Below are 57671 nucleotides of genomic sequence, written 5' to 3' on the forward strand. Positions count from 1 at the left end.
GGTTACATTCCGAACCCGGAAGCTAAGCCTCACAGCGCCGATGGTACTGCAGGGGGGACCCTGTGGGAGAGTAGGACGCCGCCGAACAAATTTTGAAAAGGTCGGATCCTGAACTTCGGTTCAGGGTCCGGCCTTTTTACGTTTTGCTTAACGTGTCGTTCACGTTGCGCCCTCAGCATCCAGCACATGGGTACTGCTGCAATGCTCAGGGCCGCCGGCGTCGGAGTCGGTGACGAGGTCGTCGTACCGGCCTTCGGGAACGTCGAGGTGGCCGAGGCCGTGGCTCTGGCGGGTGCGCTCCCGGTGTTCGCCGACATAGACCCGGTCACCTACTGCCTGGACCCCGCCTCCGTGGAAGCGGCCATAACGTCCCGTACCGCGGCGGTCGTTGTCGTCCACCGCTTCGGACGGAGTGCCGACATCAGGCGGTTGCACGCGGCCGGACAGCGGCACGGGGTGCTCGTGGTCGAGCAGGGCGAGTCCGAGGCACCGTACGACGAGATGGCGCAGCGCAGGGAGCGGGCCGCCTATCTCGACGCCAAGCTCAAGGGCGTCCAGACGCCCGACGGCGGTGACGGACACACCTACCAGCAGTACGTCGTGCGGGTGCCGGGCAACGGCAGACCGGACCGCGATGCGTTCGCACGGGCCCTGCGGGCCAAGGGAGTCGAGTGCCGGGTTCCGGTGAAGACGCCCGTGCACCGGCTGCCCGAGTTCCGGCGCTGCGTGGCGCTGCCGGAGACCGAGCGGGCCGCGGACGAGACCCTCGCGCTGCCCGTGGAAGCCTCGTTGACGGAGCGTGAGATGCAGCGGGTCGTCTCCGCCTGCAACGCCCTTGGCGGCCTGCTGCAGCCCGCCTTCTGAGCGGTCACCGAACGAATTTGGGAACTCGGCCCTGTTCAGGGTACTCTTTTCTTGTCGCCGGGAGGGAAACCTCGAAAGCGACAGGCCCCTATAGCTCAGTCGGTAGAGCGTCTCCATGGTAAGGAGAAGGTCAACGGTTCGATTCCGTTTGGGGGCTCCAGAAAAAAGGCCTCGCCCTTCCGGGCGGGGCCTTTTTGCATGTCCAGGTGGAGCGATGTTCCCGTGTTCACATGCCCGGGAGGGCCCGGAGCCTCAGTCCTTCTGAAGCCCCGGGACCCGCATCGCCAGAATCGCCATGTCGTCGGACGGGGCGTCGGACGCGAAGCGTTCCACCGCGCGCATGATGCGTGCCGCCACCGCCCCCGCCGTGAGACCCGTGCAGGTGGTGAGGACGTCGGCGAGGCCGTCGTCGCCCAGCATGCGGGTTCCCTCGCGGCGCTCGGTGACGCCGTCCGTGACGCACAGGAGGACGTCACCCGGGTCGAGGACGACCGTCTCCTCGTACAGCTCCAGGTCCTCGATGACACCCAGCAGCGGCTGGGGTTCGGCCGAAGCGACCACCGTTCCGTCCTGGCGCAGGCGCAGGGGGAGCGGGTGGCCGGCGCAGACCACCTTCAGTTCGGCACTGCCGTCCGTCTGCGGGCGCAACTCGCCGTACAGCAGCGTCAGGAAGCGGCTGCGGTCGCCCTCGTCGAGGATCGCGGAGTTCAGGCGTTCCAGGACCGCCGGGCCGGAGAGTCCCTCTCGGGCCAGCAGGCGCAGGGCGTGCCGGGCCAGGCCGGTGACCGCCGCCGCGTTGGGGCCTGTACCGCAGACGTCTCCGATGGCGAAGCCGTAGGCGCCTTCGCCGATGGGGAAGACGTCGTAGAAGTCGCCGCCGACCTCGTTGCCCTCGCCGGCCGCCCGGTAGATGACCTCGACCTCGACGCCGTCGATGTGGGGCGTGCCGGGCGGCAGCAGGCTGCGCTGGAGGGCCTGACTGATGGCCGTGCGCTCCGAGTACAGACGGGCGTTGTCCAGGGCGAGGGCGGCCCTGCGGCTGAGGTCCTCGGCCAGTTCGAGGATCTCCTGGCGGAAGTGCTCGTCGGTGGGCTTGCCGAGGGTCAGCATGCCGATGACGCGGTTGCGCGCGACGAGGGGCAGGACCACCGTCTCGCCGCCGACCGCGGAGGCGGTCGCGAGGGTCGGGCCGATGCCCGCGGTGATCTGCTGCACGGGGCCGCCGGTCAGCCCGAGGCTGCGCATCGAGGTGCGCAGGGCCGCCTGGTGGGCGACCTCGCCGGGGGCCGTCCAGACACGGGCGCCGGGCGTCGGTACCGGGTCGGGCGGGGGCATCTTCGACAGCAGCGACTTGATGCCGTCGATGAGTTCCTCGTCCTCGTGCAGCACGTACGACAGGTACGGCTCGGAGGCCTGGTCGGCGATCGTGTAGACCGCGCACCAGGTCGCCAGGGTCGGAACGGTCATCTGGGCCATCAGGGCCAGGGTCTGGTCGCGGTCCAGAGTGCCGGCCAGCAGGTCGGAGGCCTCCACGAGGAAGCTCAGGGAGCCGCGGCGCAGCCGCTCCAGCTCGCCCAGGCGGGCCGATTCGACGGCCAGGGCGATGCGGTCGGCGGCGAACTGCAGGCGCAGCGCCTCCTCGTTGGAGTACCGGCCCGGGGCCTCGGCCCCGACGCCCAGGGAGCCCGTGAGGCGGCCCTCGACCTTGAGCGGGACCGTGACCACGGAGCGCATGCCGGTGCCGGTCAGGAGCGGTACGGCGCCGGGCACGGCGGTGAGGTCGTCGTGGACGGCGGGCATGCGCGCGGAGCCGTAGCGCCCGGGACCCGCCTCGACGGGGACGCGGGCGAACCGCTGGCGGGCGGAGGGCAGGCCGGTGGAGGCGCGGACCTCCAGCTCCGTCTCGTCGTCCGTCGCAAGGAGCAGGAAGGCCGCGTCGCCGTCGAGCATGTCGCGGGCCCGCTCCACCGTGCGCTGCAGCAGCCCGTCGAGATCGTCCGGGGCCGGGGAGCCGATGAACACCTCGAAGGGGTCGGTGTTCTGGCCGTCGGAGGCCGGCGACGGGTCGTTGGAGGGGACGCGCGTGGGTGTCTGCAGGACGGCGCGTTCGTGGTCGCGGACCAGGAGGCAGACGGTGGAGGGTTCGCCGCCGGTGTCGCGGACTCTGAGGTGGGAGGCGTACACCGGCGCCACCCGGCCGTCGGCGCCGCGGACGCCGTAGCTGCCCTCCCAGCGCGAGAGCTGCAGGGCCTCGGCGATGCCCGTGCCGGTGCCCGGGGTGTGCGGCCAGGCGGCGAGGTCGGTCAGGGGCTTGCCGATGACGTCGTTCGACGCGTAGCCGAAGAGTTCCTCCGCGTCCTCGTTCCAGGCGCTGATGGATCCTTTTCGGTCGATCTGGAGGACCGCGACGCGGACCCGGCCGTCGGCCAGCGGGAGCAGGTCCGCGGGGAGGGCGGGGCCGGCGGCGCGGGTGCCGACCGGACGTTCGGGCAGGGCGAGGTGGAACCAGACGTTCTTGTGCGTGGGCGTGTAGTCCACGCCCCAGCGGGCAGCCAGGGCCGCGCACAGCTGGAGGCCGCGGCCGCCCTCGCGGTCGGGGCTGCCCATCGACGCGGGGGAGCTCTGGAGGGGCACCTCGCGCTCCGGGTAGCGGTCCGCGACCTCGACGCGCACGCCGTCCTCGGTGCGCAGGCACAGGACGTCCGCGTGCGTGCCCGCGTGGACGACCGCGTTGGTCACCAGTTCGCTGGTGAGGACCACCGCATCGTCGATGATGTCGGCGAAACCCCAGCCCTGGAGGGTGTCGCGGACGAAGGAGCGGGCGGTCGCGACGGACCGCCCGACGGGCTCGAAACTGGCGGCCGCGCGCGCGGTGATCACAGAACTCCTCGGCCGGTTGTCGACGTGCAGGGCTGGTTGGCCGGCCGGCTCGCGCCGCTGCTGCGGCATCCGCTCGCCCGTCGGCCGTGGCTCCGGGGGGTGTTCCCCGGGGATCAGTCCGGTGGTCATGGTCTGCGGCCGCCCCTCCGATGCCCGCTCGTTCTCGTGCCACCGCCCAGGCCGGTCGGAGCCGGTGCGGCTGGACAGCCGGATGCAAGGTTACTTACCTTCGCCGTCCGAGCGGATGCCGGTCGCCGGTGTTTACGCCCCCAGGGTGTGCGGACGATGTGCGAAGCTGCCGAACTGTTATGGCCTGGTTCGGCCGGGGTGAAACACTGGGCAAGCTTCTGATGAAGGTCGGACCAGACTGCGTGTATTCCGTGCACGGCGGGCAGCAGCCTCTGGTGTGGCCGGATCTCGTCTGGCAGAAATACCAAGCAGTAATGGGTACGCGGAAGTGGCCGGCGGGCCGGGGGACCGGAACGCCGGGGCGATGCGGCCGAGCACGGCAGTAATGGTCTACCCCTTCGGGAGGGACACAGTGGAGTCTGGCGCAGCGACGCGGGGGACGAAGGCGCGCGCGAAGGGCGGACCGTCCCTGGGCAGGCGCGGAGGGACCACCGCCGTGGACACGGCTGCCCTGGACCGGCTGCTGACGGCCCTCGTGGCCATGCGGGACGGCAACTTCCGCAAGCGGCTCACGGTCTCCGGGGACGGCGTGATGTCCGAGATCGCGGCCGTCTTCAACGAGGTGGCCGACCGGAACATGCACCTGACGGGTGAGCTGTCGCGGGTGCGGCGCATGGTGGGGCGTGAGGGAAAACTCACGGAACGGCTGGAGACGGGCGCCTGTGAGGGCTCCTGGGCGACCGCCATCGACCACTCCAACGCGCTGGTCGACGATCTGGTCTGGCCCGTGTCCGAGGTCAGCCGGGTGCTGACGGCGGTCGCCGAGGGCGACCTCTCGCCCCGCATGGATCTGCGTACACAGGCGCCCGACGGCACCGGGCATCCGCTGCGGGGCGAGTTCCTGAAGGTCGGCCGGACCGTCAACAATCTGGTCGACCAGCTGTCGACGTTCACCGACGAGGTCACGCGGGTGGCCAGCGAGGTCGGTACCGAGGGCAAGCTCGGCGGGCAGGCCCGGGTGCGGGGCATGTCGGGTTCGTGGAAGGACCTGACGGAGTCCGTCAACACGATGGCGAACCGGCTGACCGCGCAGGTGCGCGACATCGCGCTGGTGACGACGGCGGTGGCCCGCGGTGATCTGTCCCGCAAGGTCACCGTTCACGTCGCCGGCGAGATGCTGGAGCTGAAGAACACCGTCAACACGATGGTGGAGCAGCTGTCCTCCTTCTCCTCCGAGGTGACCCGGGTCGCCCGTGAGGTGGGCACCGAGGGCATCCTGGGCGGCCAGGCCCAGGTGCCCGGGGTGGCCGGCGTGTGGAAGGAGCTGACCGACTCCGTCAACACCATGGCGGGCAACCTGACCGCACAGGTGCGCGGGATCTCCCAGGTGACGACGGCGGTCGCCAACGGTGATCTCTCGCAGAAGGTGACCGTGCCGGCGCGTGGCGAGGTGGCGCAGCTCGCCGAGACGATCAACCAGATGACCGAGACGCTGCGGATCTTCGCGGACGAGGTCACGCGCGTGGCCAACGAGGTCGGCGCGGAGGGGCGGCTCGGCGGCCAGGCGAACGTGCCGGGCGCGGCGGGCACCTGGAAGGACCTGACGGACTCCGTCAACACGGTGTTCCGGAACCTGACCACGCAGGTGCGGGACATCGCCGCGGTGACCACCGCCGTGGCCAGCGGTGATCTGTCGCAGAAGGTCACCGTGGACGTGGCCGGCGAGATGCTGGAGCTGAAGAACACCGTCAACGGGATGGTGGACCAGCTGTCGGCGTTCGGTGCCGAGGTCACCCGGGTCGCGCGGGAGATCGGCGTCGAGGGTGAGCTGGGCGGCCAGGCGCAGGTGCCGGGTGCGGCGGGCACCTGGAAGGACCTGACGGACTCCGTCAACACCGCCTTCCGCAACCTGACCGGTCAGGTGCGCAACATCGCCCAGGTGACGACGGCGGTGGCCAACGGTGACCTCTCGCAGAAGGTCACCGTCGACGTGTCCGGCGAGATGCTCCAGCTGAAGAACACCGTGAACACGATGGTGGACCAGCTGTCGAGCTTCGCCGACCAGGTCACGCGGATGGCCCGGGACGTGGGCACGGAGGGCCGGCTGGGCGGTCAGGCCCGCGTGGACGGTGTGTCGGGTACGTGGAAGGAGCTGACGGACTCCGTCAACTTCATGGCCGGCAACCTGACGTCGCAGGTGCGGCAGATCGCCCAGGTGACGACGGCCGTGGCGCGCGGTGACCTGTCGCAGAAGATCGACGTCGACGCGCGCGGGGAGATCCTGGAGCTGAAGAACACCATCAACACGATGGTGGACCAGCTCTCCGCCTTCGCCGACCAGGTGACCCGGGTCGCCCGGGACGTGGGCACGGAGGGGCGCCTGGGAGGTCAGGCACAGGTGCCGGGCGTCGCCGGTGTGTGGCGGGATCTGACCGACTCGGTGAACGGCATGGCCGGCAACCTCACCGCACAGGTGCGCAACATCGCCCAGGTGGCCACCGCCGTGGCCCGCGGTGATCTCTCCCAGAAGATCACCGTGGATGCCCGCGGGGAGATCCTGGAGCTGAAGAACACCCTGAACACGATGGTCGACCAGCTGTCGTCCTTCGCCCAGGAGGTCACGCGGGTGGCCCGTGAGGTGGGCACGGAGGGCATGCTCGGCGGCCAGGCCGAGGTCCAGGGCGTCTCCGGCACCTGGAAGGACCTCACGCAGTCCGTGAACTTCATGGCGAACAACCTGACCATCCAGGTCCGCAACATCGCCGAGGTCACGACCGCGGTCGCCAAGGGCGACCTGTCCAAGAAGATCACCGTGGACGCGAAGGGCGAGATCCTCGAGCTCGTCACGACGGTCAACACCATGGTCGACCAGCTGTCCAGCTTCGCCGAGCAGGTGACCCGGGTGGCCCGTGAGGTGGGCACCGAGGGCATTCTGGGCGGCCAGGCGAACGTGCCGGGTGTCACGGGCATCTGGAAGGACCTGAGCAACAACGTCAACCTGATGGCCAACAACCTGACCATGCAGGTGCGGAACATCTCCCAGGTGGCGGCGGCGGTCGCCAACGGTGACCTGACCCGGCAGGTGACCATCGAGGCGAGCGGCGAGGTCGCGCAGCTCGCCGACACCATCAACACCATGGTGAAGACGCTGAGTTCGTTCGCCGACCAGGTCACCAAGGTGGCCCGCGAGGTGGGCACGGACGGCATTCTGGGCGGCCAGGCGCACGTACCCGGTGTGGCCGGCACCTGGAAGGACCTCACCGAGTCGGTGAACCAGATGGCGTCGAACCTGACCGGTCAGGTGCGCAACATCGCCATGGTCACCACGGCCATCGCCAAGGGTGACCTGACGAAGAAGATCGACATCGACGCGCGCGGCGAGATCCTCGAACTGAAGACGACGATCAACACGATGGTCGACCAGCTGTCCAGCTTCGCCGAGGAGGTCACCCGGGTGGCCCGTGAGGTGGGCACCGAGGGGCAGCTCGGCGGCCAGGCACGCGTGCGGGACGTGGACGGCACCTGGCGGGACCTGACCGAGTCGGTGAACGAGATGGCCGGGAACCTGACCCGGCAGGTGCGTGCCATCGCGCGCGTGGCGACCGCGGTGACCCGCGGTGACCTGAACCTGAAGATCGACGTCGACGCGTCCGGCGAGATCCAGGAGCTGCAGGACTACATCAACAAGATGATCGCCAACCTGCGCGACACCACGATCGCCAACGAGGAGCAGGACTGGCTCAAGGGCAACCTCGCCCGGATCTCGGCGCTGATGCAGGGACGCAGGGACCTGGAGGACGTCGCCTCGCTGATCATGAGCGAGCTGACGCCGGTGGTCTCCGCGCAGCACGGCGCGTTCTTCGTGGCGATGCCCCTCATGGAGGGGCAGGAGCTCAGCGGCGACGCCGAGGACCAGTACGAGCTGCGCATGGCCGGCTCCTACGGCTACTCGATGGGCTCCATGCCGACGTCGTTCCTGCCGGGTGAGGCGCTGATCGGCACGGCCGCCGAGGAGAAGCGCACGATCCTGGTGGAGAACGCGCCCAGTGGCTATCTGAAGATCTCCTCCGGGCTCGGTGAGGCGCCGCCCGCGCAGGTGGTCGTGCTGCCGGTGCTCTTCGAGGGCAAGGTGCTCGGTGTGATCGAGCTGGCGTCCTTCACGCCGTTCACGCAGATCCAGAAGGACTTCCTCAACCAGATCGCCGAGATGATCGCGACCAGCGTCAACACCATCTCGGTCAACACCAAGACCGAGCAGCTGCTGAAGCAGTCGCAGGAGCTCACCGAGCAACTGCGGGAGCGTTCGGCCGAGCTGGAGAACCGGCAGAAGGCGCTGCAGGCCTCCAACGCCGAACTGGAGGAGAAGGCCGAGCTGCTGGCCCGGCAGAACCGCGACATCGAGGTGAAGAACACCGAGATCGAGGAGGCGCGGCAGGTCCTGGAGGAGCGCGCCGAGCAGCTCGCGGTGTCCATGCGCTACAAGAGCGAGTTCCTCGCCAACATGTCGCACGAGCTGCGTACGCCGCTCAACTCGCTGCTGATCCTGGCCAAGCTGCTCGCCGACAACGCCGAGGGCAACCTCTCGCCCAAGCAGGTCGAGTTCGCCGAGACCATCCACGGCGCCGGTTCCGACCTGCTCCAGCTGATCAACGACATCCTCGATCTGTCGAAGGTCGAGGCGGGCAAGATGGACGTCTCCCCGACGCGTATCGCGCTCGTCCAGCTCGTGGACTACGTGGAGGCGACCTTCCGGCCGCTGACCGCGGAGAAGGGCCTGGACCTGTCCGTGCGGGTCTCCCCGGAGCTGCCGGCGACCCTGCACACCGACGAGCAGCGGCTTCTGCAGGTGCTGCGGAACCTGTTGTCCAACGCGGTGAAGTTCACCGACTCCGGGTCCGTGGAGCTGGTGATCCGGCCCGCGGGCGCGGGTGTTCCGCCGACCATCCGCGAGCAGCTGCTGGAGGCGGGCTCGCTGACCGATCCGCATGCCGACCTGATCGCGTTCTCGGTGACCGACACCGGGATCGGCATCGCGGCCAGCAAGATGCGGGTGATCTTCGAGGCGTTCAAGCAGGCGGACGGCACGACCAGCCGCAAGTACGGCGGCACCGGCCTGGGGCTGTCGATCTCCAGGGAGATCGCGCAGCTGCTCGGCGGTGAGATCCACGCACAGAGCGAGCCGGGCCGCGGCTCGACGTTCACGCTGTACCTGCCGCTGCACCCGAGCGAACTCCCGCCGCAGGGCTACCAGCAGTCCGTGCCCGCGCTGGAGGCCGTCGAGCTGGTCGCCTCCGAGGCCCGGCGGTCCTCGGAGCTGTCCGCGGTGGAGATCGAGATGCCGGCCGAGGTGAAGTCGTACCAGGAGACCCAGAACGGGCCGGCCGCGCTCTTCCGGCGGCGCCGTCGCAGCCTGCCGTCGGCCGAGCAGCGGCCCGAAGCGTGGACGACGGTGGCCGAGCAGGACAGCAGTCCCCAGCAGTCCCGTGCGGTGCGGTTCGGTGGCGAGAAGGTGCTCATCGTCGACGACGACATCCGTAATGTGTTCGCGCTCACCAGCGTCCTGGAACAGCACGGGCTGTCGGTGCTGTACGCCGAGAACGGACGCGAGGGCATCGAGGTGCTGGAGCAGCACGACGACGTGGCCGTCGTGCTGATGGACATCATGATGCCCGAGATGGACGGCTATGCGACGACCACGGCGATCCGTCGGATGCCGCAGTTCGCCGGGCTGCCGATCATCGCCCTGACCGCGAAGGCGATGAAGGGGGACCGGGAGAAGGCGATCGAGTCGGGCGCCTCCGACTATGTGACGAAGCCGGTCGACCCCGATCACCTGCTGGCGGTCATGCGGCAGTGGATGCGCGAGGAGTGACGGGACGACAGGCGGCGATGTGAACGCCGCGGGAACCCTGGGTGTGTACGCGGAGTTCCCGTACCGGCAAGCGCGAGGACGTGTGGGAATCCCGGATTCCGGGAACCTTCAGGTCTCCTGCGGCGTTTCTCTTATGTGCACAGTGACATCGCGGTGACAGGGTGTGGCGACGGGCGGGGTGCGGCTACGATGACCGGCACAAGGACGGGCGGCGAAAGGGAGTCGTCCTCTGGGGCGGCGCCCGGCGTATCGCCGGGGCGAGGAGGGCGGGCCATGGTGCAGAAGGCCAAGATCCTCCTGGTCGATGATCGGCCGGAGAATCTGCTGGCGCTGGAGGCCATCCTCTCTGCGCTCGATCAGACGCTGGTGCGGGCATCGTCCGGGGAGGAAGCGCTCAAGGCACTGCTCACGGACGATTTCGCGGTCATTCTGCTGGATGTCCAGATGCCGGGCATGGACGGATTCGAGACCGCCGCGCACATCAAGCGGCGCGAGCGGACCCGGGACATCCCGATCATCTTCCTCACCGCGATCAATCACGGCCCCCACCACACCTTCCGGGGGTACGCGGCGGGCGCGGTCGACTACATCTCGAAGCCGTTCGACCCCTGGGTGCTGCGCGCCAAGGTCTCGGTGTTCGTCGAGCTGTACATGAAGAACTGCCAGCTGCGCGAGCAGGCGGCGCTGCTGCGGCTCCAGTTGGAGGGCGGCGGCAAGGGCGCGGTCGGCGGCAAGGAGTCCGCCGGGCTGCTCGCCGAGCTGTCCGCGCGTCTCGCGGCCGTGGAGGAGCAGGCGGAGGCGCTGTCCAAGCAGTTGGACGACGAGTCCGCGGACGCGGCGGCGGTGGCCACGGCCGCCCATCTCGAGCGCAAGCTCACCGGGTTGCGCCGCGCGCTGGACGCTCTGGAGCCCGGGGCGGCCGGCGGCAGCGCATCGGTGCCGACACAGAACTGAGGTCCGTGGGGAGCGCAGTTGCCCATGAGGGTGCGTCAGTTCCCGGCCCTGCTGCGGGCGACACGAAAGGGTGAAGCAGTGGGCACACGTGTCCGCTGTCGTCTCCCCCGGTAATCTCACCTCCATGGCCTCACGTCCCTCCGCCGCCAAGAAGCAGCCCGCGAAGAAGGCGGCCGCTCCCGCGAAGGCTGCGGCGGGGAAGGCGGCCGCGAAGAAGAAGCCGGCCAAGAAAGCGCCCGCCAAGAAGGCCCCGGCGAAGAAGGCCGCGCCGCCGCCCAAGCCGGCGCCCAGCCCCACCGGGGGTGTGTACCGGCTGGTGCGTGCGCTCTGGCTGGGGCTCGCGCACGCCGTCGGCGCCGTCTTCCGGGGCATAGGGCGGGGCGCCAAGAACCTCGACCCGGCCCACCGCAAGGACGGCGTCGCGCTGCTGCTGTTCGCCATCGCGCTGATCGTCGCCGCCAATACCTGGGCCGACCTGCGCGGCCCCGTCGGCGATCTGGTGGAGATCCTGGTCACCGGCGCCTTCGGCCGGCTCGACCTGCTGGTGCCGATCCTGCTCGCGGTGATCGCCGTACGGTTCATCCGGCATCCGGAGAAGCCGGACGCCAACGGCCGGATCGTGATCGGCCTGTCCGCACTCGTCATCGGCGTCCTCGGCCAGGTCCACATCGCCTGCGGCTCGCCCGCCCGCAGCAACGGGATGCAGGGCATAAGGGATGCCGGCGGTCTCATCGGCTGGGCGGCGGCGACCCCGCTGACGCGCGCCATGACCGAGGCGCTCGCCGTTCCGATGCTGGTGCTGCTGACGCTCTTCGGGCTGCTCGTGGTGACCGCCACGCCCGTCAACGCCATCCCGCAGCGGCTGCGCGCTCTCGGCGTGCGCCTGGGTGTGGTGCACGAGCCCGAGGAGGAGGAGCACACCGAGGACGACGAGCGCTACGACGAGCAGTGGCGCGAGGCGCTGCCCGCGCGCCCCCGCAAGCGCCGGAGCGCTCCCCAGGCGTACGACCCCGAGGACGCCGAGGCGGAGGCCCTCTCGCAGCGCCGCAGCCGTCCCAGGCGCTCCGCGGTGCCGCAGCCGGATCTGCAGCGGCAGATGGATGCCGTGGACGTCGCGGCGGCCGCGGCGGCGGCGCTCGACGGTGCCGTCCTGCACGGCATGCCGCCGTCCCCGCTCGTCGCCGATCTCACCCAGGGCGTGAGTGTGGGCGACCGCGAGGAGACCACACCCGTACCGACACCTTCGCCGGAGCCCACACCCGCGCCCGCGTCGGCGCCGGTTCCGGCACCGGCGGGCCGCCCCAGGCAGGAGAAGCTCAAGGCCGAGAGTGTCCCGGACCTGACGAAGGCCGCCCCGGAGGCGTCCGGCGGCCTGCCGGTGCGCGCGGAGCAGCTCCAGCTGTCCGGGGACATCACCTACGCGCTGCCGTCGCTGGACCTGCTCACGCGCGGCGGCCCCGGCAAGGCGCGCAGCGCGGCCAACGACGCGGTCGTCGAGTCCCTGCGCACCGTCTTCGGCGAGTTCAAGGTGGACGCCGACGTCACGGGCTTCACCCGCGGACCGACCGTCACCCGCTACGAGGTCACGCTCGGACCCGCCGTGAAGGTCGAGCGGATCACCGCGCTGACCAAGAACATCGCGTACGCCGTCGCCAGCCCCGACGTGCGGATCATCAGCCCCATCCCGGGCAAGTCCGCGGTCGGCATCGAGATCCCGAACACCGACCGGGAGATGGTCAACCTCGGCGATGTGCTGCGCCTCGCGGACGCGGCCGAGGACGACCACCCCATGCTGGTGGCGCTGGGCAAGGACGTCGAGGGCGGCTACGTCATGGCCAACCTCGCGAAGATGCCGCACGTCCTCGTCGCGGGGGCCACCGGCTCCGGCAAGTCGTCGTGCATCAACTGCCTGATCACCTCGGTCATGGTCCGTGCGACGCCCGAGGACGTCCGCATGGTCCTGGTCGACCCCAAGCGGGTCGAGCTGACCGCCTACGAGGGCATCCCGCACCTGATCACGCCGATCATCACCAACCCCAAGCGGGCCGCCGAGGCGCTCCAGTGGGTCGTCCGCGAGATGGACCTGCGCTACGACGACCTGGCGGCCTTCGGCTTCCGGCACATCGACGACTTCAACGCGGCCATCCGCGAGGGGAAGGTGAAGCTGCCTCCGGGCAGCGAGCGGGAACTGCAGCCGTATCCGTACCTGCTGGTGATCGTGGACGAGCTGGCCGACCTGATGATGGTCGCCCCGCGGGACGTCGAGGACGCGATCGTGCGCATCACCCAGCTCGCGCGCGCGGCCGGCATCCACCTGGTGCTGGCCACCCAGCGTCCCTCGGTCGACGTGGTGACCGGCCTGATCAAGGCCAACGTGCCCTCCCGGCTGGCCTTCGCGACCTCCTCGCTCGCCGATTCCCGGGTCATCCTCGACCAGCCCGGCGCCGAGAAGCTGATCGGCAAGGGCGACGGGCTCTTCCTGCCGATGGGGGCAAGCAAGCCGACCCGTCTGCAGGGCGCGTTCGTGACCGAGGACGAGGTCGAGGCGATCGTCCAGCACTGCAAGGACCAGATGGCGCCGGTCTTCCGGGACGACGTCACCGTGGGCACCAAGCAGAAGAAGGAGATCGACGAGGACATCGGCGACGACCTCGACCTGCTGTGCCAGGCCGCCGAGCTGGTGGTCTCCACCCAGTTCGGGTCGACGTCCATGCTCCAGCGCAAGCTGCGCGTCGGTTTCGCCAAGGCCGGGCGGCTCATGGACCTCATGGAGTCCCGGAACATCGTCGGGCCCAGCGAGGGCTCGAAGGCACGTGACGTTCTCGTGAAGCCCGACGAGCTGGACGGCGTGCTCGCGCTGATCCGTGGGGAGACGGAAGGGTAGGGCGGAGCGTGTGCGCTGATCCGCGGGGAGTCCGGAGGGCCGGGGGCGGCGTGTGTGGGCTGCTGCGCGGGGAGTGCGCAGGGCAGGGCGGAGTGCTTGCACCGATCGCCGCGAAGTGCGTACGGCCGGGTGGCGGGCCGCCCGGCGTGTCGCGTTTACGCCGGGTGGCGGCACGACCGTGATCCACCCGTTAGAGAGCTGCGGGCAACCGTTTCCCTTTGCCGTACGTCAAGTTGAGCGAAAGGACAGCTACGGATCCCATCCTGGGGTACATGTCTGTCCCACCATCGGATTGTCCGGTCATTCCGATGGCGTACAAAGTCCCACCTCCCGGTCGCCCCACCCTTTGGCACCCCCCTAGACTGAACCTCCAGCACAGGTGGCTCAAACGCTCGAAAGGCGCCCCCGTGTCCATCGGCAACTCCCCTGAAGACGAGCGTCCGTTCCCAGACGAGTCCGAGGAATTCCGTCCCTCCGTGGGCCGAGCCCTGCAGAAGGCGCGGATCGCGGCCGGGCTCACCGTCGACGACGTCAGCAGCGCCACTCGTGTCCGTATCGCCATCGTGCACGCCATGGAGGCGGACGACTTCGCCCCCTGCGGCGGTGCCGTCTACGCCCGCGGACACATTCGCACGCTGGCCAGGGCCGTCCACCTCGACCCCGAACCTCTGATCGCCCAGTACGACGCCGAGCACGGCGGGCGCCCCGCGCCGACCCCGGCCGCGCCGCTGTTCGAGGCGGAACGTATCCGACCCGAGCGCCGCGGGCCGAACTGGACGGCGGCCATGGTCGCCGCGATCGTCGCCGTCATCGGCTTCGTCGGGTTCACCGCCTTCAAGGGCGGCGACAGCGGGAACGACGCCAAGTCGCAGGTCGCCGAGGGGACAACCGCAACTCCCACGAAGTCCGCCTCGCCCACCCCCACCAAGGACAAGCCCGCAGACCCCACGTCCGAGGCCTCCGACAGCGCCATCGCGGCCGCACCCCAGGACAAGGTGACCGTCCAGGTCAGCGCGGCGAACGGACGCAGCTGGATCTCGGCCAAGGATCACAACGGCCGGATGCTCTTCGACGGGCTGCTGAAGAAGGGCGAGTCCAAGACCTTCCAGGACAGCTCCAAGATCAATCTGATCCTCGGTGACGCCGGCGCGATCCAGCTGTACGTCAACGGCAAGAAGATCGAGGACAACTTCCAGAAGGGCTCGGTGGAGCGCCTCACGTACACGAAGGGCGACCCCGAGGCCGGATGAGCCGCCCCCAGGGGGAGCCGCGTCGAAGGGGTTGGCCAAGATCGGCCAACCCCTTCGACGTGGGGTGTCGGACAGACAAAGTAGTCTTGAGCCCATGCCTGAACGCCGTACCGTCGCACTGGTCACTCTCGGCTGCGCCCGTAACGAGGTGGACTCGGAGGAGCTCGCAGGCCGTTTGGAGGCGGACGGCTGGCAGCTCGTCGAGGACGCCGCGGACGCCGATGTCGCCGTGGTCAACACCTGTGGCTTCGTGGAGGCCGCCAAGAAGGACTCCGTCGACGCCCTGCTGGAAGCCAACGACCTCAAGGACCATGGCAGAACCCAGGCCGTCGTGGCGGTGGGCTGCATGGCCGAGCGGTACGGCAAGGAGCTGGCCGAGGCGCTGCCCGAGGCCGACGGTGTGCTCGGCTTCGACGACTACTCCGACATCTCCGACCGCCTGCAGACCATCCTGTCCGGCGGCATCCACGCCTCCCACACCCCGCGCGACCGCCGCAAGCTTCTGCCGATCAGCCCCGCCGAGCGCCAGGAGTCCGCCGCCTCCGTCGCGCTGCCCGGCCACGGGCCGGCCGACCTCCCGGAGGGAGTCGCGCCCGCCTCCGGCCCGCGCTCGCCCCTGCGCCGCCGGCTGGACGGTGCCCCGGTGGCCTCGGTCAAGCTCGCCTCCGGCTGCGACCGGCGCTGCTCCTTCTGCGCCATCCCGTCCTTCCGCGGCTCCTTCATCTCCCGCCGCCCCAGCGACGTGCTGAACGAGACGCGGTGGCTGGCCGAGCAGGGCGTGAAGGAGATCATGCTGGTCTCCGAGAACAACACCTCCTACGGCAAGGACCTGGGCGACATCCGCCTGCTGGAGTCCCTCCTGCCGGAGCTGGCCGAGGTCGACGGCCTGGAGCGGGTGCGCGTGAGCTACCTGCAGCCGGCCGAGATGCGTCCGGGCCTGATCGACGTGCTGACCTCCACCCCGAAGATCGCCCCGTACTTCGACCTGTCCTTCCAGCACTCGGCGCCCGACGTGCTGCGTGCGATGCGCCGCTTCGGCGACACCGACCGCTTCCTGGAGCTGCTGGACACCATCCGCAGCAAGGCGCCCCAGGCCGGTGTGCGCTCCAACTTCATCGTCGGCTTCCCCGGCGAGAGCGAGTCGGACCTGGCCGAACTGGAGCGCTTCCTGAACGGCGCCCGCCTGGACGCCATCGGTGTCTTCGGCTACTCCGACGAGGAGGGCACCGAAGCGGCGACGTACGACAACAAGCTCGACGAGGACGTCGTCGCCGAGCGCCTCGCCCGTGTCTCCCGGCTCGCCGAGGAGCTCGTCTCTCAGCGGGCCGAGGAGCGCCTCGGGGAGACCGTGCGTGTCCTCGTGGAATCCGTCGACGAGGCGGAGGGCATCCACGGCCGTGCGGAGCACCAGGCGCCTGAGACGGACGGCCAGGTGCTGCTCACGAGCGGCGAGGGCCTGAGGGTCGGACGTATGGTCGAGGCGAAGGTGGTCGGTACGGAAGGTGTCGACCTGGTGGCCGAGCCGCTGGCGGGCTCGTCCGGGTGTAGTGAGGAGGCGGGCAGATGACCGGAGTCCCGGCATCCGCCGCGGGCGGCTCCTCCGGCGCGCAGGGCGCCCGTGGTTCCGCCGCCGCTGCTGACGGCGCTGCGTCCGAGGTCTCCGGTTCTGCATCTGGTCCCGCTGCCGGTTCCGCCGGCTCTCAGGAGAGCCTGCAGGAAGGTGCGAGGCCCGCGCGCGGCGGGAAGCTGGCGGCGGCCGCCGTCAACCAGGCAAGCGTGTGGAACGTCGCCAATCTGCTGACGATGCTGCGCCTGCTGCTCGTGCCCGCCTTCGTCGCCCTGATGCTGGAGAACGGCGGTTACGACCCGGCCTGGCGTTCGCTCGCCTGGGCGGCGTTCGCCGTCGCCATGATCACCGACCTGTTCGACGGGCATCTGGCGCGCACCTACAACCTGGTCACCGATTTCGGGAAGATCGCCGACCCCATCGCCGACAAGGCGATCATGGGGGCGGCGCTCATTTGCCTTTCCGCCCTGGGCGATCTGCCCTGGTGGGTGACGGCCGTGATCCTCGGCCGGGAGCTCGGCGTCACACTGCTGCGTTTTCTGGTCATTCGCTACGGCGTGATCCCCGCCAGCCGGGGCGGCAAGCTCAAGACGCTCACCCAGGGCGTGGCCGTCGGGATGTACGTCCTGGCACTGACGGGGTGGCTGGCCACTCTGAGGTGGTGGGTGATGGCCGCGGCGGTCGTTCTCACCGTCGTCACCGGACTCGACTACGTGAGACAGGCCATTGTGCTGCGCCGGCGGGGAATCGCCGAGCGCGCTGCCGCGTTGGAGGAGAAGCAAGCGTGAGTTCCCCAGCCACCGAACTGGTGCGACTACTGACCGTGAGGGGCGAGAGCCTCGCCGTCGCGGAGTCGCTCACCGGTGGTCTGGTCGCGGCCGAGATCACGGCCGTCCCGGGGGCCTCCAAGGTCTTCCGGGGTTCGGTCACCGCCTACGCCACCGAGCTGAAGCACCGGCTGCTCGGGGTCGACGCCACCCTGCTGGCTCAGCGTGGAGCCGTGGATCCGCAGGTCGCGGCCGAGATGGCGGCCGGGGTACGCAAGGCGCTGGGAGCCGACTGGGGCCTCGCGACGACCGGGGTCGCAGGGCCCGAGCCGCAGGACGGCCGGCCCGTCGGGACGGTCTTCGTCGCCGTCGACGGCCCCCTCACGGGCCCCTCCGGTTCTGCCGGTGGCGGAAAAGTGGAGGCCCTGCGGTTGAACGGCGAGCGTGCGGAAATCCGTATGGAGAGTGTACGGAGCGTACTCGCCCTGCTGCTGAGGGAGCTTGCGGGCGAACAGACCGGGAATGAGCGGGCACAGGATACGGAACGGAACGGGGGGTTTTGATGTTTACAGCCCTGAGTGAACACGACATCGCTCCCCGCACGGCCGCGGCGCAAGGCGGTACGGTGGGGCGAGAAGGATGCGGCTACGCGGTCCGAGGAGGGAGCCACCGATGATTCTGCTCCGTCGCCTGCTGGGTGACGTGCTGCGTCGGCAGCGCCAACGCCAGGGCCGTACTCTGCGCGAAGTCTCCTCGTCCGCCCGAGTCTCACTCGGCTATCTCTCCGAGGTGGAGCGGGGGCAGAAGGAGGCTTCCTCCGAACTGCTCGCCGCCATCTGCGACGCGCTGGACGTACGGATGTCGGAACTCATGCGAGAAGTGAGCGACGAGCTGGCGCTCGCCGAGCTGGCGCAGTCCGCCAGGGCCACCGACCCCGTGCCTGCACCGGTCCGTCCGGTGCTGGGTTCTGTGTCGGTGACCGGTGTGCCGCCGGAACGGGTGACCATCAAGGCGCCCGCCGGGGCGGTGGACGTGGTCGCCGCGTGACGTTCGCGTGTGCGGCTTAGCGGCCCTATACGTGTGAAGCCCCGGCCGGGCTTCGCCAGGGAGACCTGGGGAACCCGGCCGGGGCTTTCGTATGGCCGCCCGTGAGATCCACGTCTCCTTTGCGCCCATTTGCCGGTATGGGGTGGTGCGGTCATCGTGGGAGGGACGTGATGGCGCCGACCCACCGGAGGAATCGGATGTACGTCGTGAAGAGCCCGTTGCCCGACGACGATCTGAAGATCGTGTCCGAGGCGCTGCAGGGTGCCCTCCTGGACCTGGTGGACCTCTCCCTGGTGGCCAAGCAGATCCACTGGAACGTCGTCGGACCGCGCTTCAGGTCCATCCACCTCCAGCTCGACGAGGTCGTCGCCTCCGCGCGCACCCACTCCGACACGGTCGCCGAGCGGGCGTCGGCACTGGGAGTCCCGCCCGACGGACGCGCGGCCACGGTGGCCTCGGGCAGCGGAATCGGGAACACCCCGGCGGGCTGGATCAAGGACACGGACGCGGTCCGGACGATGGTGGATGCACTCGGCGCCGTGATCGGCGGGATGCGGGAGCGGGTGAACGCGACGGGGGAGGCGGACCCCGTCTCGCAGGACATCTTCATCGGGATCACGGCGGACCTGGAAAAGCATCACTGGATGTTCCAGGCGGAGAACGCGTAGGGAGGCGGCCGGGGTCGGGTGCCCGGTGCTGGTCCAGGTGTCCGGGACGGGTGTCACCTCCGGTGACGGCCCCCCCGGGCCCTCGCAGTCGGCCTCCGGCCTCGTCCTTGAACGCCGGACGGGCTGTTCGCGGGGTCCTGCGTTGCATCCGTGAGCCCTCGGTGCGCCTTTCGTGCGGGTCACACGGCGTTCTAGCGTCCGGCTGGAGGTGACGGCCATGGTGAGGCGGGTGGTGCGCTGGGGGTCCGCGCTCGGTTTCGGGGCGGTGTGGTGGTGGGCCGTGCTGCGGCTGGCGTTCGCGGACGGCGCGGGCGTACTGGAAGGCGCCGTCGCGGTTGGTGGGTGGGGCCTGAGTCTGCTGCCGGTGCACTGCGTGCCCAAGGGGCGTGCGGAGGGGGCCGTGGAGGCGGGCAGGTGGTCGGCCGCCTGGCAGGGCGGCGACGCTACCAGGGCATCGCCACGCCCCCGTTCGGGCGCAGGATCTGACCCGTCGTGAACGCCGAGGCGTCCGACGCCAGATGGAGCACCGTGTGCGCGACGTCGTCCGGCTCGCCGACCCGGCCCAGCGGTGACATCCGGGCCATCCGGGACTCGGTGTGCTCCTGTGCCTCCCGGTCGTGGCGATCGGTCATGGGGGTGCGGACCCAGCCCGGTGCGACCGCGTTGACCCGGATGCCGTGCCGGCCGACCTCGGATGCCAGCGTCTTCGTCAGCTGGACCACGGCTGCCTTCGCCGCGCCGTAGCAGAGCAGGCCCGGGGCACCGGTGTCGACCGCACCGGATGCCATGGTCACGATGCTGCCGCGGGTGCCGCGGGCGAGCATCAGCCGGGCCGCCTCCTGGCAGGCGTACAGCACGCCCTTGAAGTTGACGTCCAACACCCGGTCGAGGTCCTCGTCCCTGGTCTCCAGGACCGGACTGCTGTGCATGATCCCGGCGATCGCCGCCAGCACGTCCAGGCGTTCGCAGGAGCGCACGGCCCGAGCCAGTGCGCTCCGGTCGGTGACATCGAGGACGTGGGTACGGGCGGTGCCGCCGCGCTTCTCGATCAGTTCGGCGGTGCCGTGCAGTCCGTCGGTGTCCCGGTCGGCACAGTGCACCGTCGCGCCCGCCTCGGCCAGCAGGACGGCCGAGGCCCTGCCGATGCCGCCGGCGGCTCCGGTGACGAATGCGGTGCGTCCGGTGAGGTCGTACGCCGTGAGGGGCATACAGGGACGGTACGAGCGGATCTGACGGTCCGTCAATTGGTTGGGCGGGGGTAGCGGTTGCGCCACTGCTGCGCTGCTCCCGGAGCCGGCGCCGGGCCCGTCTGGCAGGCCGGGCACCAGTAGGTGGGGCGCTCCTGGGATCCGTCGCCCTGGTCGGCCACCCGGACCGAGGTGCGGCAGCGCAGGCACGGCCGGGGCGCGCGGCCGTACACGAAGAGGTCCTGGCGGTGCACGCCCGTGGTCTGGCGCACCGGCCGGTCGCGGTTGGTCTCCAGCAGCCTCTTGGCCAGGGCGGGCAGCCGGGCGGCACGGTCCGCGGGCAGGGCCCCGACCGGCAGCCAGGGGGTCACGCCGAGCAGGAAACACAGCTCGCTCTTGTAGATGTTGCCGATGCCGGCCAGATTGCGCTGGTCGAGCAGGGCCTCGCCGAGCGGGCGGGCGGGGTCCGCGAGGAGGTTCTCCAGGGCACGATCGGGGTCCCAGTCCGGTCCGAGCAGGTCGGGGCCGAGGTGACCGACGACGCGCTCCTCCTCGCCGGTGCGTACGAACTCCAGCACCTGGAGGCGGTAGCCGACGGCGGTGCGGTCCGCGGTGCCGAGGATCGCACGGATCTGGTGCGCCGGGCCGCCCCGCCAGCGCTCCTGCGTGCCGTACACCTTCCAGGCGCCCTCCATGCGCAGGTGCGTGTGGAGGGTCAGGCCGCCCTCGAAACGGGTGAGCAGGTGTTTTCCGCGCGGGGTGGTGTTCAGGACCGTACGGCCGGTGAGGTCCACCGTCGCGTACTTCGGCACCCGGAAGTCGCTGCGGGTCAGCACCTTTCCCGCGAGGGCCTCGTGCAGCCGCCGCGCGGCCTGCCAGACCGTGTCACCTTCGGGCATGCCTCCAGCGTGCCACGGGGCGGTGGGTCCGGCGGGCCGCGCTCAGGCTCTCAGGCGCAGGCCGCGCGGGGTCGCGATGAAGCCCGTGTCTTCCAGAAGGGTGCCCAGCGGGGAGGTCAGGGCCTGGGCGCCGTTGACCCGCTCCACCGTGACCGTGCCGAGGGAGCCCGCGCGGGCGGCCGCGGCCAGGGCCTCGGCCGCCGTCCGCAGACGCGGGTCGTCGACGGCGGCGGCGTCCGGGGCGGAGGGCCAGGCCAGGAGCGTCTTGCCGCCGCGCTCCATGTACAGCGCCAGCTCGCCCTCCACCAGCACGACGAGCGAGCCCGCCTTGCGGCCCGGCTTGTGCCCGGCCCCGGTCGGCGGCTCGGGCCAGGGCAGAGCCGCTCCATAGGCGTTGGCCGGGTCGGCCGCGGCGAGGACCACGGCACGGGGATCGGGGGTCGAGGGCTGCCCACGCCGGTCGCCGAGGCCGCGGTACGCCGACGAACCGTAGGGGGCGGCGGAGCCCCCGCCGCGCGGGCCGCCGTGGCCGGGGGAGGCGAAGGGGTCGTCGACCGGAGCCAGGTCGCGGGGCGAGACGTAGTCGCCCGGGGCGACGGGACGCTCCTTCGGCGGCCGGCCGAAGTCGTCGCCGGGGCCGGCCGGACGTCGGTCGAAGTCGCCGGGGCCCGCCGGCGGCCAGGTGAAGTCGTCGTCCAGGCCCGGGTGGGCGAACGCGCCCTCGGCGGGGTCGAAGCCGCTCGGGGTGGTGTGCTGGCCGTCGAGGAAGAGCGAGGGGTCCGTGCCGCCGTCTCCGATGCCGTCCGGGAGGCCCGGGGCGGGCAGGCCCGCGCCGCGTTCGCGGGCGTTGGACACCGCGCGCAGACGATCGACCGCCCCGTCCATCGCGAACTGGGCGGCGCCCAGGCCCTCGACCACGTAGCCGCGCCTGGCCTGACCGCTGTCCTCGAAGGCGGACAGCACGCGGTACACCGCCGAGAAGCCGCCCTCCACGCCCTCCGCGGCGACCGCTCCCCGTGTGACCACGCCATGCCGGTCGAGGAGGGCGCGGGCCCGCGCGTGGGCACGTACGGTCGCGTCCGGTTCGGGTGCGGGAAGCAGCGACCAGCGGCCGGCCACCGTCGGCGGACCGGTGCGGGAGGCGGTGCGGGCGGCGGCGGTCAGGGAGCCGTAGCGCCCGCGCGGGACGGCGCGCTTGGCGCGGTGGGCCGTCGAGCCCGCCGTACGGCCCGAACCCAGCAGGGAGCGCATCGGGGCGAGCGTGTCGTTGGTCAGCCGTCCCGACCACGCCAGGTCCCACAGGGCGTCGGCCAGTTGGGGATCGGTGACGTCGGGGTGGGTGGTGGCGCGGACCTGGTCGGCGATCTGCCGGAAGAACAGGCCGTAGCCGCCGAAGAGAGCGGCCAGGACGGACTGGTGGAGCGCGGTCTGCTCCAGGGGATGCGGCGCCGGCAGCAGCAGCGGGGCCGCGTCCGCCAGGTAGAGGCAGACCCAGCCGTCCTTGCCGGGCAGGGCGCCCGCTCCGGCCCACACCACCTCGCCCGCGGCGGTCAGTTCGTCGAGCATCGCCGGCGTGTAGTTCGCCACGCGGGAGGGCAGGACCAGCTTCTCCAGCGCGGAGGCGGGTACGGAGGCGCCCTGCAACTGCTCGAGGGCGCGCACCAGTCCGTCGATGCCGCGCAGCCCGTGCCCCTTGCCGATGTGCTGCCACTGCGGCAGGAACTGGGCGAGAGCGGCCGGCGGCACGGGCTCCAGTTCGTGCCGCAGGGCCGCGAGCGAGCGGCGGCGCAGCCGGCGCAGCACGGCGGCGTCGCACCACTCCTGGCCGATGCCCGCCGGATGGAACTCGCCCTGGACGACCCGGCCGCCCGCGGCGAGCCGGTGCAGGGCGCCCTCGGTGACCGCGACACCCAGACCGAAGCGCGCCGCGACGGTGACCGACGTGAACGGGCCGTGGGTGCGGGCGTAGCGGGCGAGGAGGTCGCCGAGCGGGTCCTTCACCGGCTCGGTGAAGGCCTCGGGGACGCCGACCGGCAGCGCCGTGCCGAGCGCGTCCCGCAGCCGGCCCGCGTCCTCGACGGCCGCCCAGTGGTCCCGGCCCGCGATCCGGACCCTGATGGCCCGTCGGGCGCCGGCCAGCTCCCGGGCCCACCGCGGCTCCGCACCCCGCTCGGCCAGCTCGGCGTCGGACAGCGGGCCGAGCAGGCGCAGGACGTCGGCGACGCCCTCCACGTCCTTGACGCGGCGGTCCTCCGTCAGCCACTGCAGCTCGCGCTCCAGCTCGGCGAGCACCTCGGCGTCGAGCAGCTCGCGCAGCTCCGCCTGGCCCAGCAGCTCGGCCAGCAGCCGGGAGTCCAGGGACAGCGCGGCGGCGCGGCGCTCGGCGAGCGGGGAGTCGCCCTCGTACAGGAACTGGGCGACGTACCCGAACAGCAGGGAGCGGGCGAAGGGGGACGGCTCCGGGGTGGTGACCTCGACCAGACGGACCCTGCGGGACTCGATGTCGCCCATCAGCTCGACGAGCCCGGGGACGTCGAAGACGTCCTGGAGGCATTCGCGGACCGCCTCCAGGACGATCGGGAACGATCCGAACTCGCTCGCTACCTGCAGCAGTTGGGCCGCCCGCTGACGCTGCTGCCACAAGGGGGTGCGCTTGCCCGGACTGCGGCGCGGCAGCAGCAGCGCGCGGGCGGCGCACTCGCGGAACCGGGACGCGAACAGGGCGGAGCTGCCGACCTGGTCGGTGACGATCCGGTCGACCTCGCCCTTGTCGAACGCGACGTCCGCCGCGCCGACCGGTGCCTGCTCGCTGTCGTACTCGCTGCCGGCCTTGACGGGCTCCTGGTCGAGCAGGTCAAGGCCCATCAGGTCGGCGTCGGGCAGCCGCAGCACGATGCCGTCGTCGGCGTGCATCACCTGCGCGTCCATGCCGTACCGCTCGGAGAGGCGGGCGCCCAGCGCGAGGGCCCAGGGGGCGTGGACCTGGGCGCCGAAGGGGGAGTGGACGACGACCCGCCAGTCGCCCAGCTCGTCGCGGAAGCGCTCGACCACGATCGTGCGGTCGTCCGGGACGTGGCCGCACGCCTCACGCTGCTCGTCCAGGTAGGACAGCACGTTGTCCGCGGCCCACGCGTCCAGACCCGCGGCGAGCAGCCGCAGCCGGGCGTCGTCCCTGGGCAGCGCGCCGACCTCGCGCAGGAACGCGCCCACCGCGCGCCCCAGTTCCAGCGGGCGGCCCAGCTGGTCGCCCTTCCAGAACGGCAGCCGGCCCGGCACACCGGGCGCGGGGGAGACCAGGACACGGTCGCGGCTGATGTCCTCGATGCGCCAGGAACTCGTGCCCAGCGTGAAGACGTCCCCCACCCGGGACTCGTACACCATCTCCTCGTCCAGCTCGCCGACCCGGCCGCCGCCCTTCTTGGGGTCGGAACCGGCGAGGAAGACCCCGAACAGGCCCCGGTCGGGGATCGTGCCGCCGGAGGTGACGGCGAGGCGCTGGGCACCCGGGCGGCCGGTGACCGTGCCCGTCACGCGGTCCCACACCACGCGCGGGCGCAGCTCGGCGAACGCGTCCGACGGATAGCGGCCCGCGAGCATGTCCAGGGTCGCCGTGAACGCCGACTCGGGCAGCGAGGCGAAGGGCGCCGCGCGGCGGACCGTGGCGAGCAGGTCGTCGAACTGCCAGGCGTCCAGCGCGGTCATGGCGACGAGCTGCTGGGCGAGCACGTCCAGCGGGTTCGCGGGGACCTTCAGGGACTCGATGGCGCCGGTGCGCATCCGCTCGGTGACCACGGCCGCCTGGACCAGGTCGCCCCGGTACTTGGGGAAGACCACGCCGGTCGACACGGCGCCCACCTGGTGTCCCGCGCGGCCCACGCGCTGGAGACCAGAGGCCACCGAGGGCGGGGACTCGACCTGCACGACGAGGTCGACGGCACCCATGTCGATGCCCAGCTCCAGGCTGGAGGTGGCGACCACGGCAGGCAGCCTGCCCGCCTTCAGATCCTCCTCCACGAGGGCGCGCTGCTCCTTGGAGACCGAGCCGTGGTGCGCGCGGGCGATCACCGGGGGCGCGCCCTGGGCCGCACCGGAGCCGCCCATCAGCTCGGCCGGGGCGTGATGCTCCTGAAGGGGCTCGCCGGTCACCCGCTCGTAGGCGATCTCGTTGAGCCGGTTGCACAGCCGCTCCGCCAGACGCCGCGAGTTGGCGAACACGATCGTGGAGCGGTGGGCCTGGACCAGGTCGGCGATCCGCTCCTCCACATGCGGCCAGATCGACGGCCGCTCCGCCCCCGCGTCGCCGTCGGCGGCCGGGGAGCCGCCCAGCTCGCCCATGTCCTCGACCGGGACGACGACCGAGAGGTCGAACTCCTTGCCGGACTCGGGCTGGACGATCTCCGCCTTCCGGCGCGGCGAGAGATACCGGGCCACCTCGTCCACCGGACGCACCGTCGCCGACAGGCCGATCCGGCGGGCCGGCCTCGGCAGCAGCTCGTCCAGCCGCTCCAGGGACAGCGCGAGATGCGCCCCCCGCTTGGTGCCCGCGACCGCGTGCACCTCGTCCAGGATCACCGTCTCCACACCCGTGAGCGCGTCACGCGTGGCGGACGTCAGCATCAGGAACAGCGACTCGGGGGTGGTGATCAGGATGTCCGGCGGCCGGGTGGACAGGGCGCGGCGCTCGGCGGCCGGGGTGTCCCCGGAGCGGATGCCCACCCTCACCTCGGGCTCGGGCAGGCCCAGGCGCACGGACTCCTGGCGGATACCGGTCAGCGGACTGCGCAGGTTGCGCTCGACGTCGACCGCGAGGGCCTTGAGCGGAGACACGTACAGCACCCGGCAGCGCTTCTTCGGGTCGGCCGGAGGAGGGGACGAGGCCAGTTGGTCCAGGGCGGCGAGGAACGCGGCCAGCGTCTTGCCCGAGCCGGTGGGGGCGACCACCAGCACGTCCGAACCCTCCCCGATGGCCGCCCACGCACCCGCCTGGGCCGCGGTGGGCGCGGAGAACGCCCCCGTGAACCAGCCGCGGGTCGCGGGCGAGAAGCCGTCGAGGGCTCGATGTGCGGAGCTGACCATGCCCCCCATCCTGCACCCGGCCACTGACAATCGTGCTGACCTGGCACATCGGCGGGAGACGGACCGGCCGCAGGGCGGAGCACGGGCGGGACGGACAATGGGCGCATGACGGGTTCGGGGGAGCGGGCGCGGCACTGGCGGTACGAGGAACTGCCCGGTGTCGACCTGCTGCGCGCCCGGTACATCCGCAAGACCTTCGTCCGGCACACCCACGAGAACTTCGTGATCGCGGCCATCGCCGACGGCGTCGAGGTCTTCCACCACGGCGGCTCCGACGTGTCCGCGGGCGCCGGGGCTCTCGCGCTGGTCAATCCGGACACCCCGCACACGGGCCGGGCCGGCGTTCCCGAGGGCTGGCGCTACGGCGCCGTCTATCCGTCGCCCGAGGTGGTGGCCGGGATCGCGGCCGAGACCACCACGATCCGCGGCACGCCCGGATTCGTCAGCCCCGTCCTCGACGACCCGTACACCGTCCGCCTGGTCCACCAGGTCCTGCGCGCCGCCGACGAGGGCAACGCACTCGCCGCCGACACCCTGCTGCGCGTGGCCGTGACCAGACTGCTGCGGCTGAACGGAGGCCCGCTGCCGCAGCGGTCCGCGAGGTCGGCCGGAGCGCGGACCGCCGCACGCGCGCGTGCTGTGCTCGAGGAGCGGATGACCGCGCCGCCGACCCTGGAGCGCCTCGCCACCGACCTCGGGACCAGCCCGTTCGCCCTGCTGCGCGCGTTCCGCGACACCTACGGCATGCCGCCGCACACCTGGCTGACCGATGCCCGGGTGCGCCGCGCGCGGCTGCTGCTGGACGCGGGTACGGCACCCGCCGAGGCGGCCGTCGCCGTCGGCTTCACCGACCAGCCCCACCTCAACCGGCACTTCACCCGGATCGTCGGTGTGCCCCCGGGCGCCTACCGGCGCGAGCGCAAGAACGTACAAGACCCGGGCGGGCGGCCGCCCGTACCGTCCGGGGCGTGGCACACGACATGACATTCGCCGACCGGGCTGCCGGCGGCACGGACAAGCCCGACGCCGCCGTCGTACGGGACGCCCTGGGCGTCGGCGTCGCCGTGGGACTGTCCGGGTTCGCCTTCGGGGTGACCTCGGCCGGCAGCGGACTCGGACTCCCGCAGACCTGCGTCCTCAGCCTCATGGTGTTCACCGGCGCCTCCCAGTTCGCCCTCGTGGGCGCGCTCGCCGCCGGCGGCAACCCGTTCACGGCCGCTGCCGGCGCCTTCTTCCTGGGTGTGCGCAACGCCTTCTACGGACTGCGCCTGTCGCAGCTGCTGGCCCTCCCGCGTGCGGTGCGGCCGTTCGCCGCGCAGTGGGTGATCGACGAGACCACGGCGGTGACCCTGGCCCAGCCGACCCGGCGCGCCGCGCGGATCGGCTTCACCGTCACCGGACTCACCCTGTACCTGCTGTGGAACCTCACCACGCTGCTCGGCGCGCTCGGTGCCAAGGCCGTCGGGGACACCGACGCATGGGGCCTGGACGCGGCCGGGCCCGCCGTCTTCCTGGCCCTGCTCGCCCCGATGCTGAAGACGCCCACCGAGCGCGCGGTCGCGGGCCTCGCCGTCCTGCTGGGCCTCGGCCTGCTGCCCGTCCTGCCGGCCGGTGCACCGGTCCTGGTGGCGGCGCTGGCGGCGCCGGCCGCGGTGTTCGCCGAGGGACGGCGCGCCGGCCGTGCCCATCAGGACGCGGCGGAGCGGCCGCAGGAGGACCGATGAACACCTGGATCGCCATCGGCGTGACCGCTCTCGGCTGCTACGCCGTCAAGCTCGCCGGACTGCTCGTGCCCGCGAGCGCCGTCGAGCGGCCCCTCGTGCGGCGGCTCGCCGCCCTGCTGCCCGTCGCCCTCCTGGCCGCGCTCACGGCCCAGCAGACGTTCGCCGACGGACACGCGCTCGTGCTGGACGCCCGGGCCGCGGGGCTGGGCGCGGCCGCCGTGGCACTGGTGCTGCGCGCACCCTTCCTGCTGGTCGTCCTCGCGGCCGTGGTGGTGACGGCGGGCGTGAGGGCGACCGGCGGGTGAGACGGACGCGATCCGCGGGTGGGGCGGACGCGATCGGCGGGTGAGGCGAACCTGATCCGCGGGAGGGCGAACCCGGTCGGCGGGCGGGGCGGACGCGATCGCCGGGGCCCGGTCGCCGGGGCGGATCCGATCGCCGGGTGGGGCGGACCCGGATCATCCCACGAAGCGGCCGTACGCCCTGAGGGTGCGCAGCGCCTCGATCGTCACGACGGGGCGCGCCTCCAGCGCGGGAGCGGGTGCCCACAGGTGCCGGCGGACGGGCCAGCCGCCGTCGTCCTGCTGCTCGGCGGCGAGGAAGTCCAGGGAGCGCGCCATCTCCTCGTCCGTGAACCACGCGCGCGCGAGCGACTGAGGGTTCTTCGCGAAGTCGTGCGGGAAGTGGTGCTCGCCGGGGGCGCAGCCGGGCGCGACCGGGCAGGCGTCGAGGTGGTCCGGCTCCAGCGCGGCGAGCCGCTGCCGGCGCACCAGGCGGCCGAGACGGTCGGCGGCGGCCTGCGCGCGCGTGCGGTCGGGCGCGGAGTCCAGGAAGGCCACGGCGGCCTCCACCTCGTAGGGGTGCGACTTCTCCAGGGACTCCACCGCCTGCCAGCAGAAGTCGGTGGCCCGGAACAGCCAGGCGTGCCAGACCTCGTTGCGGTGCAGCAGGCCGACCACCGGCCCGGTGGCGAGCAGTTCGCTCGGAGGGTCGTCCACGACCGGGACGAACGGCGCCACCGGGTATCCGCGCTGGCTCGGACGGACCGCCGGCAGGGCGCCGTCCGCGGTGGAGACGGAGGTCAGATAGCGGCACACCCGTTCCACGCGCTGCCCGCCGCAGCGCCCGACGGCGTCCAGGACGCGCAGCGCGTGACCGGTGTGCAGGGGCTGGCTCACCGGACCGCGCAGATCGGGCTCCAGCCCGTGGCCGTACCCGCCGTCCTCGTTGCGGTAGGCGTCCAGCGCCGCCTCCACGGGATCCGCGGCGCCGTTCAGGAAGTGGTACGCGAAGAGCCGCTGCTCCAGTACGCGCGCGCTGAGCCAGACGAACTGTTCGGCGCGGAAGAGCGGGGAGCGCGCCGGAGACGTGGAGGGGAGTGGGGAAGCTCCTGTTTCGGACATGCGACAGACCGTAGGACGGAAAGCGGTCTCGGCAAGCGGCCCCGGGCGGGCCCCACCCCCGGGCGCGGGATACTGGAGGCATGCGGTTGACGGTCTTCTGGCAGCGGATGGCGGAACACTTCGGTCCGGGGTACGCCGACACCTTCGCGCGCGATCATGTGATGACACAGCTCGGCGAGCGCACGGTGCACGAGGCGCTGGACGCCGGCTGGGAGGCCAGGGACGTGTGGCGCGTGGTCTGCTCGGTCATGGACGTGCCGGGGGAGAGGCACTGACCGGTCGCGAAGACCCCGGGCGGGCATCGGGCTGTCGGCGGCGTGGGCGACACTGGGCGCGTGGCACCCACTGACGACATCCAGCCGGCCGCCCGGCACGCAGCAGCCCCGACCGATACGACGCCGCCCGACCGCCCCTCGGCCGACGGCGCCGTTGTGCCGGGAACGCGCATGCCTCGCTGGCTGCCGCGCGCCATGGTGCTCGCACTCGCGCTCGTCGCGGCGTTCCAGCTGGGCAGCTGGGCCTTCCACCAGCTGACCGGACTGCTGATCAACATTCTGATCGCGTTCTTCCTGGCTCTGGCCGTCGAGCCTGCGGTGAGCTGGATGGCCGCCCGCGGGATGCGCAGGGGGCTCGCCACCTTCCTGGTCTTTTTGGGGCTGACGATCGCCGTCGCCGGCTTCTTCACCCTGCTCGGCTCCATGCTGGCCGGCCAGATCATCAAGATGGTCGAGGGCTTCCCGCAGTACCTGGACTCGGTCATCCACTGGGTCAACCAGACGTTCCACACGAACCTCAGGCGCGTGGACGTCCAGGAGGGCCTGCTGCACTCCGACTGGCTGCGCAAGTACGCGCAGAACAGCGCAGCCGGAGTGCTCGACGTGTCCGCGCAGGTGCTCGGCGGACTCTTCCAGCTGCTGACGGTCTCGCTGTTCTCGTTCTACTTCGCCGCCGACGGCCCCCGGCTGCGCCGTGCCCTGTGCTCCGTACTGCCGCCCGCCCGGCAGGCCGAGGTGCTGCGTGCCTGGGAGATCGCCGTCGACAAGACGGGCGGCTACCTCTACTCGCGCGGACTGATGGCGCTCATCTCCGGGATAGCGCACTACATCCTGCTCCAGGCCCTGGGCGTGCCGTACGCGCCCGTGCTCGGTGTCTGGGTGGGCTTCGTCTCGCAGTTCATCCCGACCATCGGCACGTATCTGGCGGGCGCGCTGCCGATGCTGATCGCGTTCACCGTGAACCCCTGGTACGCGGTGTGGGTGCTGGTCTTCGTCGTGGTGTACCAGCAGTTCGAGAACTACGTGCTGCAGCCCAAGCTGACCGCCAAGTCCGTCGACATCCACCCGGCCGTCGCCTTCGGCTCGGTGATAGCGGGCACCGCGCTGCTGGGCGCGGTCGGGGCACTGATCGCCATCCCGGCGGTCGCCACGCTGCAGGCGTTCCTCGGGGCGTACGTGAAGCGGTACGCCGTCACGGACGATCCCCGGGTCCACGGACACCGCACGCGGGAGCCGGGATCCGGCGGGCTGCTCACGCGCCTACGGCGTCCGGCGGTCCGGCGGCCCGGTCCGGAGGAGTCGTCGTCCTAGGACACCGCGAGCGGCGCCCGCGCCGGGCCGTTGGCCCCGAGGGCATCGGCGTCCGGCTGGCCGAGCAGCTCGGCCGAAGGCTGCCGAAGGGGGCCGCGCGACCTCGACGGCACGGACCTGACGATCGTCGGGGTTCGGTGGCGGCGGTCGGGGTTCGATGGCGCGGGACAGCGGGAAGGAAGGGGTCCGGACACCACGCGGCGCGGCTTGACACAAAAATCGAACATCCATTCTCATTGAGGCGCAGGCGAGGCTCACGGCGGGGATTTCGACACGGTTTGGGTGGCGATGTCCCCTCGTTGTCCACAGGCCGGGCCGACGTCGGGGCGCATTGTCAGTGGCAGGCGTTAGCGTCTTTGACGTGAAGCGATCGACTCAAGCAAACCGGGTGGAACCCATGGCAGGAACCGACCGCGAGAAGGCGCTCGACGCCGCGCTCGCACAGATTGAACGGCAATTCGGCAAGGGTGCCGTCATGCGCCTCGGCGAGCGGCCGAACGAGCCCATCGAGGTCATCCCCACCGGGTCGACCGCCCTTGACGTCGCCCTCGGTGTCGGCGGCCTGCCGCGCGGCCGCGTCGTGGAGGTGTACGGCCCGGAGTCCTCCGGCAAGACGACCCTGACCCTGCACGCGGTGGCGAACGCGCAGAAGGCCGGCGGCCAGGTCGCCTTCGTCGACGCGGAGCACGCCCTGGACCCCGAGTACGCGAAGAAGCTCGGCGTCGACATCGACAACCTGATCCTCTCGCAGCCGGACAACGGCGAGCAGGCCCTGGAGATCGTGGACATGCTGGTCCGCTCCGGTGCCCTCGACCTCATCGTCATCGACTCCGTCGCCGCGCTCGTGCCGCGTGCGGAGATCGAGGGCGAGATGGGCGACAGCCACGTCGGTCTGCAGGCCCGGCTGATGAGCCAGGCGCTGCGAAAGATCACCAGTGCGCTCAACCAGTCCAAGACCACCGCGATCTTCATCAACCAGCTCCGCGAGAAGATCGGCGTGATGTTCGGCTCCCCGGAGACCACGACCGGTGGCCGGGCGCTGAAGTTCTACGCCTCGGTGCGCATCGACATCCGCCGCATCGAGACCCTGAAGGACGGCACGGAGGCGGTCGGCAACCGCACCCGCTGCAAGGTCGTCAAGAACAAGGTCGCGCCGCCCTTCAAGCAGGCCGAGTTCGACATCCTCTACGGCCAGGGCATCAGCCGCGAGGGCGGCCTGATCGACATGGGCGTGGAGCACGGCTTCGTCCGCAAGGCCGGCGCCTGGTACACGTACGAGGGCGACCAGCTCGGCCAGGGCAAGGAGAACGCGCGCAACTTCCTCAAGGACAACCCCGACCTGGCGAACGAGATCGAGAAGAAGATCAAGGAGAAGCTGGGCGTGGGTGTCCGGCCGGAGGAGCCCGCCACCGAGCCCGGCACCGACGCGGCGGCCACCACCGCTGCCGACGACGCCAAGACGGGTTCCGCCCCGGCTGCCGCCAAGGCCACCAAGCCCAAGGCCGCCGCAGCCAAGAGCTGACCCGTGACACGACGAACCGACTGGGCCGAGTACGAGTACGCCGCCCCCGGTACCCCACGGGGGACGGGCACCGGAGGCGACACGGGCTCCGTCATGGCCGGTGACGACGAGTACGGCAGCGACCACTACGCCGAGTACAGCCCGGACGAGGACGGCAGGTACGCGGTCGGCAACGCGGTCGGCGGGCACGGGGACGGCGACCACGCGGTCGGCGGGCACGACGACGGGGGCTACGCGGACGGCGGGTACGGGGACGGCGGTGTGCACCCGCGAGGCGAGTCCCACGGGGACGGCCCGTCCGGCCGTGGCTCCGGGAGCACCGGGGGGCCGCGGGACGGGCGTCGACGCGGGCGTGGCCGTCGGCGGGGCGGCTTCGGGGAGCCGCCCGGTGAGGACGAAGGCCCCCCTGCCTCGTCGAGGGCCGAGCGGGGGGAGTCTTCAGGGGACCCGGCTGAGCGGGCGCGGGCGATCTGTCTGCGCCTGCTCACCGGGACCCCGCGCACCCGCAAGCAGCTCGCGGACGCGCTGCGCAAGCGCGAGATCCCCGAGGACGTGGCCGAGGAGGTGCTGTCGCGGTTCGAGGAGGTCGGGCTCATCGACGACAGCGCGTTCGCGGAGGCCTGGGTGGAGTCCCGGCACCACGGCCGGGGGCTCGCCCGTCGCGCCCTCGCCAGGGAGCTGCGCACCAAGGGCGTCGACTCGGTGCTGATCGACGAAGCCGTCTCCCAGCTCGACTCCGAGCAGGAGGAGGCGACCGCCCGCGACCTGGTCGCCCGCAAGCTGCGCGCCACGCGGGGCCTCGACCGCGACAAGCGGCTCCGGCGCCTCGCCGGCATGCTCGCCCGCAAGGGCTACCCCGAGGGCTTGGCCCTCCGCGTCGTCCGCCAGGCACTTCAGGACGAGGGCGAGGACACGGAGTTCCTGGACGACGAGGGACACTGACAGCCGGGCGCCCGGCCGAGAACCACCGACCACCTCGGCGCCGCCCGTGGGTCGGCCGAGTCCTCGCTCCGGTGGACCGGCCGGGGGCCGCCGCCTCTTGGAGGCATGCGGCCGGTTGCTCAGGACTGCGTCGGCTCCACCGGCAGACCCTCCTCGCGCCACGCCTGGAAGCCGCCCACCAGGTCCGTCGCCCGGTGCAGGCCCAGTTGGTGGAGGGAGGCGGCCGCGAGGCTGGAGGCGTAGCCCTCGTTGCAGATGACGACGACGCGCAGATCGTGGCTGGTGGCCTCGGGGACGCGGTGGCTGCCCCGGGGGTCGAGACGCCACTCCAGTTCGTTGCGCTCGATGACGAGGGCACCGGGGATCAGCCCGTCCCGCTCGCGCAGCGCCGCGTACCGGATGTCCACCAGCAGGGCCTCGCCGGTCCGCGCCGCCTCGTGCGCCTCCCGCACCTCGATGCGCCGGTAGCCCGCGCGGACCCGCTCCAGCAGATCGTCGATGCCGACCGGCCGTGCGGTCGTCCCGCCGCTCACTGCCAGTCCTCCGGACGCTCGACCTGCTCCAGGCGCAGCACCGGGCCCGTGCGGCTGTAGCGACGGATCCGCGGCAGCGGCGGGTAGTAGGCGTGGACCGAGATCGCGTGCCGGTCGGGGGACTCGTTGAGCACTTCGTGCACATGGTGGTGGCCGAAGGCGCGGCCCTGCCCGGCGGGCAGCCGGCGCTCGCGGTCCACCCCTTCGGTGAGTTCGAGGGTCTTCCAGCCGTCGCTGGGCAGCCGCGCGGCCAGCGAGTACTCGGTGAGTTCGCCCGACGCGGTGAGGAAGGCGCCGACCGAGTCGGCATGGTCGTGCCAGCCGGTGCCGGTGCCGGGCGGCCAGCCGATCAGCCAGGCCTCGCTGCCGCCGGGGCCCTCCAGCCGTACCCAGGTGCGGCCCTGCGGGTCGAGCGGGAGCGAGGCGATCAGCGGAGTGTCGGCGGCCGTGCGCCGCGCGAAGTCGAGAAGGGCGGCCTGGGTCGGCGCCGAGCCGGCCGCGCGTGCGGCGGCAGGGGACGCAGTGGGGGAGACAGACACGTACACCGTCCTGAGAAGGTTCGCGAAACGGACGCACCACGGCGTCCGGAGAAAAACAGAGGAGCGAATTCAGCAGGAGGGGCGACACACGCAGCCCACATAGCGGACGAGGTCCATATGGACCCTCCGCCACAGGCGCACACAGGTGTCGGTCACGATCCGGAGTACAGCATGCTGCTGCACTCCGGTCAACTCACTGTCACCATATGGACAGAGGGTGAGGTGCGCACGGTCAACGGGCGCCGGAGCCGGCCTCGGCCCCCTCCTTCTCCTCCGTCTTCTCCCTCGTCTTCTCCTTCACGGCCTCTTCCTGCGCGGCCTTCTCCCTCTCCTGCGCGGTGCCGCCCAGAGTCGCCTCGGCAGCCGCATACAGATCGGCGGGGCGGACCCCGTTCAGCGCGGTGACCAGATGGCCGTCGGGGCGCACGAGCAGCACGCTGTGCGCCGGCGCACCCGGGTACTCCTCGGCCACCAGCAGCTCTGCCGGATGCGGCAGCGCGGTCACGGCGGCCGCGAGCCGGGGCATGACCCCGGCGGACATCCAGTGCTTGCGGTCCCACACGCCGGTGCCCGGAGCGATCAGCACGACCAGCAGCGCGCCGCGGCCCAGCCGGTCGCGCAGCTGTACGAAGGAACCGTCCTCCGCGGTGACCCGCACATCGGTGACCGGTGCACCGGGCGCGGTCTCGACCGCGATCTCGCCCTCCAGCTGCGAGGGAGCGAGCGGCGAGTCGGCGTACGTCCCCTGCGCGCCGACCGGGCCGCGCCCCAGGTGGCCGTCGGTGAGCAGCACGTCGTGGCCCCGGGCCGTGCCCGGGACGATGTGGCGCAGCCCGCCCCCGCCGCGCAGCACGGGCAGCACCTGGTCGGCGGCGCGCAGCCGGGCGGCGATCACCGCGCGCCGCTCGGTCTGGTAGCTGTCGAGCAGGGCCTCGTGGTGCCCGTGGTGCCAGGCCGGCGCCAGCTTCCAGGCCAGGTTGCCGGCGTCCTGAAGGCCCTCGTCGAGCCCCTGGGTGCCGAGCGAGCCGAGGAGATGGGCCGCGTCGCCGGCGAGGAAGACCCGGCCGGCACGCCAGCGCCGGGCCACCCGGTGGTGCACCGTGTGGACGCCGGTGTCGAGGAGGTCGTACGCCGGTGCGGAGTCGCCCGTCCAGCCCGAGAGGGTCTCGCGGATCCGGGCCACCAGGGTCTCGGGCGTGACCAGTTCCCTGCCCGGCGGCAGCAGCCAGTCCAGGCGCCACACGCCGTCCGGGAGGGGGCGGGCGGCCACCTCACCGGCCGAGGGCCCGGACGACCGCCACGGCGGCATCCGGTGGAGCAACGCCTGGCCCTCCCACGGCAGATCCACGCGCAGCGCGGCGACCGCGTGCCGCTCCACCGCCGTGCGGCCCGGGAAGCGGATGTCCTGCAGCTTGCGCACGGTCGAGCGGGGGCCGTCGCAGCCGACCAGATAGCTGCCGCGCCACCAGACGCCCTGCGGGCCGCGGGTGTGCGCGGCGACGCCGGAACGCTCCTGCTCGATAGAGTCGAGACGGCTGTCCGCGACGACCTGGACGAGCGGCTCGTCGGCGATGGCCGCGCGCAGGGCGGCGGTGAGGACGTGCTGGGCGATGTGCAGCGGGCCGCGCTCGCCCTCGCCGAAGGTGATTTCACTGATCACCTGCTTGCGCCGCACGGTCCGCCATCCGGTCCATCGCACGCCGTGGTCGCCGAGTGCGATTCCGGTCAGCCGCTCCACCAGGGCGGCGGTGTCCTCGCGCAGGACGACAGTGCGCGCCGGACGCGCGTCGTCCTTTCCCGGACCCTCGTCGAGGACGACGGCGGGCACGTCCTGACGGGCCAGCGCAAGGGCGAGCGTGAGCCCGACGGGCCCCGCTCCGACGACGATCACCGGATCCACGGCGCGGTGCCCCCTGCTCGCAGCGGTGTCCTGACGGCGGTGGCTGAACAGCAAGGTGAAGCGGGGTGCACGATCACAGAACGTATGCAACCCATTGGCAGAGTTTGCGTCAAGTGACCGGGGGCAGTGGCGATCATGCCACTGCCCCCGATGGGTCAAGCTGTTTGAGCGGTCGTCAGCTGGCGCGGCCGCCACCGTGCCCACCGCCGACGAAGCCGCCGCTGAGGTCAGATGGCGCTGGAGGCGCCTCCGGCGCCGGTCGCCGCCGTACCCGCGACGGCCGCCGCGTCCTGGGCTCCGAGGACCGCACCGGTCGACTTCTTGCGCTGCCGCAGCCGTCCCTCCAGCCAGCTCGCGAACGAGGTCACCGAGAAGTTGATGACCACGTAGATCGCGGCCACGACGGTGAGGGAGGCGATGATGTTGGCGCCGTAGTAGCCGGCCATCGTGTTGGCCGAGGAGAGCAGTTCGGGGAAGGTGAGGACCGCGCCGCCGAGCGCGGTGTCCTTCACGACCACGACCAGCTGGCTGACGATCGCCGGGAGCATCGCGGTGACCGACTGGGGCAGCAGGATGATCCGCATCACCTGGCTCTTGCGCAGTCCGATCGCCATGGCCGCCTCGGACTGGCCCTTCGGCAGGGCGAGGATGCCCGCGCGGACGATCTCCGCGAGCACCGACGCGTTGTACAGCACCAGACCGGTCACGACTGCGTAGAGCGGACGGTCGTCCGAACTGATGTCGGTGTACTGGGCGTAGAGCGCGTTCCCGAAGATCATCAGGACCAGCACCGGGATCGCGCGGAAGAACTCGACGACCACGCCCACCGGGACACGGATCCACGCGTGGTCCGAGAGCCGGGCTATGCCGAGCACGGCACCGAGCGGCAGCGCGATGACCATCGCCAGCGCCGCGGCCTTCAGGGTGTTCTGCAGGCCGGGCCAGATGTACGTCGAGTAGGCCTCGGTGCCGGTGAAGAACGGCTTCCACAGGACCCATTCCAGCTGGCCCTTGTCGTCCAGGGACCGGTACACCCACCACAGGACGGCCGCGAGGACGACGAGGAAGCCCGCCGTGTACAGGACGTTGCGCCGCTTGCCGCGGGGGCCCTGGGCGTCGTACAGGACCGAACTCATCGCTTCACCGCCACCTTCTTGCCCACCCAGCCGAGGATCAGACCGGTCGGCAGGGTCAGGCAGCAGAACCCGAGGGCGATGAACGCGGAGATCGCCAGCAGCTGCGCCTCGTTCTCCAGCATCTGCTTCATCAGAAGTGCCGCTTCCGCCACGCCGATCGCGGCCGCCACGGTCGTGTTCTTCGTCAACGCGATCAGCACGTTGGTCAGCGGGAGGACCGCCGCGCGGAAGGCCTGCGGCAGCACGATCAGCCCGAGCACCTGCGTGAAGCTCAGACCGATGGCGCGGGCCGCCTCCGCCTGGCCCACCGGCACGGTGTTGATGCCTGCCCGGATCGCCTCGCAGACGAAGGACGACGTGTAGACGATCAGACCGAGCACGGCCAGCCGGAAGCTGTTCGTGTCGACCACGTCGGACCCCAGGTTGACACCCAGCGTGTCCCTCAGTCCGAGCGCGGCGAACAGGATGATCACCGTGAGCGGGATGTTCCGCACGATGTTCACGTAGGCGGTGGCGAAACCGCGCATCAGCGGCACCGGGCCCACCCGCATGGCGGCCAGCAAGGTGCCCCAGACCAGGGAGCCCACGGCGGAGAGCAGCGTGAGCTGCACCGTCGTCCAGAAGGCGCCCAGCACGTCGTACTTGTCAAGAAAGTCGAACACGATCTCCCGTGCTTCCGCGTGTAGGGATGCCCCGGTGCGCCGCCGTCAGGAGCGGCGCACCGGAGGAGCGTTGCCTCAGCTCTTGATGTCGCCGATCTTCGGAGCGGGCTCGTTCTTGTAGTCGGCCGGGCCGAAGTTCTTCTCCACGGCCGTCTTCCAGGAGCCGTCGGAGACCATCGCCTCAAGGGCCTTGTTGATCTTGGCCTTGAGGTCGCTGCCCTTCTTGACGCCGATGCCGTAGTTCTCGTTGGTCATCTTGAGGCCGCCGAGCTTGAACTTGCCCTTGAACTGGGACTGGGCGGCGTAGCCGGCGAGGATCGAGTCGTCCGTCGTCAGGGCGTCGATCGCCTTGCTCTGCAGACCGGTCAGACAGGCCGAGTAGGTCGGGTACTGCCGGAGCTGCGCCTTGGGGGCCAGCTTGTCGTGGACGTTCTGCGCCGACGTGGAGCCGGTCACCGAGCACAGCTTCTTCTTGTTCAGGTCCGAGGGCGACTTGATGGTGTTCTCGTCCGCACGGATCAGCACGTCCTGGTGGGCCAGCAGGTACGGGCCGGCGAAGTCGACCTTCTGCTGACGCTCCGGGGTGATCGAGTACGAGGCGACGATGAAGTCGACGTCACCGCGCTGCAGCATGGTCTCGCGGTCGGCGCTCTTCGACTCCTTCCACTCGATCTGGTCGGCGCTGTAACCGAGCTTCTTGGCGACATAGGTGGCCACGTCGACGTCGAAGCCCGAGTAGCCCTGCGGGGTCTTCTGGCCGATGCCCGGCTGGTCGAACTTGATGCCGACCGTGATCTTCTTGCCACCACCGGAGGAGTCGTCGTTCTTCTTGCCGCCGCCGCACGCGGTGACGGACACGGCGAGGGCGAGGGCGATGGCCGAGGCGGCGGTGGCCTTGCGGAGCTTCATGCTGAACATCCTTTGAGTGGTGAGGAGTCGAGGTCCCTGAGGGACGGGTGATCGAGGCGGGCCGGGCGGGCCGATGCGCCTCGGCGGCGTCAGTGGTGCAGGATCTTCGACAGGAAGTCCTTGGCCCGGTCGCTGCGCGGATTGCTGAAGAACTGGTCCGGCGCAGCCTGTTCGACGATCCGGCCGTCCGCCATGAAGACCACCCGGTTTGCAGCCGATCGTGCGAAGCCCATCTCGTGGGTGACGACGATCATCGTCATGCCCTCACGGGCGAGCTGCTGCATGACCTCGAGGACCTCGTTGATCATCTCGGGGTCGAGGGCCGAGGTCGGCTCGTCGAAGAGCATCACCTTCGGGCCCATCGCCAGTGCCCGCGCGATGGCGACACGCTGCTGCTGGCCGCCGGAGAGCTGCGCGGGGTACTTGTCGGCCTGGGTGCCCACACCGACCCGGTCGAGCAGGGCGCGGGCCTTCTCCTCGGCCTGCTTCCGGTCCGTCCTGCGGACCTTGATCTGGCCCAGCATCACGTTCTCGAGCACGGTCTTGTGCGCGAAGAGGTTGAACGACTGGAAGACCATCCCGACGTCCGCCCGCAGCCGGGCCAGTTCCCTGCCCTCGTGAGGCAGCGGCTTGCCGTCGATCGTGATGGTGCCCGAGTCGGTCGTCTCCAGGCGGTTGATGGTGCGGCACAAAGTCGACTTTCCGGACCCCGAGGGTCCGATGACCACGACGACCTCGCCGCGGGCGATCGTCAGGTCGATGTCCTGGAGCACGTGCAACGCGCCGAAGTGCTTGTTGACACTCTTCAGGACGACCAGTTCGTCGGTCGCGGCCACATCGTCCTTGGCCACCGATACTTCGGTCATCGCTCTCGGGCTCCGTCCTCCTCGGTTTCGGTGGACAGTAATGAGGCGCTGTGACCTGCGTCATCACATCTGAGGGAGATCTGAGCATCACGATCCGATAGCAATCGGACACGTGTCGTAGCACTTGCGACGTGTGCGCATATCGGCCGGATAACGGAAGCGACGGGCAACCGGAACGCTCTTGACGCCGTCCTTGTCCATCAGCGTCACTGCCATGGTGCACGCGCGCGTGCACGCGATTACCGAACGTACGAGAACCATGACCGTACGACCACTGAACCGGAGGGGGCCGGGATGAGGCTGCTGCTCGTCGAGGACGACAACCATGTCGCCGCCGCTCTGTCCGCGGTCCTCGCGCGGCACGGATTCGACGTCACCCACGCACGCAGCGGCGAGGAGGCCCTCCAGGCACTCGTCCCGGAAGGCGCCGGATTCGGCGTGGTCCTGCTCGATCTGGGCCTGCCCGACCAGGACGGCTACGAGGTCTGCGGCAAGATCCGCAAGCGCACCAGCACCCCGGTGATCATGGTCACCGCACGCTCCGACGTCCGCTCCCGCATCCACGGCCTCAACCTGGGCGCCGACGACTACGTGGTGAAGCCCTACGACACCGGGGAACTGCTCGCCCGGATCCACGCCGTCAGCCGGCGCACCGCCCACGAGGACCCCGCTGCCGACGGCGGGAGCGCCCTGCACCTCGGAGCGGTCCGCATCGAACTGCCCACCCGGCAGGTCAGCGTCGACGGCTCGGTCGTCCAGCTCACCCGCAAGGAGTTCGATCTGCTCGCGCTGCTCGCCCAGCGCCCCGGGGTGGTCTTCCGGCGCGAACAGATCATCAGCGAGGTGTGGCGCACCAGTTGGGAGGGCACGGGACGCACCCTGGAGGTCCATGTCGCCTCCCTGCGCGCCAAGCTGCGCATGCCCGCGCTGATCGAGACCGTACGCGGCGTCGGCTACCGCCTCGTCGCCCCGGCCGCCTAGCGGGGACGGGTGCGCACACGCCTCCTGCCGCTGCTCATCGTCCTGATGGCGGCCGTGCTCCTCGCCCTCGGTGTCCCGCTCGCCATCAGCGTGGCCGCCGCCCAGCAGCAGACGGTCGTCGTCGACCGGATCGACGACACCGCGCGCTTCGCCGCGCTCGCCCAGTTCGTCACCGACGGGCCCAGCGGCTCGCGCCGCACCGCTCCGGACGAGCGCCAGGAGACGCTCAGCCGCGAACTGCAGAGCTACTACGGCGTCTACGGCATTCGCGCGGGCGTCTTCTACCGCAACGGCTCGGCCATGGGCAACGCCCCCGGCGACTGGTTCGTACCGCAGACCGGGGAGGTCCGGGAGGCGTTCGACGAAGCGCTGCTGAGCCGCCGCAGCCACGATCCCCGGCAGGTGTGGCCCTGGCAGCGCAGCCGGCTGATCGTCGCCTCCCCGGTGATCCGGGACGGGGACGTCGTGGCGGTGGTGGTCACCGACTCGCCCACCGGGCCCATGCGTTCGCGGATCCTGCGCGGCTGGCTGTTCATCGCGGCCGGCGAGATCGCCGCCATGCTGCTCGCCGTCGGTGCCGCACTGCGGCTGACCGGCTGGGTGCTCAGACCGGTACGGATCCTGGACGCCACCACCCACGACATCGCCACCGGTCGCCTGAAGTCCCGGGTCGCCGTCGGCGGCGGGCCGCCGGAACTGCGAAGGCTGGTCCGCTCGTTCAACGAGATGGCCGACAACGTCGAGGACGTGCTGGAGCAGCAGCGTGCCTTCGTCGCGGACGCCTCGCACCAGCTGCGCAATCCGCTCTCGGCGCTGCTGCTGCGCATCGAGCTGCTCGCCCTCGAACTCCCCGAGGGCAACGAGGAGATCGCCTCGGTCCGCACCGAGGGCAAGCGCCTCGCGCAGGTCCTGGACGACCTGCTCGACCTGGCGCTGGCCGAGCACGCCGACGCCGACCTCGCGCTGACCGATGTCGGCGCGCTGGCCGAGGAGCGGGTGGCCGCCTGGTCACCGGCCGCCGCGGCCAAGGGCGTCCGGCTGGCCGGCGACTGCCCGCCCGTCACCGGCTGGGCCGATCCGATCGCCCTGTCCAGCGCGCTGGACGCGGTGATCGACAACGCCGTGAAGTTCACCCCCGAGGACGGCACGGTCGAGGTGACCGTCACCTCCGACGGCGACACCTCGACGGTCGTGGTCACCGACACCGGCCCCGGCCTCACCGACGAGGAGATCGCGCGCGTGGGCGACCGCTTCTGGCGCAGCGGCCGCCACCAGAACGTGAAGGGCTCGGGCCTCGGCCTGTCCATCAGCCGCGCCCTGCTCGGCGCGGGCGGCGGCTCGATCACCTATGGGCACCACGAGCCGCGGGGGCTGCGGGTGACGGTGACGGTGCCGAGACACGCGGAGCCGGGCGGGGAACTGCCTCGGGAGGCTCGCTGACCCCTCGGGGGCTCGGCTAGGGCCTCACCGACGGGGCTCGGCCCGGCTTCGTCGAGGGCAGCTCGGCCAGTGCTTCGCCGAGGGGGCTCGGCCGGGGCTTCACCGACGGGGGGCTCGGCTAGGGCTTCACGGACCGGTAGTAGCGCCGGGCGCCCTCCTGCAGGGGCAGCGGGTCGGTGTAGACCGCGGTGCGCAGGTCGACCAGTTGCGCGGAGTGGACGTGGGCGCCGATGTCGTCACGGCTCTTGATCACCGTGCGGGTCAGCCACTCGGTCAGCCGGGGATCCATGTCCGTGCGGGTCATCAGCACGTTGGACACCGCGATCGTCGGCACCGTGGAGCCGTGCTGCACGGACGGGTACGCCGACTCGGGAATGCTGGTGGCCCGGTAGTAGCGGGCCGCCCCTCCCTCGGCGTGCAGTCGGGTGACGATGTCGCCGCCGATCGGCACGAACTTGAAGCCCGTCCGCTGTGCCAGCTCGACCAGCCCCTTGGTGGGCAGTCCGCCCGACCAGAAGAAGGCGTCGATCCTGCCCTGCGCGAGGCGGGCCGGTCCTGTGTCTATGCCGTCGGAGGACGGGGTGATGTCCTTGCGCGGGTCGATGTGCGCGGCCCGCAGGACCCGGTTCGCGATCAGTCGCACCCCGGAGTCGGCCAGGCCGATGGCCACCCGTTTGTGCCGAAGGCCGGCGACGCTCGTGATCGCCGAGTCGCGCGGCACGATCAGCTGCAGGTAGTCGTCGTAGAGCCGGGCCACACCGCGCAGCCGGCCGGCGCCGCTGCGGTCCTGCGCCTCGTACGTCTCCACCGCGTCGGCCGCCGCGATCGTGAAGTCGGCCTTCCCGTCCGCCACCCGCTGCACGTTCTCCTGCGAGCCGGCGCTGTTCAGCAGCTTCACCGTCAGACCGGGCATGTCCCTGCCCAGCTCGGTGCGCAGCCGCTCCCCGTACTCCTGGTAGACGCCGCGCGGCGTGCCGGTGCTGAAGACGATCGTGCCGGTCGGCGGTTTCTCGCCCAGGGGAAGCAGCCACCACAGCAGCAGCCCGACGGCCACGACGCCGGCGGCCGCACCCTGGACCGCCCGGCGCCTGCTGAAACGGGGGAACACCTTGGACATGCGGGCGATCCTGCCAGGCCGCGGACGGAGGTGACCAGGGCAGGGGTCACTCCGGGCCCTGCACCGGCGCGCGGGCGGTGTCAGTGGCGGCCGATAGAGTCGCCGCATGAGCCATTCGCCCGCCCGCCTCGTCCACGAGTTCCATCTCGCCTTCGGTCTCGACGCACGCAGCACGCCGACCGAGGTGAGTCCCGAACTGGCCGCGCACCGCGGGGAGTTGCTCGCCGAGGAGGCCACGGAGGTCGCCGAGGTGTCGGTGGAGGGCCCGCTGGACCGGCTCGCGCACGAGCTGGCGGACGTGGTGTACGTGGCGTACGGCACGGCCCTGGTCCACGGCATCGACCTCGACGCGGTGATCACCGAGATCCACCGCGCCAACATGAGCAAGCTGGGCCCCGACGGGGAGGTCGCCCGCCGTGCCGACGGCAAGGTCCTCAAGGGCGAGCACTACCGGGCGCCGGACGTGTCGGCCGTGCTGCGCCGCCAGGGGTGGAGACCGGGCGGCGCAGCCTGACGTCCGCGACGGCGGCTACGACGACAGGGAGCCGCCCGCCAGCTTCCACTCGCGGTGCAGCGAGCCCAGCGGAATGCTCCGCTGCAGCACCGGTGTGCCGAAGATGGACAACTGGAGCCGCAGCGTGCCCGACAGGTCGACACCGCCGTACGCCGCCCAGTCGCCCTTGGCCTGCACGCCGCCGGTGCCCGAGTCGGCGGTGACGGTGCCGGAGGCCTCGCCGCGCAGGTACGGAGCCAGGTCGGCGGTGACGCCGACGGTGCCGTAGAGACCGACGGACGCCTCGGCGCCGAGGGCCGTCTTCACGCTTCCCGCGGTGGCCAGCGAGGCGTGTACCGGCGTGCTCTTCATGTCCGCCGAGCTCACCGGTGTCCAGCCCTTGGTGGGCGCGAAGGTGCCGCCCGCCTTGAAGTCGCCCCTGAGGCTCTGCTGGACGTCGACGGTGACATGGCCGTCGGCGCTGATCTGGAGGTAGCAGGTCAGGTCGAGGTTGACGACCACGGGGACGGGGCCGACCTGCAGGACGGGGTCGGCATGCAGCTTGGCGAAGGGGATCCGCAGCGGGGTGGCGGTGGTCGCGGCGGCCCGGCCCTTGAAGGCCCACCCGGAGGTCCAGTCGCCGGAGACGCCGAGGTACGCCGAGCCCGGCGACGCGTCGGTCCCGCTGCCGCCGTAGGTGAAGTCGACCTGGGGAGCCACCTGGACGAACCCGGACAGCGAGGCGGCGGCCGACACCGGGGCGTCCTTGGGCGTCGCCACCGAGGTGCCGACGTCCAGCCGCAGACTGCCGAGCGGCACGGTCGCGCCCTTGGGGCCGAGATGCACGTCACCGGCCTTGGACCAGGAGACCTTCACGTCGGGCAGCAGCTTGTCGACGGTGAAGGAGGACGGGTCGACCGGCACGGTGCCCTTCGCCGTGTCGTCGCCCAGCAGCGCGTTCAGCGCCGCGGGCTCGGTCTGCACCTCCGTGCCGCGGTCGGTCTCGCCGATCACCTTGGTGACCTTGGCGAGCAGCCCGTGCGGCGCCCCGGGCGCCGGGGCGCTGGCGATGACGTCGCCCACGGCGGCCTCGTGCGGCGCGGCCGAGGCGGTGGGGGAGGAGCCGGCGGAGGGAGTGGCGGAGGGGCCGACGGACGGGGCGGCGGAGGCCGAGGGGCTCTGTGAAGTCCCGCTCGCCGACTGTCCCTTGGAGAGGACGGCCCGCCGGGTCCGGCTGTCGTAGGAGCTGATGCTCAGCTTGGTCTTGTGGGCCCGCCGGCTCGAACCGGCCGGGCCGGCCGTGGCCGTCGCGGTGGCGGCGGGCGTCGGGGCGGCCGCGACGGTGAGCTGGTGGTCCGCGGGGCCATCGGCGGCCCGTACGTCCTGGCCGTGCCCCGATGCCGGCTGTTCGGCGTGGGGCGCTGAAGAGGAGCAGCCGGCGGAGAGAAGGAGGGCGGTCACGGCGAAGGCGGGCAGGAGGGCCCGCCTGTGCCTCGTGCGTCTGCGCAAGGTCGGTCCTGTGAGAGGTGGGGGGTGGAGACGAAGATGCACCGACAGCAGCCGGTTCTACCTATGGGTAGAACCGGCGGGTAACTCGGTGGCGAGCCATGAGCATGCCATGGCTGCGCGCACTGAACTCTCACAATTCGGCCACACTGCAACGTGACCTGAACCACGGTGAGTTCAGGCCGTGCGGTGGCTGGATCCCGGGCGGGCGGACCGAGGGGGTTCGAGCGGGCGGGTGAAGGAGGAAGAGGCGGGCGAGCCGAGGAGGTTCGAGCGGATGGGTGAAGGAGGTTCGAGGGGGGGCGGACCGAGGAGGCTCAAGCGGGGGGCGAAGGGGGCCCAAGGGGGTGGACCGAGGAGGTTCGAGCGGGCGGGTGAAGGAGGAAGAGGCGGGCCGCGGCTGGCCGGGGCGTGCACCCCCGAAGAGGCGGCCGGGAGCCGCTGCCGCGGCCCGTACCCGTGACGGGTCGGCGTGGCGCGCCTCCGTGGCCCGGAAGGGGAAGTCCGGTGCCGCGGCCCGCCCTTGTGAGGGTCAGCGGGTCGTACCCCCGTGGCCCGGAAGTCCGGTTCCGCCGAGCCGGGTCAGCAGGGCGGACAGTCGGCCGAGGTCCTCCTCGCCCCATGCGGGACCCGCGAAGATCTCGGCGGCGGTCTCCTGCGCCGTGGCCAGCATCTCCTTCAGTCGCAGCTTGCCGGTCCCGGTCAGCGACGCGTAGGCCACCCGCGCGTCACGGGCGTCCGGCTCGCGGGTCACCAGCCCGATCCGCTCCAGGGGTGCGAGCCCACGGGTCACCCCGGACGCCGTCAGCCCCAGGGCCTCGGCCAGGTCGACCCGTCGCATCCGGCCGCCCGGCGCCTGCCCCAGGCGCAGCAGCATCGTGAAGTCGGCCAGGCTCACGCCGTGCAGGCCGCCCAGCCGGGCGTCGAAGCGCCGTACGAGAGCCGCCTGTGCCCGCACGAGCCGCAGCGCGGCGTCAAGGGCGTCACTCACGTCCGTTTCCCCCTCCGCGCTCGTCGCATCTGTTCATTGCCATCTCCTTGAGTAGTCAAGTTTATGAGCCGCTCGCACGCACGGCGCGGCGCTGCCGCTTCCCCAGCGGCGCCTGGGAGAGGTCCTCCGCGCCGGAGCGGAGGTTCTTGAAGCCGTAACCGCGTTCGGTCAGCCACGCCTTCGCCGCCTCTTCGGCCCGCTCGGTGGCCTCCAGGATGTCCTCCTCTTCCTCCCCGGTGTCCGAGAACCGGAAGACGAAGGCGCTCCGGGCGGCGATGTCGTAACTGAGGTGCCCCTCGGGCGTGTAGGCGGAGCGGAGCACGTCGTGCTCGGCGGCGTCGGCCAGCAGGTCGGCCCGCTGGGCGGCGCTGAGCCCGTCGAAGACGCCGCGGACGGTGATACGAAAGGTCCGGATACTCATTCCGCGACCTTAAGCGGGACCGCAGGCCCGACTCCAGCGGGTTTGCGGGCCGCCTGTGCTGCTGATCAGCGGGCCTCCGCGAGGCGATCGGCCGGCCGGAACGGTTCCCGCACCCCGGCGATGTCCACGAACCGGACGCGCTCGCCGTGTGGGCAGGGCGCGGGCCCGTGCTGCTGCACGAGCGCGACGACGACCGATTCGCGATGCTGCTGGAAAGGGCCGGCGCGTCGACCCTGGCCGAAGGGGCGGACGGCGACGAACTGGTCGCCGCCGTCGCTGTCGCTGTCGCCGCCGATTCCGCCGGGCCCGCCGCGGACCGCAGTGGCCAGGCTCCTCGACTACGCCGACCCCCTCGCGGAGTTGCTCACGGAGCGCGCGGGGGGACGGCGGCAGCGCGGGGAACGCCTCACCCGCCCTGGCACGGCGTGGCGTACGGAAGTTCCGGTATGTAGCTCGTCCATTGCGCCGCAGTGAGCAGGCCCGTGGTGGTGGCGCAGATCCGCCGGACCGCCCGGCCGAGCCCGAGCGGAGTGAGCTGGATCGTGCCGTCCGGTCCTGCGGTGACGAGCAGCCGGCCGTCCGGGCTGTAGGCGGCCGTCTCGATCGCGTCGGTGTGCCCGGCGGTGAGCCCCCTGCCCCACGGGGCCGGGCGGGCCGGGTCGGTGAGGTCCCACAGCAGGACGGTCCGGTCCTCGCCGGCCGTGGCGAGCGTGCGGCCGCCCGGCCGGAACCCCACCCAGGACACCGCGCTGGTGTGGCCGGTCAGTGCTGTGCCGAGTGCGGTGGCGCGCGCGGGAGCCGAGACGTTCCACAGGCGCACGTCGTGGCCGGCGCCGGCGGTGGCCAGCAGCCGCCCGTCGGGACTGAACGCGCCCCACCGGGTGCCGCCGGTGTCGCCCGTGCGGATGTCCGGCAGGGCCCGGGGACGTGCCGGAACCCTGATGTCCCACAGCCGGACCCTGTCGTCCTCGCTGGTGCTGGCCAGGGTGTGGCCGTCGGGGCCGACCCCCGCCCAGTTGACGTGGCTGATGTGACCGGGCAGCGGGCTGCCGAGGGCGGCGGGACGTGCGGGGTCGGTGACGCTCCACAGCCGCAGGCTGTACTTCGGGCCGCCGGTGACCAGGACCCGCCCGTCGGGAGTGAAGGCGAGCACGCCGGCGGCAGGGTCCGCGTCGCCGGTGCGGACCAGGCCGGCCTGCCGGGGCCGGCCCGGTGCGGAGACATCCCACAGCCGTACGGTGCCGTCACCGTCGGCACAGGCCAGCAGGCGGCCCTTCGGGTGGAACAGCACCCGGTTGGCGTGGCGTTCGGCCGGCAGCTCGCTCAGCTCCCTGCCCCGCGCCGGGTCCCGGACGTCCCACAGCCGTACCCGCCCCTTGTCCGCGCTGGCCATGCGGCGGCCGTCCGGGCCGAACGCGACGCTGGCGACGGCACCGATGCGGCCGCCCAGTGAGGGGTTCGGGAGGTGCCACAGCCGTACGGTGTGGTCGTCGCTCGCGCTGGCCAGTGACCGGCCGTCGGGGCTGAACGCCACCCAGTTGACGAATCCTGTGTGGCCGGTCAGCGGCTGTCCGAGGGCGGCCGGATGCAGCGGGTCGGTGACGTCCCACAGCCGGATGCTGTGGTCGGCGCCGCCGGTCGCCAGGGTGCGGCCGTCCGGGGAGAACGCCACGGCGAGCAGGGTGTCGGTGTGCCCGGTCAGCGGCGCGCCCAGCGCCTTCGCGTGGGCCGGGTCGGCGACGTCCCACAGCCGTACCTTGTGGTCGTTGCCCACGCTGGCCATCACCCGGCTGTCCCGGCGGAACGCGACCGCGTAGACGACGTCCGGGCCGCTCAGCGGCGACCGCCACGGCCGGGGACGCGTGCGCCGGGTGACGTTCCACAGCCGGATGAGGTGGTCGTGGCCGGGCGCGGCCACCGTACGGCCGTCCGGGCTGAAAGCGGCCGAGGCGACGGAGTCGGTGGCGCCGGTCAGCGGCCGGCCCAGCGCCCTGGCGTGGGCCGGGTCGGCGACGTCCCACAGCCGCACGGTGCGGTCGTGGCTCGCGGTGGCCAGCGTGCGCCCGTCACGGCTGAAGGAGACGGAGAAGACGAAGTCGCGGTGCCCGGTCAGCGGCCTGCCCAGGGCCCGTGGGTGCAGCGGGTCCCGGACGTTCCACAGCCGTGCCGTACGGTCCCGGCCCGCGCTGGCCAGGGTGTGGCCGTCCGGTGAGAACTGCAGCCAGTACACCCAGCTTGTGTGCCCGGTCAGCGGCTTGCCCAGCGGGACGGGACGGGCGGGATCGGCCAGGCTCCACAGCCGGATGGTGTCGTCACCGGCCCCGGTGGCGAGGAGACGGCCGTCCGGTGAGAACGCCACCGCGTACACCGCCTGGGAGTGCCCGGGCAGCACCGAGGACAGCGGGAGGTTCTGGGTGTCCAGCAGGCCCGCCTCGGCCTCCCGGCCCGGCCGCAGCCGGTGCGCCGCCACGTACATCCGCGCGGCCAGCGACGGATCCGTCGCCGCCAGCTGGCCCGCCTCGGCCACCACCTGCTCCGCCACCGCCCTGTCCCGGCTCGCGCGGGCCAGCGAGCGCTGCTGGAAAGCGACGACGGCGGCCGTCGAAGCGAGCAGCAACAGAGCGGAGACCGCGGACAGCAGGACCCGGAAACGCCGGGCGGTGCGCGCCGCCACCCGCCGCTCCTGCGCGCGGGCGGCGCTGCTGGCGTCGAGGAAGGCACACTCGACCGGGCTGAGTTCCGCGCGGTGCCCGGCGAAGCACTCCTCGGCCGTGGCGAGGCGGGTGCCGCGGTACAGGGCCCCGGGGTCCTGGGCGAGCCCCTTCCAGGCACGGGCCGCCTCGGTGATCTGGCGGTGGACCCGCAGCCGGTCGCGGGCGTCGTCGATCCAGGACTGCAGCCTGGGCCAGGCGGTGATCAGCGCCTCGTGGGCCAGGTGCACCGTGTCGCCGTCGAGCGTGATCAGCCGTGCGCGGGCCAGCCGTTCCAGCACCGGGGCGGTGTCGGCGGGAGAAGCGGTGCTGCTCTGCGCCTGCAGTTCGGCGTGGTCGGCGGGGCGACTGGTGTCCTGGGCCCCCTCGCCGGGAGTGATCAGCCGCAGCAGGATGCGCCGGGCGGTCTCGGCCTGCTCCGGGGAGAGCCGGCCGTACAGCTCCTCGGCGGTGCGGGTGAGGGCGCCGTGGACACCGCCGGCCGCCCGGTAGGCGGCCAGGGAGAGGGTACGGCCCTTGCGGCGGCGCCAGGTCTCCAGCAGAGCATGGGACATCAACGGCAGCCCGCCGGGTTCCTCCGCGACGTCCTCGATGATCTCCGCGGTCAGCGTGCGCTCGACGATCAGCCCGGCGGCCGCGGCGGGCCGGACGATCGCCGCGCGCAGTTCGGCCGGCCCCATGGGGCCGAGGAGGAGGGTGGCGTCCCTGATCGCCGCGGCGAGCGGGCGGTGCTCGGCGCAGCGGCCGAAGAAGTCCGCCCGCACCGCGATCAGCACCCGCAGCCGGTTCTCCGGCTCGGTCGCGGCCGTCATCAGAGCGAGGAAGGCCGTACGCTCGGCGGCATCCGTGCACAGGGTGAAGAGTTCCTCGAACTGGTCGACCATGACGACCGTGTCACCGGGTTCCCGGCTCGCCGTGAGCGCATCGGCGTGCGTGGACGACGGGCGTGGCCCCGGGGTGAGGATCCGGACGGCCGCCGGCCGGCATCCCGGCGCCTCCTCGGCCCGCAGGGCGGGGATCAGCCCCGCGCGCAGCAGGGAGGACTTGCCGCTTCCGGACGCGCCCACCAGGGCGACCACACGGTGGGTGCGCACGCGCTCGGCCAGCTGAGCCACGAGCTGGTCGCGGCCGAAGAACAGATCCTGGTCGCCTGGTTCGAAGCGGGCCAGGCCCCGGTAGGGGGCGTCCGTGTCGTCGGTGTCCGTCTCCGCGGCGGCCACGTCCTGTGCCGCCGCGTGCCAGCGCTGCTCCCACTCCCCGGCGTCCGCACCGCATGCCCGCACAAAGGCCAGCACCACCCCCAGGGACGGCAGTTGCTCGCCCGCGGCCGCCCTCGACAACGTGGTGACCGAGTAGTCCGTGCGCTGCGCCATGGCCCGGTAGGTCAGACCTCCCGCGTCCTGGCGCAGCTTGCGTAACTCGAACGCGAAGCGCTGGATCGGCCCTGCGGCCGGATCCAGCGGGCCCTCATGACGCCCCATCCCATCCCCCCACGGTCGGCACGAGCAGGACACGAGCAGGAAGGGACAACCCTTGCACCGCCGTGTGCGGGGCGCATCCCTGAGCAGCGCGTTCCAGCCGACCGGTGTCCAGGGCCGGTTGCCGGGTGTTTGTTTCACCGGCCGTTTCGAGGGTGCGCAACAACGAGCCCGCCCAGAGCCTGGTGACGGATCCGCGCACCGGGGCCGCACGACGGCGTCGCCGTGGTGGCGAGGCCGGTGACCGGCGGCGACGGGGGTGTCGCCGGAGCACGTCCCGGACGTGGACGCGGGGATGCCGTTCCCCGGCCGCGTGGCCGTCACGGCCACGCGGCCCCATGACCACCGCCACAACGGGCGGACGACCGAAAGGACATGTACGGATGGCGCATGAACGGGTGGGGCGGGGACGGGTAGGGCCAGGGGCGGCCCTCGGTGGATTCGCCGCGGTGGCCGTCACCGCCGCACTGCTGGCCACCCCGGCAACGGCGACGGCCACCGTCGGTACGGGCCTCGTGCCGGCCGGCGCGACAGGCCCCGTCCACGGCGCGCCCGGCACCGGCCGGGGCCACGGAACACAGCCGCGGCCGGCCGCCGGTGCCGCGGGTGCCGCCGTGCGAGGACTCGACGTCAGCGCCTACCAGGAGACCGTGGACTGGGCCGCGGTCGCCGCAGGCGGAGCCTCCTTCGCCTACGTCAAGGCGACCGAGGGCACGACCTACATCAGTTCCCGCTTCTCCGGACAGTACGACGGAGCGGCGCAAGCCGGCCTGATCCGCGGCGCCTACCACTTCGCCCGGCCGGACAAGTCCTCCGGCGCCGCCCAGGCCGACTACTTCGTCGACCACGGAGGCGCCTGGCGGCCCGACGGCAAGACCCTGCCGGGCGTCCTCGACGTCGAGCCCACCCCGGGCCTGCCCACGTGCTACGGGGTGGACCCGGGGACGACGGTCCGCTGGATCGCCTCGTTCGACGGCGAATACCTGCGCCGCACCGGCCGCCACCCGGTGATCAACACCAACGCGTCGTGGTGGTCGCAGTGCACCGGCAACTCGTCCGCCTTCGCCGCCACCAACCTGCTGTGGATCGGCAGCTACACCGGCACCCCGCATCCGCTGCCCGACGGCTGGTCCCGCTACGCGATCTGGCAGACCTCCGACTCCGGGCCCTTCCCCGGCGACCAGGACCTGTTCAACGGCACGGCGCGGGACCTGCGGAACCTCGCCCGCAAGGGCACCTACACCCCGCCCCCGCCGCCCAGGGCCGGCGCCTGGCCGGTCGTCCAGCAGGGCTACGCCGGCCGCCAGGTGACCACCCTTCAGTACCTGCTGGACGCCCACGGCGCGTCGCTGTCGGTCGACGGGTCCTTCGGCGCGGGCACGCGGGACGCGGTGGTCGCCTTCCAGACCCGCAACCAGCTGACCCCCGACGGCGTCGTCGGCCCCGGCACCTGGCTGGCACTGGTGAATTGACCTCATGCCCCGAGGGGCCGGAGCAGGCCGTCTCCCGACCACCCGCACTGCTCTGTCCGTGCGTGCGGGTCCCACGAAACACTCGCAGAGAGGAAGACGCACCATGTCCATGCGTACGAAGGCCGTGCTCGCGATGACCGCAGTGGCGCTCGGCGGCGGTCTCGCCGCAGCGCCCGCCGTCACGGCGGCGACGAGCTCCGCCGTGACGGCACCGCTCCGCGCCGCCGCGACCTACAGCTGCAGCGTCCACTGGCGCGAGACCGCCAACTACGCCGGCTACACGGCGGGTTACAGCTGGGCCTGGAACGACGTCGTCTCCCCCGGACACGTCGGGGACCGAACGGCCGAGGTCCAGTGCCTGCTGAAGTACTGGGGGTACAACCCGGGCACGGTCGACGGCATCTACGGCGACAACACCACGGCAGCGGTGAAGAAGCTCCAGTCCGACTACGGCCTCAGCAAGGACGGCTCGGTGGGACCGGAGACCTGGCCGGTGCTGCGCGGCGGGTACAGGAAGTAGCCGAGCACCGGAGCCGGCCGAGCACGGGAACCATCCGGGCCACTGGAGCCGGCCGGGCACGGGAGCAGGCCGAGCCCTTGGGCTGACTGAGCGCTTGAGCCGGCCGAGCGTTTGAGCCGGCCGGGCACGGGAAGCAGGAGGAGACCCCTGCGCACGACTGGCGAGGCCGCAGCCTCGGGGCTGCGGTCTCGCCTCCGTGCCGCCTCCGTGCCGCCTCCGTGCCGCCTCCGTGCTCCCTCCATCCCCTCTCACGAAGCGGGGGGATGGAGGGAAGGGGGCGTCCCGCAGGCTCTTACCCTGAAGGCAGGACCAAGAGCGGCCGGAGTCCGGCAGCGGGAGGCCGAGGAGATCCCGCCCCCGAGACCCGCACCTGCGGGTGCCGACCCTCACGAGCGGCGCCGACCGGTCCCCGGCGGTGCGTTCCGTGCGAAAAGGCGGTGACGTTCCATGCGGTACGTGGCGGTGAGTGCGCTGAGTCATCCGGGGCTGCTCCGCGAGCGGAACGAGGACAGCCTCGTGATCGGGCCGTGGACCCTGTGCGCCACGGTGACCCAGAGTCCGCAGACCCTGCTCTTCCCGATCGGGACGCCCCTGGTCGTCGCCGTCGCCGACGGCCTCGGCGGGCATCCCGGAGGCGACGTGGCCAGTGCCCTGGTCGTCCGCCGGCTCGCGTCGACCGGCCCCGTCCTGGCCGGCGAGGACGCCGTGCGGGACGTCCTGAACGCCTGCAATCGCGCCGTGTACGAGGCTGCCGGCGGCGATGCGGGAGGCGAGCTCGCGGCCATGGGGACGACGGTCGCCGGAGCCGTCGTACGATCCGGCTCACTGCTGGTGTTCAACGTGGGCGACAGCCGGGTCCTCAAGGACGGCCCCGACGGGCTGCGCCAGGTGAGCGTCGACGACAGCCCGCCGCTGGAGCCCGGGCGGCGCACCACCTCCATCGTCACCCAGTGCCTGGGCGGCACCCGCACGTACCGGGCCGTGCGCCCCCACGTGACCGTCGAGCCGCTGGCTCCCGGCGACCGCTATCTCATCTGTACCGACGGCCTGACCGATCCGGTGCCGCCGGACGTGCTCGACGAGGTGATGCGGGAGCGGGACGACGGCCGGGTGGCCTTCGAGCTGTGGAAGGCCGCCATCGAGGCGGGCGGCCCGGACAACATCACGCTGGCGGTCGCACGCGTCACGGGCGAATGACAGACGGGCGCCCGCCCGACCGGCCGGGACGGATCGCGCCCGACCGGCCGGGACGGATCGCGCCCGACCGGCCGGGACGGATCCCGCCCGGAGGTCGTCCGCACGGCGTCGAGCAGCCCGTCGGGCGTGGTCCCGCCCGCCTCTCGTGCCGGGTCCCGCCCGCGGGGGAAGCACCGGGCCGGGGGTGTCCGGGAAGCGCCTACCCTTGAGGGATGACCAGCAGCAGCGACCGGAGCCCCGCAGTGGACGTTCACGCCCCCAAGAGCTACGAGATCCGCACCTACGGGTGCCAGATGAACGTCCACGATTCCGAGCGATTGTCCGGGCTGCTCGAAGAGGCCGGGTACGTGCGTGCCCCCGAGGGCGCGGACGGCGACGCCGACGTGGTCGTCTTCAACACCTGCGCCGTGCGCGAGAACGCCGACAACCGGCTCTACGGCAACCTGGGCCGGCTCGCGCCGAGGAAGGCCTCGCGGCCCGGGATGCAGATCGCGGTCGGCGGCTGCCTCGCGCAGAAGGACCGGGACACCATCGTGAAGAGGGCGCCCTGGGTGGACGTCGTCTTCGGCACGCACAACATCGGCAAGCTGCCCGTTCTGCTGGAGCGCGCCCGGGTGCAGGAGGAGGCGCAGGTCGAGATCGCCGAGTCGCTGGAGGCCTTCCCGTCCACCCTGCCGACGCGGCGGGAGAGCGCGTACGCGGCCTGGGTCTCGATCTCCGTCGGCTGCAACAACACCTGCACCTTCTGCATCGTCCCGGCCCTGCGCGGCAAGGAGAAGGACCGCCGCACCGGCGACATCCTCGCCGAGATCGAGGCCCTGGTCGCCGAGGGCGTCTCCGAGATCACGCTGCTCGGGCAGAACGTCAACGCCTACGGCTCCGACATCGGTGACCGCGAGGCCTTCAGCAAGCTGCTGCGCGCCTGCGGGAACATCGAGGGTCTGGAGCGCGTCCGCTTCACCTCCCCGCACCCGCGCGACTTCACGGACGACGTCATCGCCGCCATGGCCGAGACGCCGAACGTCATGCCGCAGCTGCACATGCCGCTGCAGTCCGGCTCGGACACCGTCCTGAAGGCGATGCGCCGCTCCTACCGCCAGGAGCGCTTCCTCGGGATCATCGACAAGGTCCGCGCCGCCATCCCGCACGCCGCGATCACCACTGACATCATCGTCGGCTTCCCGGGGGAGACCGAAGAGGACTTCGAGCAGACGCTGCACGCCGTCCGCGAGGCGCGCTTCTCGCAGGCGTTCACCTTCCAGTACTCCAAGCGGCCCGGCACCCCGGCCGCGACCATGGAGAACCAGATCCCCAAGGAGGTCGTCCAGGCGCGCTACGAGCGTCTCGTCGCCCTCCAGGAGGAGATCTCCTGGGAGGAGAACAAGAAGCAGGTCGGCCGCACCCTGGAGCTGATGGTCGCCGAGGGCGAGGGGCGCAAGGACGGCGCCACCCACCGCCTCTCCGGCCGCGCCCCCGACAACCGCCTGGTCCACTTCACCAAGCCGGACCAGGAGGTGCGTCCCGGCGACGTGGTCACCGTCGAGATCACCTATGCCGCGCCGCACCACCTGCTCGCCGAGGGCGCCGTCCTCGACGTGCGCCGCACGCGCGCGGGCGACGCCTGGGAGAAGCGCAACGCGGCGCAGGCGGCGAAGCCGGCCGGCGTGCTGCTCGGCCTCCCGAAGATCGGCGTGCCCGACCCGCTGCCTGCCGCCACCGGCGGCTGCGGCTGCGACTGAGGACCGTACGCATCGGGCCCGGTCCGGCGGCACCCTCCGGACCGGCCTGAGCGCCGGACGGTCCAGGCCGCTGGGCCGCCTTGAGTGCCGGACGGTCCTGACTGCCGGAGCGGCCGGATTGCTGGACCGGCCTGACCGCCGGACCTGACCGACGTGGCGATCGAGGACTGACGCCCGGCCGTCCTGCGGATACGCTGCCGATCATGCTTGTCGCCGCAGCCGTCTGCCCCTGCCCGCCGCTGCTCGTGCCCGAGGTCGCCGCGGGTGCCGCGCCCGAAATGGATGCCGCGCGCGCGGCGTGCACGGACGCACTCGGCGTACTCGCCGCCGCCCGCCCCGAGCTGCTGGTGGTGGTCGGGCCCGCCGAGCAGAGCGGGCGGGGAGTGCACCCGCAGGGCGCCGTGGGGTCCTTCCGCGGCTTCGGCGTCGACGTCGGGGTACGGCTGGGACCCGCCACGGGCGCTGTCACCGAGCGTGAGCTGCCACCCTCGCTGGCCGTCGCCGCCTGGCTGCTGGAGCGGACGGGCTGGGCCAGCGCCCCGATCGAGGGACTCGGCATCGGGGAACCCCTCGCACCCGAGCGGTGCATCGGCGCCGGCAGGGACATCGCCGCCCGGGCCGGACGGGTCGCGCTGCTGGTGATGGGAGACGCCAGCGCGTGCCGCACGCTCAAGGCCCCGGGATACCTCGACGAACGTGCGGCACCCTTCGACGCCGAGGTCGCGCGTGCGCTGGCGGCGGCGGACGTGGCGGCCCTCCAGACGCTGGACGCCGAGCTGGCGCACGAGCTGAAGGCCTCCGGCCGCGCGCCCTGGCAGGTCCTCGCCGGGGCGGCCGAGGGCGCGGGTCTGGCGGGCTCGCTGCTGTACGACGACGCGCCCTATGGGGTCGGGTACCTGGTCGCCGGGTGGTCGTAGACGGACCGGAGAGGGGCTGCACAGCGCCCCGGGAGCCGTCTCGACCGGCACACAGCCGGAGCCGCCGGGGCGCGGACACGTCGGACTCACGGGCCCGAACCCGCCCGACGCCCAAGTCCGAACCGCTTGGACACCCAGGCGCGGAAACCAGGGACGCCAAGGTGCGGAAGCGCCCGACGCCCGATCGCGGGCACGGCGGACACCCGGTCGCGGGTACGGGCGGATGCCCGGATTTACGAAGCGGACGCCAGGGTGCGGAAGCGGCCGACGCCCGGTCGCGGGCACGGCGGACACCCGGTCGCGGGTACGGCGGATGCCCGGATTTACGAAGCGGACGCCAGGGTGCGGAAGCGGCCGACGCCCGGTCGCGGGTACGGCGGACACCTGGTCGCGGGTACGGCGGATGCCCGGGTAGGGACGAGGCGGACGCCAGGGTGTGGACACGGCGGACGGCCGGGAGCCGTGGCGCTCCGCGGCCGTCCGCCGATCCGCATGCCGCTCAGGAAGCCGGTGGCGGGCCCTCCGGCCGGGTCGGCGTGGCGGCGTCGCCGGCCTCCGGACCGGCCTTCTGCGTGTGCGCGAGGCGGTCCATCGCACCCTTCGCCTTGTCCGTACCGGCGTGGATCTTGTCGCTGTACTTGCCCTTGGTCCGCTCGTCCACGGCCTTGGCGGCCTTGTCGATGCCGTGCTGCACCTTGCCGCCGTGCTGGCGCGCGAGGTCCGACACCTTGTCCTCGGCCTGGGCGAGCTTGGCCTTCACGTTGTCCATGAGACCCATTGGTCCACCTTCCCTCACGGGGACAGTCAGGTGCGGGCGCCCTCGTCGGCCTCACGGTCGGCGGCCTCGTCCGCGGACTGCTGCCTGGGGATCTCGGCGCCCTCGGCCGCCTCGGTCCCGACCGCTTCAGCCTCCGCCGCCGCG

The 57671-nt window shown here is 71.9% G+C and carries 44 protein-coding genes, 1 tRNA gene and 1 rRNA gene (1 of these 46 running past the window's edge); 27 read left to right on the forward strand and 19 right to left on the reverse strand.

The window, feature by feature from the left end:
• The 3 genes from rrf to ACFZCP_RS27870 all read left to right on the forward strand — a co-directional run.
• Window positions 1-87: ribosomal RNA gene (rrf, locus tag ACFZCP_RS27860) — 5S ribosomal RNA — on the forward strand; the annotation flags it as partial.
• 114 nt (window positions 88-201) lie between these two features.
• Window positions 202-864, forward strand: a complete 663-nt coding sequence (locus tag ACFZCP_RS27865) for a DegT/DnrJ/EryC1/StrS family aminotransferase (protein ID WP_391432145.1) — start codon at window positions 202-204, stop codon at window positions 862-864.
• An 84-nt stretch (window positions 865-948) separates the two neighbouring features.
• Window positions 949-1024: transfer RNA gene (locus ACFZCP_RS27870), tRNA-Thr, on the forward strand.
• Between the two features lie 92 nt (window positions 1025-1116).
• Here the strand turns inward: ACFZCP_RS27870 and ACFZCP_RS27875 are convergent.
• A complete protein-coding gene (locus ACFZCP_RS27875) occupies window positions 1117-3873 on the reverse strand; it encodes a SpoIIE family protein phosphatase (RefSeq protein ID WP_391431636.1) in 2757 nt (918 codons plus the stop codon).
• 412 nt (window positions 3874-4285) lie between these two features.
• On the opposite strand from ACFZCP_RS27875, the gene ACFZCP_RS27880 reads away from it, so the two are divergent.
• From ACFZCP_RS27880 to ACFZCP_RS27920, 9 genes are all read left to right on the forward strand, one after another.
• Window positions 4286-9745 carry a HAMP domain-containing protein gene (locus tag ACFZCP_RS27880; RefSeq protein WP_391431639.1) on the forward strand — a complete coding sequence of 1820 codons (5460 nt, stop codon included), beginning with the start codon at window positions 4286-4288 and terminating at the stop codon, window positions 9743-9745.
• Between the two features lie 273 nt (window positions 9746-10018).
• The gene (locus tag ACFZCP_RS27885; protein ID WP_391431642.1) at window positions 10019-10699 is read left to right on the forward strand and encodes a response regulator; all 681 of its coding nucleotides are present in this window, start codon (window positions 10019-10021) and stop codon (window positions 10697-10699) included.
• A gap of 124 nt (window positions 10700-10823) precedes the next feature.
• Window positions 10824-13583 carry a DNA translocase FtsK gene (locus ACFZCP_RS27890; RefSeq protein WP_391431647.1) on the forward strand — a complete coding sequence of 920 codons (2760 nt, stop codon included), beginning with the start codon at window positions 10824-10826 and terminating at the stop codon, window positions 13581-13583.
• A 407-nt stretch (window positions 13584-13990) separates the two neighbouring features.
• Window positions 13991-14833, forward strand: a complete 843-nt coding sequence (locus ACFZCP_RS27895) for a RodZ domain-containing protein (protein WP_391431650.1) — start codon at window positions 13991-13993, stop codon at window positions 14831-14833.
• A 94-nt stretch (window positions 14834-14927) separates the two neighbouring features.
• Entirely contained in the window at window positions 14928-16400 is a 1473-nt protein-coding gene (gene rimO, locus ACFZCP_RS27900; protein ID WP_391431653.1) for a 30S ribosomal protein S12 methylthiotransferase RimO, read from the forward strand.
• Complete coding sequence (gene pgsA, locus ACFZCP_RS27905) at window positions 16397-17188, forward strand: CDP-diacylglycerol--glycerol-3-phosphate 3-phosphatidyltransferase (RefSeq protein WP_391431657.1); 792 nt, start codon at window positions 16397-16399, stop codon at window positions 17186-17188. The genes rimO and pgsA overlap by 4 nt, the downstream gene beginning before the upstream one ends.
• The gene (locus ACFZCP_RS27910) at window positions 17185-17730 is read left to right on the forward strand and encodes a nicotinamide-nucleotide amidohydrolase family protein (protein WP_391431660.1); all 546 of its coding nucleotides are present in this window, start codon (window positions 17185-17187) and stop codon (window positions 17728-17730) included. Before pgsA ends, ACFZCP_RS27910 begins: the two co-directional genes overlap by 4 nt.
• A gap of 109 nt (window positions 17731-17839) precedes the next feature.
• Window positions 17840-18214, forward strand: a complete 375-nt coding sequence (locus tag ACFZCP_RS27915) for a helix-turn-helix domain-containing protein (protein ID WP_067301664.1) — start codon at window positions 17840-17842, stop codon at window positions 18212-18214.
• A 197-nt stretch (window positions 18215-18411) separates the two neighbouring features.
• Window positions 18412-18882: a DNA starvation/stationary phase protection protein gene (locus tag ACFZCP_RS27920; RefSeq protein ID WP_362687782.1), complete on the forward strand. Its 471-nt coding sequence runs from the start codon at window positions 18412-18414 to the stop codon at window positions 18880-18882.
• Window positions 18883-19325: 443 nt separating this feature from the next.
• Here the strand turns inward: ACFZCP_RS27920 and ACFZCP_RS27925 are convergent, their stop codons facing one another.
• From ACFZCP_RS27925 to ACFZCP_RS27935, 3 genes are read right to left on the reverse strand one after another with little or no spacing between them, the layout of a single operon-like run.
• A complete protein-coding gene (locus ACFZCP_RS27925; protein ID WP_362687776.1) occupies window positions 19326-20090 on the reverse strand; it encodes an SDR family NAD(P)-dependent oxidoreductase in 765 nt (254 codons plus the stop codon).
• Between the two features lie 32 nt (window positions 20091-20122).
• Window positions 20123-20968, reverse strand: coding sequence for a DNA-formamidopyrimidine glycosylase family protein (locus ACFZCP_RS27930; RefSeq protein WP_362687773.1), 846 nt, complete (start codon window positions 20966-20968; stop codon window positions 20123-20125).
• Between the two features lie 42 nt (window positions 20969-21010).
• Window positions 21011-26044, reverse strand: a complete 5034-nt coding sequence (locus tag ACFZCP_RS27935; protein ID WP_391431666.1) for an ATP-dependent helicase — start codon at window positions 26042-26044, stop codon at window positions 21011-21013.
• 105 nt (window positions 26045-26149) lie between these two features.
• Between ACFZCP_RS27935 and ACFZCP_RS27940 the strand changes: the two genes are divergently transcribed.
• From ACFZCP_RS27940 to ACFZCP_RS27950, 3 genes are read left to right on the forward strand one after another with little or no spacing between them, the layout of a single operon-like run.
• Window positions 26150-27028 (forward strand): AraC family ligand binding domain-containing protein, encoded by an 879-nt coding sequence (locus ACFZCP_RS27940; RefSeq protein ID WP_391431669.1) that lies wholly within the window; start codon window positions 26150-26152, stop codon window positions 27026-27028.
• The gene (locus ACFZCP_RS27945; RefSeq protein WP_391432148.1) at window positions 27025-27768 is read left to right on the forward strand and encodes an AzlC family ABC transporter permease; all 744 of its coding nucleotides are present in this window, start codon (window positions 27025-27027) and stop codon (window positions 27766-27768) included. The genes ACFZCP_RS27940 and ACFZCP_RS27945 overlap by 4 nt, the downstream gene beginning before the upstream one ends.
• Window positions 27765-28073 (forward strand): AzlD domain-containing protein, encoded by a 309-nt coding sequence (locus tag ACFZCP_RS27950; protein ID WP_362687765.1) that lies wholly within the window; start codon window positions 27765-27767, stop codon window positions 28071-28073. Before ACFZCP_RS27945 ends, ACFZCP_RS27950 begins: the two co-directional genes overlap by 4 nt.
• A 153-nt stretch (window positions 28074-28226) precedes the next feature.
• On the opposite strand, the gene ACFZCP_RS27955 is transcribed toward ACFZCP_RS27950, so the two are convergent.
• Entirely contained in the window at window positions 28227-29171 is a 945-nt protein-coding gene (locus tag ACFZCP_RS27955) for a hypothetical protein (RefSeq protein WP_391431673.1), read from the reverse strand.
• A gap of 80 nt (window positions 29172-29251) precedes the next feature.
• Here ACFZCP_RS27955 and ACFZCP_RS27960 point away from each other — a divergent pair, with 80 nt between their 5' ends.
• The 4 genes from ACFZCP_RS27960 to recX all read left to right on the forward strand — a co-directional run bounded on the left by ACFZCP_RS27960 (window position 29252) and on the right by recX (window position 33221).
• Complete coding sequence (locus tag ACFZCP_RS27960) at window positions 29252-29446, forward strand: DUF3046 domain-containing protein (protein WP_362687759.1); 195 nt, start codon at window positions 29252-29254, stop codon at window positions 29444-29446.
• Between the two features lie 60 nt (window positions 29447-29506).
• Complete coding sequence (locus ACFZCP_RS27965; protein ID WP_391431677.1) at window positions 29507-30757, forward strand: AI-2E family transporter; 1251 nt, start codon at window positions 29507-29509, stop codon at window positions 30755-30757.
• 397 nt (window positions 30758-31154) lie between these two features.
• Window positions 31155-32279 carry a recombinase RecA gene (gene recA / locus ACFZCP_RS27970; protein ID WP_391431680.1) on the forward strand — a complete coding sequence of 375 codons (1125 nt, stop codon included), beginning with the start codon at window positions 31155-31157 and terminating at the stop codon, window positions 32277-32279.
• 3 nt (window positions 32280-32282) lie between these two features.
• Complete coding sequence (gene recX, locus ACFZCP_RS27975) at window positions 32283-33221, forward strand: recombination regulator RecX (protein WP_391431682.1); 939 nt, start codon at window positions 32283-32285, stop codon at window positions 33219-33221.
• Window positions 33222-33340: 119 nt separating this feature from the next.
• Here the strand turns inward: recX and ACFZCP_RS27980 are convergent, their stop codons facing one another.
• The 7 genes from ACFZCP_RS27980 to ACFZCP_RS28010 all read right to left on the reverse strand — a co-directional run bounded on the left by ACFZCP_RS27980 (window position 33341) and on the right by ACFZCP_RS28010 (window position 39766).
• Complete coding sequence (locus ACFZCP_RS27980; protein ID WP_391431686.1) at window positions 33341-33754, reverse strand: rhodanese-like domain-containing protein; 414 nt, start codon at window positions 33752-33754, stop codon at window positions 33341-33343.
• Complete coding sequence (locus ACFZCP_RS27985) at window positions 33751-34293, reverse strand: cysteine dioxygenase (RefSeq protein ID WP_391431689.1); 543 nt, start codon at window positions 34291-34293, stop codon at window positions 33751-33753. The genes ACFZCP_RS27980 and ACFZCP_RS27985 overlap by 4 nt, the downstream gene beginning before the upstream one ends.
• A 232-nt stretch (window positions 34294-34525) precedes the next feature.
• Window positions 34526-36193 (reverse strand): FAD-dependent monooxygenase, encoded by a 1668-nt coding sequence (locus ACFZCP_RS27990; protein WP_391431692.1) that lies wholly within the window; start codon window positions 36191-36193, stop codon window positions 34526-34528.
• A 227-nt stretch (window positions 36194-36420) separates the two neighbouring features.
• The gene (locus ACFZCP_RS27995) at window positions 36421-37329 is read right to left on the reverse strand and encodes an amino acid ABC transporter permease (protein WP_362687738.1); all 909 of its coding nucleotides are present in this window, start codon (window positions 37327-37329) and stop codon (window positions 36421-36423) included.
• On the reverse strand, window positions 37326-37991 hold the full coding sequence (locus ACFZCP_RS28000; RefSeq protein WP_391431695.1) for an ABC transporter permease subunit: 666 nt from the start codon (window positions 37989-37991) through the stop codon (window positions 37326-37328). Before ACFZCP_RS28000 ends, ACFZCP_RS27995 begins: the two co-directional genes overlap by 4 nt.
• 75 nt (window positions 37992-38066) lie before the next feature.
• A complete protein-coding gene (locus tag ACFZCP_RS28005) occupies window positions 38067-38900 on the reverse strand; it encodes a transporter substrate-binding domain-containing protein (RefSeq protein WP_391431698.1) in 834 nt (277 codons plus the stop codon).
• A gap of 89 nt (window positions 38901-38989) precedes the next feature.
• Entirely contained in the window at window positions 38990-39766 is a 777-nt protein-coding gene (locus tag ACFZCP_RS28010; protein ID WP_362687730.1) for an amino acid ABC transporter ATP-binding protein, read from the reverse strand.
• 294 nt (window positions 39767-40060) lie between these two features.
• On the opposite strand from ACFZCP_RS28010, the gene ACFZCP_RS28015 reads away from it, so the two are divergent.
• Together ACFZCP_RS28015 and ACFZCP_RS28020 are read left to right on the forward strand one after the other, a co-directional pair.
• The gene (locus ACFZCP_RS28015; protein ID WP_362687727.1) at window positions 40061-40747 is read left to right on the forward strand and encodes a response regulator transcription factor; all 687 of its coding nucleotides are present in this window, start codon (window positions 40061-40063) and stop codon (window positions 40745-40747) included.
• Between the two features lie 9 nt (window positions 40748-40756).
• A complete protein-coding gene (locus ACFZCP_RS28020) occupies window positions 40757-42187 on the forward strand; it encodes an ATP-binding protein (protein WP_391431704.1) in 1431 nt (476 codons plus the stop codon).
• Window positions 42188-42305: 118 nt separating this feature from the next.
• On the opposite strand, the gene ACFZCP_RS28025 is transcribed toward ACFZCP_RS28020, so the two are convergent.
• Window positions 42306-43304, reverse strand: coding sequence for a TAXI family TRAP transporter solute-binding subunit (locus ACFZCP_RS28025; protein WP_391431707.1), 999 nt, complete (start codon window positions 43302-43304; stop codon window positions 42306-42308).
• Between the two features lie 106 nt (window positions 43305-43410).
• On the opposite strand from ACFZCP_RS28025, the gene ACFZCP_RS28030 reads away from it, so the two are divergent.
• Entirely contained in the window at window positions 43411-43818 is a 408-nt protein-coding gene (locus ACFZCP_RS28030; protein WP_362687719.1) for a MazG nucleotide pyrophosphohydrolase domain-containing protein, read from the forward strand.
• Between the two features lie 15 nt (window positions 43819-43833).
• Here the strand turns inward: ACFZCP_RS28030 and ACFZCP_RS28035 are convergent, their stop codons facing one another.
• From ACFZCP_RS28035 to ACFZCP_RS28050, 4 genes are all read right to left on the reverse strand, one after another.
• Window positions 43834-45306, reverse strand: a complete 1473-nt coding sequence (locus ACFZCP_RS28035) for a hypothetical protein (protein WP_391431711.1) — start codon at window positions 45304-45306, stop codon at window positions 43834-43836.
• Between the two features lie 529 nt (window positions 45307-45835).
• Window positions 45836-46294, reverse strand: a complete 459-nt coding sequence (locus ACFZCP_RS28040) for a MarR family transcriptional regulator (protein ID WP_391431714.1) — start codon at window positions 46292-46294, stop codon at window positions 45836-45838.
• Between the two features lie 61 nt (window positions 46295-46355).
• Window positions 46356-46715 carry a DUF6204 family protein gene (locus ACFZCP_RS28045; RefSeq protein ID WP_391431718.1) on the reverse strand — a complete coding sequence of 120 codons (360 nt, stop codon included), beginning with the start codon at window positions 46713-46715 and terminating at the stop codon, window positions 46356-46358.
• A 406-nt stretch (window positions 46716-47121) separates the two neighbouring features.
• On the reverse strand, window positions 47122-50907 hold the full coding sequence (locus tag ACFZCP_RS28050; RefSeq protein ID WP_391431720.1) for a helix-turn-helix domain-containing protein: 3786 nt from the start codon (window positions 50905-50907) through the stop codon (window positions 47122-47124).
• Between the two features lie 380 nt (window positions 50908-51287).
• Here ACFZCP_RS28050 and ACFZCP_RS28055 point away from each other — a divergent pair, with 380 nt between their 5' ends.
• The 5 genes from ACFZCP_RS28055 to ACFZCP_RS28075 all read left to right on the forward strand — a co-directional run bounded on the left by ACFZCP_RS28055 (window position 51288) and on the right by ACFZCP_RS28075 (window position 56749).
• Complete coding sequence (locus tag ACFZCP_RS28055) at window positions 51288-52376, forward strand: GH25 family lysozyme (RefSeq protein ID WP_391431723.1); 1089 nt, start codon at window positions 51288-51290, stop codon at window positions 52374-52376.
• Window positions 52377-52479: 103 nt separating this feature from the next.
• Window positions 52480-52896: a peptidoglycan-binding protein gene (locus tag ACFZCP_RS28060; protein ID WP_391431726.1), complete on the forward strand. Its 417-nt coding sequence runs from the start codon at window positions 52480-52482 to the stop codon at window positions 52894-52896.
• A gap of 447 nt (window positions 52897-53343) precedes the next feature.
• On the forward strand, window positions 53344-54093 hold the full coding sequence (locus ACFZCP_RS28065) for a protein phosphatase 2C domain-containing protein (protein WP_391431729.1): 750 nt from the start codon (window positions 53344-53346) through the stop codon (window positions 54091-54093).
• A gap of 212 nt (window positions 54094-54305) precedes the next feature.
• A complete protein-coding gene (gene miaB, locus ACFZCP_RS28070; protein WP_362687679.1) occupies window positions 54306-55832 on the forward strand; it encodes a tRNA (N6-isopentenyl adenosine(37)-C2)-methylthiotransferase MiaB in 1527 nt (508 codons plus the stop codon).
• 203 nt (window positions 55833-56035) lie between these two features.
• Window positions 56036-56749 (forward strand): class III extradiol dioxygenase subunit B-like domain-containing protein, encoded by a 714-nt coding sequence (locus tag ACFZCP_RS28075; protein ID WP_391431734.1) that lies wholly within the window; start codon window positions 56036-56038, stop codon window positions 56747-56749.
• Window positions 56750-57248: 499 nt separating this feature from the next.
• Here the strand turns inward: ACFZCP_RS28075 and ACFZCP_RS28080 are convergent, their stop codons facing one another.
• Window positions 57249-57527 (reverse strand): antitoxin, encoded by a 279-nt coding sequence (locus ACFZCP_RS28080; protein WP_362687674.1) that lies wholly within the window; start codon window positions 57525-57527, stop codon window positions 57249-57251.
• Between the two features lie 26 nt (window positions 57528-57553).
• A protein-coding gene (locus tag ACFZCP_RS28085; protein WP_391431737.1) for a hypothetical protein crosses the window boundary here: on the reverse strand, window positions 57554-57671 show its end. Its footprint extends 161 nt past the window's final position; 118 of the gene's 279 nt are visible here — the last part of the coding sequence; its start codon lies beyond the right edge, outside the window; its stop codon occupies window positions 57554-57556.

The sequence above is a fragment of the Streptomyces sp. NPDC007971 genome (genome assembly GCF_042958635.1).
Classification (GTDB): Bacteria; Actinomycetota; Actinomycetes; order Streptomycetales; family Streptomycetaceae; genus Streptomyces.

Coding starts and splice junctions, on each gene's coding strand:
- ACFZCP_RS27865 (WP_391432145.1), top strand. CDS start 202: ATGCTCAGGGCCGCCGGCGTCGGAGTCGGTGACGAGGTCGTCGTACCG.
- ACFZCP_RS27875 (WP_391431636.1), bottom strand. CDS start 3,873: ATGACCACCGGACTGATCCCCGGGGAACACCCCCCGGAGCCACGGCCG.
- ACFZCP_RS27885 (WP_391431642.1), top strand. CDS start 10,019: ATGGTGCAGAAGGCCAAGATCCTCCTGGTCGATGATCGGCCGGAGAAT.
- ACFZCP_RS27890 (WP_391431647.1), top strand. CDS start 10,824: ATGGCCTCACGTCCCTCCGCCGCCAAGAAGCAGCCCGCGAAGAAGGCG.
- rimO (WP_391431653.1), top strand. CDS start 14,928: ATGCCTGAACGCCGTACCGTCGCACTGGTCACTCTCGGCTGCGCCCGT.
- pgsA (WP_391431657.1), top strand. CDS start 16,397: ATGACCGGAGTCCCGGCATCCGCCGCGGGCGGCTCCTCCGGCGCGCAG.
- ACFZCP_RS27915 (WP_067301664.1), top strand. CDS start 17,840: ATGATTCTGCTCCGTCGCCTGCTGGGTGACGTGCTGCGTCGGCAGCGC.
- ACFZCP_RS27920 (WP_362687782.1), top strand. CDS start 18,412: ATGTACGTCGTGAAGAGCCCGTTGCCCGACGACGATCTGAAGATCGTG.
- ACFZCP_RS27925 (WP_362687776.1), bottom strand. CDS start 20,090: ATGCCCCTCACGGCGTACGACCTCACCGGACGCACCGCATTCGTCACC.
- ACFZCP_RS27930 (WP_362687773.1), bottom strand. CDS start 20,968: ATGCCCGAAGGTGACACGGTCTGGCAGGCCGCGCGGCGGCTGCACGAG.
- ACFZCP_RS27935 (WP_391431666.1), bottom strand. CDS start 26,044: ATGGTCAGCTCCGCACATCGAGCCCTCGACGGCTTCTCGCCCGCGACC.
- ACFZCP_RS27940 (WP_391431669.1), top strand. CDS start 26,150: ATGACGGGTTCGGGGGAGCGGGCGCGGCACTGGCGGTACGAGGAACTG.
- ACFZCP_RS27945 (WP_391432148.1), top strand. CDS start 27,025: ATGACATTCGCCGACCGGGCTGCCGGCGGCACGGACAAGCCCGACGCC.
- ACFZCP_RS27950 (WP_362687765.1), top strand. CDS start 27,765: ATGAACACCTGGATCGCCATCGGCGTGACCGCTCTCGGCTGCTACGCC.
- ACFZCP_RS27955 (WP_391431673.1), bottom strand. CDS start 29,171: ATGTCCGAAACAGGAGCTTCCCCACTCCCCTCCACGTCTCCGGCGCGC.
- ACFZCP_RS27960 (WP_362687759.1), top strand. CDS start 29,252: ATGCGGTTGACGGTCTTCTGGCAGCGGATGGCGGAACACTTCGGTCCG.
- recA (WP_391431680.1), top strand. CDS start 31,155: ATGGCAGGAACCGACCGCGAGAAGGCGCTCGACGCCGCGCTCGCACAG.
- ACFZCP_RS27995 (WP_362687738.1), bottom strand. CDS start 37,329: ATGAGTTCGGTCCTGTACGACGCCCAGGGCCCCCGCGGCAAGCGGCGC.
- ACFZCP_RS28005 (WP_391431698.1), bottom strand. CDS start 38,900: ATGAAGCTCCGCAAGGCCACCGCCGCCTCGGCCATCGCCCTCGCCCTC.
- ACFZCP_RS28010 (WP_362687730.1), bottom strand. CDS start 39,766: ATGACCGAAGTATCGGTGGCCAAGGACGATGTGGCCGCGACCGACGAA.
- ACFZCP_RS28015 (WP_362687727.1), top strand. CDS start 40,061: ATGAGGCTGCTGCTCGTCGAGGACGACAACCATGTCGCCGCCGCTCTG.
- ACFZCP_RS28025 (WP_391431707.1), bottom strand. CDS start 43,304: ATGTCCAAGGTGTTCCCCCGTTTCAGCAGGCGCCGGGCGGTCCAGGGT.
- ACFZCP_RS28030 (WP_362687719.1), top strand. CDS start 43,411: ATGAGCCATTCGCCCGCCCGCCTCGTCCACGAGTTCCATCTCGCCTTC.
- ACFZCP_RS28045 (WP_391431718.1), bottom strand. CDS start 46,715: ATGAGTATCCGGACCTTTCGTATCACCGTCCGCGGCGTCTTCGACGGG.
- ACFZCP_RS28050 (WP_391431720.1), bottom strand. CDS start 50,907: ATGGGGCGTCATGAGGGCCCGCTGGATCCGGCCGCAGGGCCGATCCAG.
- ACFZCP_RS28055 (WP_391431723.1), top strand. CDS start 51,288: ATGGCGCATGAACGGGTGGGGCGGGGACGGGTAGGGCCAGGGGCGGCC.
- ACFZCP_RS28060 (WP_391431726.1), top strand. CDS start 52,480: ATGTCCATGCGTACGAAGGCCGTGCTCGCGATGACCGCAGTGGCGCTC.
- ACFZCP_RS28065 (WP_391431729.1), top strand. CDS start 53,344: ATGCGGTACGTGGCGGTGAGTGCGCTGAGTCATCCGGGGCTGCTCCGC.
- miaB (WP_362687679.1), top strand. CDS start 54,306: ATGACCAGCAGCAGCGACCGGAGCCCCGCAGTGGACGTTCACGCCCCC.
- ACFZCP_RS28075 (WP_391431734.1), top strand. CDS start 56,036: ATGCTTGTCGCCGCAGCCGTCTGCCCCTGCCCGCCGCTGCTCGTGCCC.
- ACFZCP_RS28080 (WP_362687674.1), bottom strand. CDS start 57,527: ATGGGTCTCATGGACAACGTGAAGGCCAAGCTCGCCCAGGCCGAGGAC.